Source organism: Bradyrhizobium sp. 956_D2_N1_4 (genome assembly GCF_052076025.1).
In the GTDB taxonomy this organism is placed as follows: domain Bacteria; phylum Pseudomonadota; class Alphaproteobacteria; order Rhizobiales; family Xanthobacteraceae; genus Bradyrhizobium; species Bradyrhizobium barranii.
This window is the reverse complement of the sequence record NZ_CP197237.1, coordinates 9,101,857-9,156,213: the sequence shown is the minus strand read 5'-3', so window position 1 is coordinate 9,156,213 and position 54,357 is coordinate 9,101,857. Positions and strand designations below refer to the sequence as shown.

General features: G+C 64.3%; 59 protein-coding genes (2 of these 59 cut by a window edge). 26 read left to right on the top strand and 33 right to left on the bottom strand.

Translation table 11 applies throughout. The features are described from left to right. The 3 genes in view from AB7535_RS43400 to AB7535_RS43390 are tightly spaced (at most 60 nt apart) and all read right to left on the bottom strand, a layout consistent with a single transcriptional unit that may run on beyond the window. Window positions 1-6, bottom strand: the start of a protein-coding gene (locus AB7535_RS43400; RefSeq protein WP_014491932.1) for a DUF4170 domain-containing protein. 237 nt of this gene lie to the left of the window's left edge; 6 of the gene's 243 nt are visible here — the first part of the coding sequence; its start codon is at window positions 4-6; its stop codon lies beyond the left edge, outside the window. Between the two features lie 60 nt (window positions 7-66). Beyond that, entirely contained in the window at window positions 67-885 is an 819-nt protein-coding gene (locus tag AB7535_RS43395; protein WP_085403368.1) for a 3'(2'),5'-bisphosphate nucleotidase CysQ, read from the bottom strand. Further along, window positions 872-2,275, bottom strand: coding sequence for a TldD/PmbA family protein (locus AB7535_RS43390; RefSeq protein WP_071909514.1), 1,404 nt, complete (start codon window positions 2,273-2,275; stop codon window positions 872-874). Before AB7535_RS43390 ends, AB7535_RS43395 begins: the two co-directional genes overlap by 14 nt. Window positions 2,276-2,551: 276 nt before the next feature. Between AB7535_RS43390 and AB7535_RS43385 the strand changes: the two genes are divergently transcribed. Continuing rightward, entirely contained in the window at window positions 2,552-3,070 is a 519-nt protein-coding gene (locus tag AB7535_RS43385; protein ID WP_071909513.1) for a DUF6101 family protein, read from the top strand. A gap of 113 nt (window positions 3,071-3,183) precedes the next feature. Here the strand turns inward: AB7535_RS43385 and ubiA are convergent, their stop codons facing one another. Next, window positions 3,184-4,116, bottom strand: a complete 933-nt coding sequence (gene ubiA / locus AB7535_RS43380) for a 4-hydroxybenzoate octaprenyltransferase (protein ID WP_063985616.1) — start codon at window positions 4,114-4,116, stop codon at window positions 3,184-3,186. Further along, window positions 4,113-4,772 (bottom strand): hypothetical protein, encoded by a 660-nt coding sequence (locus AB7535_RS43375; RefSeq protein WP_085403370.1) that lies wholly within the window; start codon window positions 4,770-4,772, stop codon window positions 4,113-4,115. The genes ubiA and AB7535_RS43375 overlap by 4 nt, the downstream gene beginning before the upstream one ends. A gap of 211 nt (window positions 4,773-4,983) precedes the next feature. On the opposite strand from AB7535_RS43375, the gene AB7535_RS43370 reads away from it, so the two are divergent. Continuing rightward, on the top strand, window positions 4,984-5,748 hold the full coding sequence (locus AB7535_RS43370; RefSeq protein WP_085403371.1) for a 16S rRNA (uracil(1498)-N(3))-methyltransferase: 765 nt from the start codon (window positions 4,984-4,986) through the stop codon (window positions 5,746-5,748). A gap of 51 nt (window positions 5,749-5,799) precedes the next feature. Here AB7535_RS43370 and AB7535_RS43365 read toward each other — a convergent pair whose 3' ends face one another. Both AB7535_RS43365 and AB7535_RS43360 read right to left on the bottom strand, forming a co-directional pair. After that, window positions 5,800-6,810: a helix-turn-helix domain-containing protein gene (locus AB7535_RS43365; protein WP_135214808.1), complete on the bottom strand. Its 1,011-nt coding sequence runs from the start codon at window positions 6,808-6,810 to the stop codon at window positions 5,800-5,802. 10 nt (window positions 6,811-6,820) lie between these two features. Continuing rightward, window positions 6,821-7,327, bottom strand: a complete 507-nt coding sequence (locus tag AB7535_RS43360; RefSeq protein ID WP_063985619.1) for a hypothetical protein — start codon at window positions 7,325-7,327, stop codon at window positions 6,821-6,823. A gap of 194 nt (window positions 7,328-7,521) precedes the next feature. On the opposite strand from AB7535_RS43360, the gene AB7535_RS43355 reads away from it, so the two are divergent. The 6 genes from AB7535_RS43355 (at window position 7,522) to AB7535_RS43330 (ending at window position 13,034) form a co-directional block, all read left to right on the top strand. Further along, on the top strand, window positions 7,522-7,746 hold the full coding sequence (locus AB7535_RS43355; protein WP_085403436.1) for a hypothetical protein: 225 nt from the start codon (window positions 7,522-7,524) through the stop codon (window positions 7,744-7,746). A 195-nt stretch (window positions 7,747-7,941) separates the two neighbouring features. Next, window positions 7,942-9,093 (top strand): ATP phosphoribosyltransferase regulatory subunit, encoded by a 1,152-nt coding sequence (locus AB7535_RS43350; protein WP_028157923.1) that lies wholly within the window; start codon window positions 7,942-7,944, stop codon window positions 9,091-9,093. 3 nt (window positions 9,094-9,096) lie between these two features. Then, window positions 9,097-10,074: an ATP phosphoribosyltransferase gene (hisG, locus tag AB7535_RS43345; protein WP_028153072.1), complete on the top strand. Its 978-nt coding sequence runs from the start codon at window positions 9,097-9,099 to the stop codon at window positions 10,072-10,074. A gap of 85 nt (window positions 10,075-10,159) precedes the next feature. Further along, window positions 10,160-11,206: a glycosyltransferase family 2 protein gene (locus AB7535_RS43340; RefSeq protein ID WP_063985621.1), complete on the top strand. Its 1,047-nt coding sequence runs from the start codon at window positions 10,160-10,162 to the stop codon at window positions 11,204-11,206. Beyond that, window positions 11,203-12,048, top strand: coding sequence for a ChbG/HpnK family deacetylase (locus tag AB7535_RS43335; RefSeq protein ID WP_085403374.1), 846 nt, complete (start codon window positions 11,203-11,205; stop codon window positions 12,046-12,048). Before AB7535_RS43340 ends, AB7535_RS43335 begins: the two co-directional genes overlap by 4 nt. A 125-nt stretch (window positions 12,049-12,173) precedes the next feature. Further along, window positions 12,174-13,034, top strand: coding sequence for a DUF2076 domain-containing protein (locus tag AB7535_RS43330; protein WP_085403375.1), 861 nt, complete (start codon window positions 12,174-12,176; stop codon window positions 13,032-13,034). 73 nt (window positions 13,035-13,107) lie between these two features. On the opposite strand, the gene AB7535_RS43325 is transcribed toward AB7535_RS43330, so the two are convergent. Continuing rightward, window positions 13,108-13,923 (bottom strand): L,D-transpeptidase, encoded by an 816-nt coding sequence (locus AB7535_RS43325; RefSeq protein WP_085403376.1) that lies wholly within the window; start codon window positions 13,921-13,923, stop codon window positions 13,108-13,110. A gap of 314 nt (window positions 13,924-14,237) precedes the next feature. Here AB7535_RS43325 and AB7535_RS43320 point away from each other — a divergent pair, with 314 nt between their 5' ends. Beyond that, window positions 14,238-15,017, top strand: coding sequence for a protein phosphatase CheZ (locus AB7535_RS43320; protein WP_028157918.1), 780 nt, complete (start codon window positions 14,238-14,240; stop codon window positions 15,015-15,017). 208 nt (window positions 15,018-15,225) lie between these two features. Here the strand turns inward: AB7535_RS43320 and AB7535_RS43315 are convergent, their stop codons facing one another. Further along, window positions 15,226-15,747 carry a hypothetical protein gene (locus AB7535_RS43315; RefSeq protein WP_063985626.1) on the bottom strand — a complete coding sequence of 174 codons (522 nt, stop codon included), beginning with the start codon at window positions 15,745-15,747 and terminating at the stop codon, window positions 15,226-15,228. A 329-nt stretch (window positions 15,748-16,076) separates the two neighbouring features. On the opposite strand from AB7535_RS43315, the gene AB7535_RS43310 reads away from it, so the two are divergent. The 3 genes from AB7535_RS43310 to AB7535_RS43300 all read left to right on the top strand — a co-directional run bounded on the left by AB7535_RS43310 (window position 16,077) and on the right by AB7535_RS43300 (window position 19,468). Then, window positions 16,077-16,373: a co-chaperone GroES gene (locus AB7535_RS43310; RefSeq protein WP_014491914.1), complete on the top strand. Its 297-nt coding sequence runs from the start codon at window positions 16,077-16,079 to the stop codon at window positions 16,371-16,373. 108 nt (window positions 16,374-16,481) lie between these two features. Further along, window positions 16,482-18,113: a chaperonin GroEL gene (gene groL, locus AB7535_RS43305; protein WP_071909505.1), complete on the top strand. Its 1,632-nt coding sequence runs from the start codon at window positions 16,482-16,484 to the stop codon at window positions 18,111-18,113. A 143-nt stretch (window positions 18,114-18,256) separates the two neighbouring features. After that, a complete protein-coding gene (locus AB7535_RS43300) occupies window positions 18,257-19,468 on the top strand; it encodes a hypothetical protein (RefSeq protein WP_135214806.1) in 1,212 nt (403 codons plus the stop codon). Window positions 19,469-19,603: 135 nt separating this feature from the next. Here the strand turns inward: AB7535_RS43300 and AB7535_RS43295 are convergent, their stop codons facing one another. Together AB7535_RS43295 and AB7535_RS43290 are read right to left on the bottom strand one after the other, a co-directional pair. Then, window positions 19,604-20,002 carry an META domain-containing protein gene (locus tag AB7535_RS43295; RefSeq protein WP_063985629.1) on the bottom strand — a complete coding sequence of 133 codons (399 nt, stop codon included), beginning with the start codon at window positions 20,000-20,002 and terminating at the stop codon, window positions 19,604-19,606. A 242-nt stretch (window positions 20,003-20,244) separates the two neighbouring features. Next, on the bottom strand, window positions 20,245-21,909 hold the full coding sequence (locus AB7535_RS43290) for an L-lactate permease (protein WP_135214805.1): 1,665 nt from the start codon (window positions 21,907-21,909) through the stop codon (window positions 20,245-20,247). Between the two features lie 307 nt (window positions 21,910-22,216). Between AB7535_RS43290 and AB7535_RS43285 the strand changes: the two genes are divergently transcribed. Then, the gene (locus AB7535_RS43285; RefSeq protein WP_085403379.1) at window positions 22,217-23,980 is read left to right on the top strand and encodes an ABC transporter ATP-binding protein/permease; all 1,764 of its coding nucleotides are present in this window, start codon (window positions 22,217-22,219) and stop codon (window positions 23,978-23,980) included. Window positions 23,981-24,235: 255 nt separating this feature from the next. Here the strand turns inward: AB7535_RS43285 and AB7535_RS43280 are convergent, their stop codons facing one another. The 4 genes from AB7535_RS43280 to AB7535_RS43265 all read right to left on the bottom strand — a co-directional run bounded on the left by AB7535_RS43280 (window position 24,236) and on the right by AB7535_RS43265 (window position 28,718). Next, window positions 24,236-25,267, bottom strand: a complete 1,032-nt coding sequence (locus AB7535_RS43280) for a TorF family putative porin (protein ID WP_071909500.1) — start codon at window positions 25,265-25,267, stop codon at window positions 24,236-24,238. A 450-nt stretch (window positions 25,268-25,717) separates the two neighbouring features. After that, window positions 25,718-26,092 (bottom strand): histone, encoded by a 375-nt coding sequence (locus AB7535_RS43275; protein WP_071909499.1) that lies wholly within the window; start codon window positions 26,090-26,092, stop codon window positions 25,718-25,720. A gap of 68 nt (window positions 26,093-26,160) precedes the next feature. Further along, window positions 26,161-27,483, bottom strand: a complete 1,323-nt coding sequence (gene glcF, locus AB7535_RS43270; protein WP_085403380.1) for a glycolate oxidase subunit GlcF — start codon at window positions 27,481-27,483, stop codon at window positions 26,161-26,163. Further along, window positions 27,480-28,718 (bottom strand): FAD-binding protein, encoded by a 1,239-nt coding sequence (locus AB7535_RS43265; protein ID WP_085403381.1) that lies wholly within the window; start codon window positions 28,716-28,718, stop codon window positions 27,480-27,482. The genes glcF and AB7535_RS43265 overlap by 4 nt, the downstream gene beginning before the upstream one ends. A gap of 221 nt (window positions 28,719-28,939) precedes the next feature. Between AB7535_RS43265 and AB7535_RS43260 the strand changes: the two genes are divergently transcribed. Then, window positions 28,940-29,425 (top strand): putative quinol monooxygenase, encoded by a 486-nt coding sequence (locus AB7535_RS43260; RefSeq protein WP_094184315.1) that lies wholly within the window; start codon window positions 28,940-28,942, stop codon window positions 29,423-29,425. Window positions 29,426-29,470: 45 nt separating this feature from the next. On the opposite strand, the gene AB7535_RS43255 is transcribed toward AB7535_RS43260, so the two are convergent. Together AB7535_RS43255 and AB7535_RS43250 are read right to left on the bottom strand one after the other, a co-directional pair. Then, a complete protein-coding gene (locus AB7535_RS43255; protein ID WP_085403382.1) occupies window positions 29,471-30,634 on the bottom strand; it encodes an acyltransferase family protein in 1,164 nt (387 codons plus the stop codon). A 26-nt stretch (window positions 30,635-30,660) separates the two neighbouring features. After that, window positions 30,661-32,154, bottom strand: a complete 1,494-nt coding sequence (locus AB7535_RS43250; RefSeq protein ID WP_085403383.1) for an FAD-linked oxidase C-terminal domain-containing protein — start codon at window positions 32,152-32,154, stop codon at window positions 30,661-30,663. Between the two features lie 264 nt (window positions 32,155-32,418). Here AB7535_RS43250 and cycA point away from each other — a divergent pair, with 264 nt between their 5' ends. Further along, the gene (gene cycA / locus AB7535_RS43245) at window positions 32,419-32,814 is read left to right on the top strand and encodes a cytochrome c-550 CycA (protein WP_014491900.1); all 396 of its coding nucleotides are present in this window, start codon (window positions 32,419-32,421) and stop codon (window positions 32,812-32,814) included. Window positions 32,815-32,932: 118 nt separating this feature from the next. On the opposite strand, the gene AB7535_RS43240 is transcribed toward cycA, so the two are convergent. Next, the gene (locus AB7535_RS43240; protein WP_085403384.1) at window positions 32,933-33,889 is read right to left on the bottom strand and encodes an alpha/beta fold hydrolase; all 957 of its coding nucleotides are present in this window, start codon (window positions 33,887-33,889) and stop codon (window positions 32,933-32,935) included. Window positions 33,890-34,218: 329 nt separating this feature from the next. Between AB7535_RS43240 and AB7535_RS43235 the strand changes: the two genes are divergently transcribed. Then, complete coding sequence (locus tag AB7535_RS43235; protein ID WP_063986707.1) at window positions 34,219-34,401, top strand: hypothetical protein; 183 nt, start codon at window positions 34,219-34,221, stop codon at window positions 34,399-34,401. A 7-nt stretch (window positions 34,402-34,408) separates the two neighbouring features. On the opposite strand, the gene AB7535_RS43230 is transcribed toward AB7535_RS43235, so the two are convergent. From AB7535_RS43230 to ykgO, 3 genes are all read right to left on the bottom strand, one after another. Further along, window positions 34,409-34,669, bottom strand: a complete 261-nt coding sequence (locus AB7535_RS43230; RefSeq protein WP_028147974.1) for a hypothetical protein — start codon at window positions 34,667-34,669, stop codon at window positions 34,409-34,411. Between the two features lie 124 nt (window positions 34,670-34,793). After that, window positions 34,794-35,450, bottom strand: a complete 657-nt coding sequence (locus AB7535_RS43225) for a tetratricopeptide repeat protein (RefSeq protein ID WP_094184308.1) — start codon at window positions 35,448-35,450, stop codon at window positions 34,794-34,796. Between the two features lie 106 nt (window positions 35,451-35,556). Continuing rightward, complete coding sequence (gene ykgO / locus AB7535_RS43220) at window positions 35,557-35,682, bottom strand: type B 50S ribosomal protein L36 (RefSeq protein WP_006611362.1); 126 nt, start codon at window positions 35,680-35,682, stop codon at window positions 35,557-35,559. 330 nt (window positions 35,683-36,012) lie between these two features. Here ykgO and AB7535_RS43215 point away from each other — a divergent pair, with 330 nt between their 5' ends. After that, on the top strand, window positions 36,013-36,897 hold the full coding sequence (locus tag AB7535_RS43215) for an amidohydrolase family protein (protein WP_028147972.1): 885 nt from the start codon (window positions 36,013-36,015) through the stop codon (window positions 36,895-36,897). A 98-nt stretch (window positions 36,898-36,995) separates the two neighbouring features. On the opposite strand, the gene AB7535_RS43210 is transcribed toward AB7535_RS43215, so the two are convergent. From AB7535_RS43210 to AB7535_RS43200, 3 genes are read right to left on the bottom strand one after another with little or no spacing between them, the layout of a single operon-like run. Then, window positions 36,996-37,493, bottom strand: a complete 498-nt coding sequence (locus AB7535_RS43210) for a GlcG/HbpS family heme-binding protein (protein ID WP_085403385.1) — start codon at window positions 37,491-37,493, stop codon at window positions 36,996-36,998. A gap of 38 nt (window positions 37,494-37,531) precedes the next feature. Continuing rightward, the gene (locus AB7535_RS43205; RefSeq protein ID WP_354113968.1) at window positions 37,532-38,191 is read right to left on the bottom strand and encodes a hypothetical protein; all 660 of its coding nucleotides are present in this window, start codon (window positions 38,189-38,191) and stop codon (window positions 37,532-37,534) included. 5 nt (window positions 38,192-38,196) lie between these two features. Beyond that, window positions 38,197-38,793 (bottom strand): superoxide dismutase, encoded by a 597-nt coding sequence (locus tag AB7535_RS43200; protein WP_028147969.1) that lies wholly within the window; start codon window positions 38,791-38,793, stop codon window positions 38,197-38,199. 533 nt (window positions 38,794-39,326) lie between these two features. On the opposite strand from AB7535_RS43200, the gene AB7535_RS43195 reads away from it, so the two are divergent. The 3 genes from AB7535_RS43195 (at window position 39,327) to AB7535_RS43185 (ending at window position 41,612) form a co-directional block, all read left to right on the top strand. Continuing rightward, on the top strand, window positions 39,327-40,058 hold the full coding sequence (locus AB7535_RS43195; protein ID WP_439037199.1) for a haloacid dehalogenase type II: 732 nt from the start codon (window positions 39,327-39,329) through the stop codon (window positions 40,056-40,058). A gap of 41 nt (window positions 40,059-40,099) precedes the next feature. After that, window positions 40,100-40,567: a YbaK/EbsC family protein gene (locus AB7535_RS43190; protein WP_014491890.1), complete on the top strand. Its 468-nt coding sequence runs from the start codon at window positions 40,100-40,102 to the stop codon at window positions 40,565-40,567. Window positions 40,568-40,760: 193 nt separating this feature from the next. Continuing rightward, the gene (locus AB7535_RS43185) at window positions 40,761-41,612 is read left to right on the top strand and encodes an adenylate/guanylate cyclase domain-containing protein (protein ID WP_085403388.1); all 852 of its coding nucleotides are present in this window, start codon (window positions 40,761-40,763) and stop codon (window positions 41,610-41,612) included. Between the two features lie 87 nt (window positions 41,613-41,699). On the opposite strand, the gene AB7535_RS43180 is transcribed toward AB7535_RS43185, so the two are convergent. Together AB7535_RS43180 and AB7535_RS43175 are read right to left on the bottom strand one after the other, a co-directional pair. Then, window positions 41,700-42,053: a hypothetical protein gene (locus tag AB7535_RS43180; protein WP_085403389.1), complete on the bottom strand. Its 354-nt coding sequence runs from the start codon at window positions 42,051-42,053 to the stop codon at window positions 41,700-41,702. A 95-nt stretch (window positions 42,054-42,148) separates the two neighbouring features. Continuing rightward, window positions 42,149-43,135, bottom strand: coding sequence for a tripartite tricarboxylate transporter substrate binding protein (locus tag AB7535_RS43175; protein ID WP_085403438.1), 987 nt, complete (start codon window positions 43,133-43,135; stop codon window positions 42,149-42,151). Between the two features lie 150 nt (window positions 43,136-43,285). Between AB7535_RS43175 and AB7535_RS43170 the strand changes: the two genes are divergently transcribed. Further along, window positions 43,286-43,543: a hypothetical protein gene (locus AB7535_RS43170; RefSeq protein WP_085403390.1), complete on the top strand. Its 258-nt coding sequence runs from the start codon at window positions 43,286-43,288 to the stop codon at window positions 43,541-43,543. Between the two features lie 128 nt (window positions 43,544-43,671). Here the strand turns inward: AB7535_RS43170 and AB7535_RS43165 are convergent, their stop codons facing one another. Beyond that, complete coding sequence (locus tag AB7535_RS43165; RefSeq protein WP_085403391.1) at window positions 43,672-44,193, bottom strand: REP-associated tyrosine transposase; 522 nt, start codon at window positions 44,191-44,193, stop codon at window positions 43,672-43,674. A 129-nt stretch (window positions 44,194-44,322) separates the two neighbouring features. Further along, window positions 44,323-45,261: a LysR family transcriptional regulator gene (locus tag AB7535_RS43160; RefSeq protein ID WP_085403392.1), complete on the bottom strand. Its 939-nt coding sequence runs from the start codon at window positions 45,259-45,261 to the stop codon at window positions 44,323-44,325. A gap of 118 nt (window positions 45,262-45,379) precedes the next feature. On the opposite strand from AB7535_RS43160, the gene AB7535_RS43155 reads away from it, so the two are divergent. From AB7535_RS43155 to wrbA, 3 genes are all read left to right on the top strand, one after another. After that, window positions 45,380-46,132, top strand: a complete 753-nt coding sequence (locus tag AB7535_RS43155; protein WP_028147961.1) for an SDR family NAD(P)-dependent oxidoreductase — start codon at window positions 45,380-45,382, stop codon at window positions 46,130-46,132. Between the two features lie 50 nt (window positions 46,133-46,182). Continuing rightward, a complete protein-coding gene (locus AB7535_RS43150; protein ID WP_085403393.1) occupies window positions 46,183-46,881 on the top strand; it encodes a pirin family protein in 699 nt (232 codons plus the stop codon). Between the two features lie 165 nt (window positions 46,882-47,046). Then, window positions 47,047-47,646, top strand: coding sequence for an NAD(P)H:quinone oxidoreductase (wrbA, locus tag AB7535_RS43145; protein WP_071909485.1), 600 nt, complete (start codon window positions 47,047-47,049; stop codon window positions 47,644-47,646). Window positions 47,647-47,911: 265 nt separating this feature from the next. Here wrbA and AB7535_RS43140 read toward each other — a convergent pair whose 3' ends face one another. Further along, the gene (locus AB7535_RS43140; RefSeq protein WP_085403439.1) at window positions 47,912-48,796 is read right to left on the bottom strand and encodes a protein-L-isoaspartate O-methyltransferase family protein; all 885 of its coding nucleotides are present in this window, start codon (window positions 48,794-48,796) and stop codon (window positions 47,912-47,914) included. Window positions 48,797-48,909: 113 nt separating this feature from the next. Further along, window positions 48,910-49,386 carry an Lrp/AsnC family transcriptional regulator gene (locus AB7535_RS43135; RefSeq protein WP_014491880.1) on the bottom strand — a complete coding sequence of 159 codons (477 nt, stop codon included), beginning with the start codon at window positions 49,384-49,386 and terminating at the stop codon, window positions 48,910-48,912. A gap of 122 nt (window positions 49,387-49,508) precedes the next feature. On the opposite strand from AB7535_RS43135, the gene AB7535_RS43130 reads away from it, so the two are divergent. Continuing rightward, a complete protein-coding gene (locus tag AB7535_RS43130; RefSeq protein ID WP_085403394.1) occupies window positions 49,509-50,048 on the top strand; it encodes an RBBP9/YdeN family alpha/beta hydrolase in 540 nt (179 codons plus the stop codon). Between the two features lie 21 nt (window positions 50,049-50,069). On the opposite strand, the gene AB7535_RS43125 is transcribed toward AB7535_RS43130, so the two are convergent. From AB7535_RS43125 to AB7535_RS43115, 3 genes are all read right to left on the bottom strand, one after another. Continuing rightward, on the bottom strand, window positions 50,070-51,212 hold the full coding sequence (locus tag AB7535_RS43125) for a GNAT family N-acetyltransferase (protein ID WP_085403395.1): 1,143 nt from the start codon (window positions 51,210-51,212) through the stop codon (window positions 50,070-50,072). 117 nt (window positions 51,213-51,329) lie between these two features. Beyond that, window positions 51,330-52,682: an O-antigen ligase family protein gene (locus AB7535_RS43120; RefSeq protein WP_085403396.1), complete on the bottom strand. Its 1,353-nt coding sequence runs from the start codon at window positions 52,680-52,682 to the stop codon at window positions 51,330-51,332. 39 nt (window positions 52,683-52,721) lie between these two features. Continuing rightward, on the bottom strand, window positions 52,722-53,789 hold the full coding sequence (locus tag AB7535_RS43115) for a glycosyltransferase (RefSeq protein WP_085403440.1): 1,068 nt from the start codon (window positions 53,787-53,789) through the stop codon (window positions 52,722-52,724). A gap of 248 nt (window positions 53,790-54,037) precedes the next feature. On the opposite strand from AB7535_RS43115, the gene AB7535_RS43110 reads away from it, so the two are divergent. Further along, window positions 54,038-54,357 carry the 5' end (the start) of a glycosyltransferase gene (locus AB7535_RS43110; RefSeq protein ID WP_085403441.1) on the top strand. The gene runs 667 nt beyond the window's last position, so the window shows 320 of its 987 coding nt (coding positions 1-320); its start codon is at window positions 54,038-54,040; its stop codon lies off the right edge, out of view.

Below are 54,357 nucleotides of genomic sequence, written 5' to 3'. Positions count from 1 at the left end.
TGGCATGGGTTCTGTTCCTAACGGGCTGCCCGGCAAAGCAGTGTTCGAGAAGCACGGCGGACGCACTCAGGGCAAGGGCCGATTTCGAAAATGCGCGACGATGCCCGCATGACGATCGCGACCCGCTGCCACCAGCACCCCGTGCGTGACTTCCCGGCGGTTATAGAGGATGGGATCTCCGGAGAGGTCGCTCATCCTACCATCCGCTTCCTGCACGATCAAATCGGCCGCCGCAAGGTCCCAATCATGGCTGTTGCCCCCGGCAAAAGCCGCATCCAGCACGCCATCGGCGACCCGGCACAGGCGCAGCGCGAGCGAACCGATTCGCGGATGCAGCTTGATGTCGCCGCCGGCCGTATTGAGCCGCTCGACCATCGGCTTCGGCCCGGCGACGCGGGAGAAGTCGAGCGCGGATCCGGACGCCGCCCGCACGGCTTTGCCGTTGAGCGTCGTGCCCTGCCCGCGGGCCGCGAAGAAGAACTCGTCGGTCGCGGGCGCGAACACCGCAGCCAGCACCGGCGAGGCATCCTCGACCAGCGCGACGCTGACGCACCATTCTTCATGGCCGCCGAGATAATTGCGGGTGCCGTCGATGGGATCGACCACCCAGGTCCGCCGCCGCGACAGCCGCACCTCGTCGTCGGCGCTCTCCTCGGACAGCCAGCCATAATCGGGCGTCGCCGAGCGCAGGCGCGCTTCGAGCAAATCGTTGACGGCAATGTCGGCTTCCGACACCGGCGAGGACGCGCCCTTGGTCCACTTCCTCAATTCGGTGCGGAACATCGACTGCGCGAGGCTGCCTGCCTCCCGCACCGCGTCCTGCAGCAGCGCCGCGTCGCGCGTCAGGATGGTTTCGTCCGTTGCATGCGCGTCAGCGTCCGCCAAGCGTCAAACCCTCGATGCGCACCGTCGGCGCATTGATGCCGTAGCGGAACTCGAGATTGTTCGCCGGCTGCATCGATTTGAAGATCTCGAACAGATGGCCCGCGATCGTCACCTCGCTGACGGGATAGGTCAGCTCGCCATTCTCGATCCAGAAGCCGGAGGCGCCGCGGCTGTAATCGCCGGTGACGCCGTTGACGCCGGAGCCGATCAGGTCGGTGACGTAGAAGCCCTGCTTGATGTCGGCGATCAGTTCGGCCGGCGTCGGCGTGCCCGGTTCGAGATGCAGATTGTACGGTCCCGGCGACGGCGAGGACGAGACGCCGCGATGGGCGTGGCCGGTGGTAGTGAGGCCGAGCTCGCGCGCGGTCGCGCAGTCGAGCAGCCAGGTCGTCAGCACGCCCTCGTCGATCAGCGCGATCTTCTTCACCGCGACGCCTTCGGCGTCAAACGTCTGCGAGCGCAGGCCGCGCTTGCGCAGGGGATCGTCGATGATGCGGATGTTTTTTGCGAACAGCTGCTGGCCGAGCTTGTCCTTCAGGAAGCTGGTCTTCCGTGCGATCGAGGCGCCGTTGATGGCACCGACGACGTGGCCGACCAGCGAGCCCGCAACGCGCGGATCGAACACGACCGGCACCTTGCAGGTCTCGACCTTGCGCGGATTGGAACGCGCCACGGTACGCTCGCCGGCGGAACGGCCGACGACTTCCGGCGACAGGAGATCGGCGCCGTGCGGCGCCGAGGTGAAGTCGTAGTCACGCTCCATGCCGGTGCCTTCGCCCGATATCGCGGTCGCCGAAATGCCCTGGCTGGAACGCAAATAAGAACCATGGAAGCCGGTGCTGGTGACGAGCACCATGCCGCCCATGCCGGCGGAGGCGGAGGCGCCGCCGGACTTGGTCACCCCCTTCACGGCGAGCGCGGCAGCCTCGGCTTCGAGCGCGCGGCGCTCGAGCTCGGAGGTCGCGGGCACGTCGGGATCGAGCAGATCGAGATCGGGGAAGTCGCGCGCGAGCAGCGCCGGATCGGCGAGGCCGACATATTTGTCGTCGGGCGCGACGCGCGCCATCGCCACCGCGCGCTCGGCAAGCTTGGTCACGGCATCGCCGCTGACGTCGTTGGTCGAGACCACCGCCTGGCGCTGGCCGACCAGCACGCGCAGGCCGACATCGTCACCCTCGGAGCGTTCCGATTCCTCGACGCGCCCGTCACGCACCTCGACGCCCTGCGAGACGCCGCGCACGGCGACCGCATCGGCCGCATCCGCACCGGCGCGCTTGGCCGCCTCGACTAGCCGCTGCGCGAGATCGGAGAGCGCGGTCTGATCGAACAGGTCGCGATTGGCTTTGGACGAATCCTGGGGCGAAAGCGTCGAGCTTGGTGAAGGGTTCACAAACGAAATCCTGTTGCGGCGGGAGGTTTCGGGGCGATACCGGCCCTGAACACCAGATGTGCCCAATTGGTACGGACTTCAAGCGTTTTCAGCCCGCAAAAAGCTCAGATTCGCAAGTCCGGCGCAACGTCTCGTCAATCATGCGTGCCAAGGTCTTGTCAATCATGAGCGGCGGTGACGCTGGATTAACCAGCCTTTTTAAGTGGTTTCGGAACGGCGCGCGCTAAGGTCCTCGCATCGACCGGGAACATAATCCCGGCGGGGAGAACTAAAGCCGTGAGGCGTCAAACAGCAACAAGCGGGATCGCTCCCGCCGGGTCGGGCCGCAGCTTGCGGCTCGACCCTCTTTCCCTTCCGGTCCGCTTCGATGCGCACGATCCGCGCGCCGACGGATACACCAGACAGATCGAGCTTCATCGCGAGCGTGTCGTGCTGCGCCGTGCCGTCCGCGGCATGCAGATGGCGATCAACGTCCGCGTCAGCGACTTCATCGGCGTTGCGTTGCGCGGCAATGACGAGGCGCAGACCCTCGTCCTCGTGCATCGCGATCCCTCGCTGTCCGTTCCGCTGCTGGTCAGCACCGATGGCGACGAACTCGCCGAGGCCTGGGCGATCTGGAGCGAGCTATTCGCGCTTCCGCAGCTCGACGAAGGTGCCCGCAAGCCCACGCCGCGCCGTCGCCGCGCCAACGCGATCCGCGCCCGCCGTCCGAAATTTTTGATGCGCCGGCGCACCGCCATGACGCGCGAGCTGTCGGTTCATCAGGGCGAACGCGAGATCATCGCAAGGAATTGAACGGCACGCACAGTGCCGTAGGGTGGGCAAAGCGAAAGCGTGCCCACCTTTTTTATCTCAATCCCGGGAAGATGGCGGGCACGGCGCAAGAGCGCCTTTGTCCACCCTACGGGCTACGCCGCCCGCATCACCGCGTCGACCAGCAATCCCGCAAACAGCAGGAAGCCCGCATACTTGTTCGAGAAGAACAGGCGCTTGCAGAGCAAGGGGTCGCTGATATCCAGCCGCACGATCTGCGAGGCCAGATGCACGGCGAACGCCGCAAGCCCGAGCCAGGCCGGCCAGCGCGCATCGCCTGAGGCCAGCGCGACGCCGATCAGCATCACCGCAAGCCCGTAGAACAGGATCAGCGCCTGGTGCGTGTGCGCGCCGAACAGCCGCGCGGTGGACTTGATGCCGATCAGCGCGTCGTCCTCGGCGTCCTGGTGCGCATAGATCGTGTCATAGCCGATCACCCACGAAATCGATCCCGCATAGAGCACCAGCGCGGTCAATTCGATGCGACCAAAGGTGACGGCAAATCCCATCAGCGCGCCCCAGGAGAAGGCGAGGCCGAGCACGATCTGCGGCCACCAGGTGATGCGCTTCATGAAGGGATAGATCGCGACGATCAAAAGCGAGGCAATGCCGGTTAGGACCGCGAAGCGGTTGAATTGCAGCAGCACCACGAGACCGGTCAGTGCCTGCGCGACCATGAAGGCCAGCGCCTGCTTCGTGGTCACCTGGCCCGACGGCAGCGGCCGCGAGCGGGTGCGCTCGACCTTGTCGTCGAGATCGCGGTCGGTGATGTCGTTCCAGGTGCAGCCTGCTCCGCGCATGACGAAGGCGCCGATGAAGAACAGCACGATGGTGAGCGGCAGGCCGCGGACATCATGCGCCATGCCCGCCGCGAGCGCCGCCGACCACCAGCACGGCATCAACAGGAGCCAGGAGCCGATCGGACGATCGAAGCGCGACAGGCGCAAATAAGGCCGCGCCCATTGCGGCGCGAGCGTATCGACCCAGTTGCCGGTGGAATCGGCAACGCGGGCGGATGTGTCACTCATCGGGTGAGGACGTTGCCGTTGAGCGTGTCGAAGGTGCTGCCACCCTTCTTGCCGGCATTGGCCTCAGGCGCCGAGCCAGAACCCAACACCTCGCTCAGCGACGGACCGGCCGGACCGCGCGGCTGGTTCTGCATCTGCTGCGCGACGTTGCAGACCTTCGTCGCCATGGCCTCGGTGTTCTTGTGGCCGTCCTTCATCTGCGCGCTGACCTGCGCCGGAATCCCGCACTTCGAGGCGTTGGCCTCGATGTACTTGATCATCTTGGTCTCAGCCTGGCTGAAATTGCGGATCAGCTTGCAGGCTTCTTCCGGCGCGGCGTGACGATCACTCGCGGCCTTGATCAGCTTGCCGCGCTTCTCGGCTTCCTCGCGCAGCGGCATGAAGGTTTTCATGCAGTCCTCGCCGGGACCGCCTTGCGTCGGCGGGGCGGCGCTGAAGGCACCTGCGCCACCGACGGGCGCGGCGCCGTTGACGGGAAACGATCCTTGGGGCGCTGCACCGACCGAAGCGCTCGGCGCCGAGCCGTTCACGGGCGGAAACGCGGAACTGGTTGGGGCTTGGCCAGGCAGCGGCGCAGGGAAGCCCTGCGCGTGGGCACCCGCGGCGCCCAAGGTGACCATGGCGGCAGTGATCGGAACCATCAAATGACGGATCATCAAGGCAGTCTCTCCGGCAGGAGCTTACGGGGCTTGGCGTCTTCCCAATTGAAGCGCAACCAGCGTGCTCGCGATTTTACGATTCCCGCCGGCCCTTAACAACCCGTCGAATAGGGCAAGAGCGCGGCGCGCCGACGCACCGATTCGGCAATATTTACCCCCGAAATGGCGGCTTTCGGTTAATAACGGCGGCAAATTGGACCTTTGAACGATGCCCTCCCACGATTTTCGCGCCCCCCGCCTGTTTGTCGATGTCCCCCTTGCCCAGGACGCCAGGGTTCCGCTCGACCGCGACCAGAGCAATTATCTCGGCAATGTGCTGCGGCTGGCCGCCGGGGCCGAGGTTTTGGCGTTCAATGGCCGCGACGGCGAGTGGCAGGCCGCGATCGAAGGCCGCAAGCGGCCGGACGGCCTCGTCATCCTCCAGCAGGCCCGGCCGCAGGACCGGCTCGCCGACCTCACCTACGTCTTTGCCCCGCTCAAGCATGCCCGGCTGGACTACATGGTCCAGAAGGCCGTCGAAATGGGCGCTGCCACGCTTCAGCCGGTCCTGACCCGCTTCACCCAGGCCTCGCGGGTCAACACCGAGCGGATGCGCGCCAATGTCGTCGAGGCCGCCGAGCAATGCGGCATCCTCAGCATCGCCACGGTCGCCGAGCCGGTGCCGCTGGACCGGTATCTCAGTCAGCGCCCTGCCGACCGGCTGCTCATCTTCTGCGATGAGGCGGCGGAGGTCCAAAACCCCATTCAGAGCCTGCAAGACGCGCGCGAAGCCGGACATGACCAAGGCAGAATTGGCATCGACGCGCTGATCGGCCCCGAAGGCGGCTTTGCCGAAGAAGAGCGCGCCCTGCTGCTGCGGCAGCCGAAAATCCTGCGGCTGGCGCTGGGACCCCGGATCATGCGGGCCGACACGGCCGCGGTGGCGGCGCTGGCGCTGGTGCAGGCAGTGCTGGGCGATTGGGACGGCACCTAACCAAGCGAACCTAACGTCGATTCGCGCGCGGCGGCTCTACAGGTTCGCGCTTCAGATGACCTCTCGCTTCGACCGATGCAGGGTCTCGGACGGCAGCTCTCCGAAAGCCGCCCTGTAGCTCGCTGCGAACTCGCTCAGATGCCAGAAGCCATGGCCGATTGCGCAGGCCTTCACACTGCGACGAGCCGGGCCGGTGCGCAGCTGCTTTCGTACCGACCAGAGGCGCAAGACCCGGCTGTAGCGATGAGGGCTCATGCCGCAGATGGCCTGCGTCGCACTCTGGAGGGTCCGAACGGACACGCCCACCCGCTCTGCCAGTTCGGTCGTTTTGTGCCAGATCGCGAGATCGTGGCGGATCAATCGTTCCATCTCTGCGACGATCCGCTGATAGCTGTCCGTCGTGGAGTGCATGGGCCCGCGCTTCACGTTGGACCGAATGGCAGCATCCATTGCGGCGAACAGGGATTGTTCGACCGCCGTTCGCGACGTCGGCTCGTTCAGGAAGTCTGGATCATGTGCCGCGGTTTCAAGCGTCGTGGAAATCGAGCCATGCAGGGAGGCAAGTACTTCCGATGCCGGACTCAGCAAATGATAGCCGTCATCCAGCTGAGACCAGGGCTCGCGCTCGGGCGGGCTGAAATAGGCGACAGCCCACAAACGCCCCGCCGGCTCATAGACCAGGCAATCGGATCTCCCCTTGAGAACGAGTATGGAGCTGCCAATTGATTGCCCGTTGATGCGGGTGGAGGTCACATGGTCCATCGGCACCGCCACCGCGATGGCGTGCGCCAGATCATAACCGCGGATGATCCGCGGGAAGGTCTTCACCAGAGACAGCGTCAGGACCGGCAGGCTGAGCTGGGCACGCTTGATTGCAGTCGCCCCGGCCGACAGCGGCATGCTGGATGCGCCGACATATCTCTCACTCTCTCCGAAATGATCGATGTCGTACGATCGGAGCTCGAGAGCCGCGGATGGCTTGAGACCCTGGAACGACAGCAAGCCGTCTAATGCTGTTCTTTGCGTTCCATCGCGAGCAGTATCGAGAAGGCTTTGATCCATATCCTGCCGCTTACTTCGCCTTCCTTGTCGATGCAGCGCCCTTGGGGGCACGCAGATCATCCGGCCCGTTGATGCCGGCGCGCTTGAGATCGCGAAGCAGTTTTGTGAGCAGCAGCATATTAGTCTTCTGCAGTTCGTGATTGTTTCCAAACCTGAATGCGTTCTGCTCGGTCACGATGAGCCCGGCCTTGGTTTCGGCGAGAATCTTTCGTCTCTTAAGTCCCGTCACGCGACGGCGAACCGTCTCGAGCGGCAGGCTGAGGAAGCGAGAGAGCGCCGCGCGGGACACCCCTTGCTTGATCGCATCCGGCTCGACCGCGTGAATGCTGGAGAATCTCTCGTCCAGCGACGGATCGTTCATCACATTGATGACGTTCGCGTTGAGAATCGCATGAACGATCAGTAGGTCCAGCGGATCGAATTCGTCGTAGTGCCGGAACAGCTCGCTGATCGAAAACAGCATATAGGCCAGCGTGTGCCGCGAGACCGTCCGGATAGCGTCTGATGCATTGCGCATGAATCGAAACCAACATTCACATTGTAAGCGAAGGCAGCAGCGAACGGGTCATCCGCCATACCCAATATGAGTATGCGACGACTTGCCTGTCCTCCTCAATTTCTCAATGTGACGTTGAGCTTGCGGTTGCTGCATTGAGTCGCATGCGCGGACAAAAATCAGCGACGGGCAATGAGGCTGTCGCGCAGGACGACATGGCCATGGACGACGATGTTGCATCGGACAGGCGGCGACGCGAGGAGCTCGGGCTCATCAAGGCATTTCTCGGCATAAGGGACCCGAGCAGGAGGCAGAGAATTCTCGAGCTTGCCGAGGAGCTCGCAGATCACGCCGCGTCCGAAACCGCAGGGCTTGCCTTCGCCTCGACCGATGCATCGCTTGGCGATGCGCCCAGAGATCTCCCTGGCCAGACTGAGTGAAAACCAAGCCCTTCCCGCCCTAGGTATTAAAATACCCAAAATACCTTCTGACAGATCGCTGCGTCCCGCCTCCAAAGCCGTTAAGCGATTGATCCTTTGGAGGTCGAAACCGCTTTCGCGCCATGCTAAGGCCTGCGCCAATTCGCCTCCCTTCTTTCGCCCTGCCCGGTTCCACCGGGACGATGGACCCCTGTTATGACCGCGACTGCCACCTCAAATGCTGCCGGCTCCGCCGCCTGGGCGGATACGCTGCTCTTGTCGTTCGCGCAGGCCGGCTATGTCAGGGCCGAGCCCGCGATTCTGCAACCGGCCGAGCCGTTCCTGGACCTCTCCGGCGAGGACATCCGCAAGAGCCTGTACCTGACGACGGACCTGTCCGGCGAGGAGCTTTGCCTGCGCCCGGACCTGACCATTCCCGTCGCCCGCGACTACCTCACCTCGAGCCGCGCCGGCCAGCCGGCCGGGTTCAGCTATCTCGGCCCGGTGTTCCGCTACCGCAGCGGCCAGGCCAGCGAGTTTCTTCAGGCCGGCATCGAATCGTTCGGCCGCCAGGACCGCGCTGCGGCCGATGCCGAGATGCTGGCGCTGGCGCTGGAAGCGACCGCGGCCTTCGGTGTCCGCGATGTCGAGATTCGCACCGGCGACGTGGCGCTGTTCAACGCCCTGCTCGATGCGCTCGACCTCTATCCGGTGTGGCGCCGCCGCCTGGTCAAGGATTTCAACCGCAAGATCAGCCTGGAAAAAGATCTGGAGAAGCTGGCGGCCGCGACCACCGCGACCCGCAGCGAATATGAGGGTGTGCTGGCCGCGCTCGCCGGCTCCGACCGCAAGGCTGCGCTCGCCTTCGTCACCGATCTGATGTCGATCGCCGGCACCACCAATGTCGGGGGCCGCACCACGGCCGAGATCGCCGACCGTTTCCTGGAGCAGTCGACGCTGAAGGGCGGCGCGCTGCCGCGCGAGGCGATCGCCGTGCTCAAGCGCTTCCTGTCGATCGCGGGCAATCCCGACGATGCCGTCGCCGAACTCCGCGCGCTCACCACGGACGCGAAGCTCGACCTCAGCGCTGCCGTCGACCAGTTCGAAAGCCGGGTCGGCTTCATGGCCGCGCGCGGCATCGACGTGAAGCAGACGCGCTTTTCGACCGCGTTCGGACGCGGCCTCGACTATTACACCGGCTTCGAATTCGAGCTGCATCACAGGGGCAACGGCGCCGAACCGCTGGTGGCCGGCGGCCGCTATGACGGGCTGATGACCCAGCTCGGATCGGCCGAGCCGATCCCCGCGGTCGGCTTCTCGGTCTGGGTCGACGCGCTGACCCGGATCGGCCGCAAGGTGGGAGCTTAAGTCATGAGCGCGCCATTCGTCCTGGCCGTTCCCTCCAAGGGCCGCCTGCAGGAAAACACCGAGGCGTTCTTCGCCCGCGCCGGGCTCAAGCTGTCGAAGGCCGGCGGTGCGCGCGACTATCGCGGCACGCTCGCAGGCCTCGACAATGTCGAGGTCGCCTATCTCTCGGCGAGCGAGATTGCTTCGCAACTGTCGCGCGGCTTTGCGCATCTCGGCGTCACCGGCGAAGACCTGGTGCGCGAGAACATCGCGGATGCCGACAAGCGCGTGTCCCTGATCGACGGGCTCGGCTTCGGCTATGCCGACGTCGTCGTCGCGGTGCCGCAGGCGTGGATCGACGTCCGCACCATGGCCGACCTCGACGACGTCACCACCGGCTTCCGCGAGCAGCATCACATGCGGATGCGGGTCGCGACCAAGTTCATCAACCTCACCCGCACCTTCTTCCAGAGCCACGGCATCACCGACTACCGCATCGTCGAAAGCGCGGGCGCGACCGAAGGCGCGCCCGCGGCCGGCAGCGCCGAGCTGATCGTCGACATCACCACGACCGGTGCGACGCTCGCCGCCAACGGCTTGCGGGTGCTCGACGACGGCGTGATCCTGCGCAGCCAGGCCAATCTGGTCGCCTCTAGGGATGCCGACTGGTCGCCGCAGGCGCGGGAGACCGCGCGCGTCATCCTCGATCACATCGCAGCAAGGGCGCGGGCCAACAAATACCGCGAGGTCCGCACCCGCTTCCAGCAATGCGACGCCGCCCTGCTCGGCGAAGCCCACGAGCGCTTCGGCGTCGAGGCCCCGTTCGGAGGGCCGACCTCGTCGGGCATGCTGACGCTGCACTGTCCGCCGGGTCAGCTCTATGCGCTGGCGAGCTTCCTGCGCGAGCATGGCGCCGAGACCGTCTCGGTGGTTTCGCTCGACTATGTGTTCGACCGGGAGAACCCGCTGTTCGCCAAGCTCGAGGCATTCCTGCGGCAGTGAGCCTCAGGTCCGTTCAGCGTAGCGACAGCAAACGGCAGCTACCATATGCTGTTGAGAACCATGGACGCCTCTGGAACCTTGATCAATGACGCTGGGCTCTGACGTTTCCGGCATGACGACCACCGCGGCCAGTGCCGCCGCGAAGGGGTTGTCGATTGTCGTCCCCGTCTACAACGAGGCGGCGGGCCTCGCCGCCCTGCACCAGCGCATCTGCGATCTCGCCAAGACCTTGCAGCAGCGCTATCGCTTGCGTTGCGAAGTCGTCTATGTCGACGACGGCAGCGCGGACGCGACGCTCTCGATCGCCCGGTCGCTGCCGGCCGACGCGGTCGACGTTCAGGTGGTGTCGCTGTCGCGCAATTTCGGCAAGGAAGCCGCGCTGATGGCCGGCCTCGACCATGCCCGGCTCGGCGCCGTGATGTTCATGGACGGCGACGGCCAGCATCCGCCGGCCCTGGTCGAGCAGCTGGTGCGGCACTGGATCGAGGACGGCTATGACGTCGTCTATACCGCCAAGGCGCATCGCGACAACGAGCCCTTCCTGCGCCGCGTCGCCGTGCGCGGGTTCTATTCGCTGATCAATTGGGGCGCGCGCCAAAAGATTCCTGAAGACGCCGGCGACTTCCGCCTGCTGTCGCCGCGCGCGGTCGCAGCGCTCAGGCAGCTGCCGGAGCGTAACCGCTTCTTCAAAGGCCTCGCGAGCTGGATCGGCTTCCGCCAAATCCGCGTCGATTACGAGCCCGCGCCGCGCACCCATGGTGTGACGACCTTCAGCGCCGCGCGCCTGCTCGGTCTTTCGATCGAAGGGGTGACCTCGTTCTCGGTGGCACCGCTGCGCTTCGCCAGCCTGCTCGGCGTCATCCTCGCCGGCGGCGCCTTCCTGTTCGGCCTCTCGATCCTCTGGGAAGTCTGGACCACGGGCAAGCAGGTGCCCGGCTATCCCTCGCTCGTGATCGGCCTGATGACCATCGGCGGCGTGCAGCTCATCATGATCGGCATCGTCGGCGAATATATCGGCAAGATCCTGTCCGAGCTGAAGGCGCGCCCGATCTACTTCGTCGCCGAGCACAGCGAAAAGCATTTCGAGACCGGGAAGGCCGACGACGCCTCGAAGAGGACGGCCGCCGAATGAGCGCGGCCGCGGGCCTGCGGCGGATCTGGCTCTGCGCCGACGATTACGGCATCAGCCCGGGCGTCAATCGCGCCATCCGCGACCTGATCGAACGCGGCCGTCTCAATGCCACCTCGGTGATGATGGTGGGACCGGCGATCGAGCGCGGCGAGATCGAGGCGCTCCAGACGGCGGCGAAAGCGAGCCCGCGCTGCGCGATCGGCTTGCACGTGACCTTGTCGGCGCCGTTCCGGCCGCTCACCATGCATTTCCGACCGCTGGACGGCGACATGTTCATGCCGTTCCCGAAACTGCTGCGCGCCGGCCTTGCACGCCGGCTCGACCGCGAATTCTTTCGCAATGAGGTCAGGGCGCAGCTGGCGGCGTTCGCGGAAGCGTTCGGGCGCGCGCCTGACTTCGTCGACGGCCATCAGCATGTGCAGCTCTATCCGCAGGTGCGCGACGGCTTTGTCGATGCGGTCAGCGAAGCCGCGCCGAAAGCCTGGGTCCGCCAGGGCGGGCGCGACCTGCCGCTCGTGCAGCGGCTGGCCTCACCAAAAGCCATGGTGCTCGATATCCTGAGCGCGCAATTCCGCCGCCGCGCCGCCAGCGCCGGCCTCAGCTTCAATCCCGGCTTTGCCGGCGCCTATGATTTTGCGCGCGAGGCCGATTTCGGCGCGCTGATGCGGCAGTTTCTGGAAGGCCTCCCCGATGGCGGCCTCGTGATGTGCCACCCCGGCTTCGTCGACGATGTCCTCACCGGCCTCGATCCGATGACCGACGTCCGCGAACGCGAGCATGCTTATCTTTCAGGCGATGGGTTTGCGCGCCTGCTGGCCGACAGCGGCGTCACGCTGGGGTGAAACCGGCGGAAAGCAAGCCGCTGGGCAGCTTGTCGCATACCGAAATTTAATCCGGCCGGCACTGTTGGGGCCACAATGGAACCCTACATCTGCCTCGCGCTTGGTTTGAGCGAGGGAGACTGATCATGACGCCGCAGGAACGCCAGCTCGTCGACGAGCTTTTCGACCGGCTTTCGAAACTGGAAAATGCACCGCGGGATCCCGACGCGATCGCCGCGATCTCCGACGGGCTGCGCAAGGCCCCCGGCGCGGTCTACGCACTGGTGCAGACCACGCTATTGCAGGACGAAGCGCTGAAGCGTGCTCATAACCGCATCCAGGAGCTGGAAGCGGCCCATGCGCCCGAGCAGGCGCAGTCCGGCGGCTTCCTCGATACCATGCGCGACTCGCTGTTCGGCGGAGGCCCCTCGCGCGGCTCGGTTCCGAACGTGCCGCCGCGTGACGCGCGGCCGGTCTGGAACACCGGTCAGGCGATGCCGCAGGCACAGCCCGGTTACGGCGCGCCGCCTCCTTATGGACAGGCCTACGGCCAAGGTCCAGGTCAAGCTCCGGGTCAGGGCTATGGCGCTCCGCCGATGGGCGGTGGCGGCGGCTCGTTCCTCGGCACGGCGGCGGCGGCCGCGGCCGGCGTCGTCGGCGGTTCGCTGCTGCTCTCCAGCATCCGCGGCATGATGGGCGGATCGCACCAGCAGGCCTTCGGCGACACCAACGCGCTCGGCGACCGCAGCGCTGGTGGAAGTCCCTGGGGCGGCAGCGACCAGTCCGGCGGCTCGCTCTCGCGCGATGCCGGTCTCAACGACATTGGCTCCAACCGCGACCGCGACGACGGTTCCCGCCAGGGCCTCACCGACCAGGCGTCGAACGACCGGGACAACAACAACGATCAGAACTACGACGACAACGACCACGACAACGGCAATATGGACATAGCCGACGACGACAGCGATTTCGGCGGCGGAGACGATGGCGGCAGCGACTACGCGTGAGGCTGCCCGATCAGCGCGACAAACAAAAACGGCCGCCCGGGAGGCGGCCGTTTTCATGTCGAGCGTCAGACGCTCACATCACCACGACCTTGGTGCCGACATTGACGCGGCCGTAGAGGTCGATGACGTCCTCGTTACGCATGCGGATGCAGCCTGAGGAGACGTTGGTGCCGATGGTCCAGGGCTCGTTGGAGCCGTGGATACGATAGAGCGTCGAGCCCAGATACATCGCGCGCGCGCCGAGCGGATTTTCCGGGCCGCCTTCCATGTGCCGCGGCAGGTCGGGCCGGCGCGCGATCATTTCCGCCGGCGGCGTCCAGTCCGGCCATTCGCGCTTGGCCGTGATCGACTTCACGCCGGACCAGGTGAAGCCGGGACGGCCGACGCCGATTCCGTAGCGCATCGCCCGGCCGTTGCCCTCGACCAGATAGAGGAACTTGTTCGGCGTATCGACCACGATGGTGCCGGCAGTTTCCTTGCCGCTATAGTCGACGGATTGCTTCTCGAATCTCGGATCGAACGGACGCTGGCGCGGATCGACCGCCTCCTGCTGGAGACCTGCGCCTTGCTGATATCCACCCTGCATCTGCGGCTCGCCCATCGGTGGCAGGCGGCGCTGGTCGTAATAGCCGGGCTGCTGCTGATAGACCGGCTGTTGCGGCGCGTAGGCCGGGCCGCGGCCGGGACCGTCACCGAACAGGAACTCGATGAAGCCGCCGCCCATATTCGCATTGGAGGCGACACGCACCGGCGCCGGCTGCACCTGCGGCTGGTAGAGCACCGCGGGCGGATCGTTCGGCACACTATTGTCGAAGGCGCTGGCGCTGTTCGCGCCGGCAATGAAGGTGCAAGCGCTGCCGAGCAGCGCGACAGACATTTTCTTGAACATCGACGTACTCTGTACTGTTTCGTCTAGATCCCATGCGTCGTGCAGAGCCGATGGCTGACCGGCGACCGCGACGTGGTCAATAAAGAGCAAAAGCCGTTTTGTTTGGTAAACGTATCAGCCGTTTCGATTCACCACGTCGCGAGCGAGGGTGCAATTTGGCGATCAGCGTTTATTTTCGATGAACGCCGCAGGCCCATGGTTAATCGCTTCCTTTCGCGCCGTCGCGTGCGGCCGCGCAACAGTTCCCGCTGTGAACCTCGTGTTAAATTGCTTCTGTCTACAAAGACGCGTGAGTGAGGTGGGGGGAGTTCCTGATGGCTATTCACCGCAAACGTTTTCGTGTCGAGGAGGCTATTGTCGGCGAGATGCCCAGCCCCGAAATGATTGAGGAGGCTGCGCCGATGCATAACGAGATCATGGCGGAGCTGCGTGCGATCCGCGCACAGATGGCGAAGGGCACCGTGCCCTTGTCCGGCAGCGCGGCCATGGCGGCGATCGACGCCTCCACCGCCCACGAGCTCTCTGAAGCTCGTACCATGCTCGATACCTACCGGGCGCAGATCGAGCAGTGCGAGAAGCTGAAGGTCGAGCTCGACCTCATCCACGACGCCATCGATCGCACCAAGCGCGAGATCGCGACGCTGCACGGCAAGAGCTTCGACGGCGGCGAAATGGCCAAGGTCAATGGCGAGCTCGGCGCGGTCGTCGGCGGCACCGAGCAGGCGACCCAGCAGATCCTCGAAGCCGCCGAATCGATCGACCAGGCGGCCAGCGCGATGTCCAAGGTGCAATCGGCCGATCAGCAGAAGCGGCTCGCCGACGACATCCAGGAACGCGTCATCTCGATCTTCGAAGCCTGCAACTTCCAGGACCTGACCGGCCAGCGCATCAGCAAGGTCATGACCACGATGAAGTTCATCGAGCAGCACATCAATGCGATGATGGAGATCTGGGGCGGCGTCGACGCGATCAAGGCCCATGTGCCCGCGCCGGCCGACACCCGCAGCGAGGACGAAAAGCTCCTCAACGGCCCCAAGCTCGCCGGCGACGTCGGCCACGCCTCGCAGGACGACATCGACGCGCTGTTCGACTGATCGGGCGCGGCATTACGGAAAAACAAAACGCCGGCGAGAGCCGGCGTTTTTTGTTTTTGGAGCATCCCCTCCACTGTCATCGCCCGGCTTGATGTTCAGCCCGGGACATGACCGGGCGATCCAGTATTCCAGAAACTGCGAGGCTAGAACCGAAAAGCCGCGGCGTACTGGATGCCCCGCCTTCGCGGGGCATGACGAAGTAGAGAGACTACGCCCTTGGCGCGCAGCGGACGTAGACCATGTTGCCGTAGCGGGTGGCGGCGTCCTTGTCGATGAAGCGGGTGATCAGGACGCGGCCGTCGAAGGAGACGATCTCGCGGTCCTGCTCGCCGGGGGTGGGCCCCGCCGGGCCGATGTAGTTCTTGCCGCTGGGCGAGCCCTTCAGCCGCAGCTCCTGCGGCGTCGCCTGGTCGGCGAGATGCATGATCACGCCGCCGGAGGAACCGGCGGTGATCACGTAGGGATTCTTGCACTGCGCCCGGGCCGCGGCCTCGGTGCGGGCACGGTCGGCCGGGTTCTGGAACGAGGCGAGACCCCAGCGGCCGACGATCTCGTCGGCGCGGATGCTCGCCGGCATTTCCGGGCCGGTGCCGGGCTCGGCCTCGGGCGGCGGCGAAGACGACGAGAACGACGGCAGGCTCATACCGCCGCCACAGGCGCCAAGCAGCAGCGCCAGGCAGGAGGCGGCCGCCAGATTGGCAACCGTGCGTGCGTGAGCTGACCTGATCATGACATTCCCCCGAGCAAACCGTCCCCCAAATGAGACCCCGACCGCATCCCTCCTGCAGCCAAGCGCAAAACCGCTGTCGGAGCAATGACGTCCTTTATACGCCAGCGCGACCAATATGTTTCTATAGACACGATCCTATATCCGCCTCACCAATCGCTTAACCACCCTTGCTTGACAGGATCGCGGCCAAGCCATATTTCCGGGCGCACTATTAGCACTCGGAAAGCCCGATTGCTAAGCGCGCCGTTCGATCCTCGGCAAGAGGGTGGACGGACGCCGCCCCTACCCACTTCCATTCCTTCCGAAGCGAGCCTCCAAAGGGAAACGTCATGGCTAAATCCAAATTTCGTCCGCTGCATGACCGTGTCGTGGTCAAACGTATCGACGCCGAGGAAAAGACCAAGGGCGGCATCATCATTCCGGACACCGCCAAGGAAAAGCCGTCCCAGGGCGAGGTCGTCGCCGTCGGCCCCGGCGGCCGCGACGAGGCCGGCAAGCTGATCCCGATCGACCTCAAGGTCGGCGACCGCGTGCTGTTCGGCAAGTGGTCGGGCACCGAGGTCAAGATCGACAACGAAGAGCTCCTGATCATGAAGGAGTCGGACATCATGGGCGTCATGGCCTAAAGCCGCCAGCCTGAACAGCCGCTGAATGTCATGCCCGGATCGCGCGATCCGGGCATTCGGTCATTCCGCAAGCGGCAGACACATCACGAAACACGAGGGATTGAAGAAATGGCTGCCAAAGACGTCAAGTTTTCCGGAGACGCGCGCGAACGCATGCTGCGCGGCGTCGACATTCTCGCCAACGCCGTCAAGGTGACGCTCGGTCCGAAGGGCCGCAACGTCGTCATCGAGAAGAGCTTCGGCGCACCCCGCATCACCAAGGACGGCGTCACCGTCGCCAAGGAGATCGAGCTCGAGGACAAGTTCGAGAACATGGGCGCGCAGATGCTGCGCGAAGTCGCCTCCAAAACCAACGACACCGCGGGTGACGGCACCACCACCGCGACCGTGCTGGCCCAGGCCATCGTGCGCGAAGGCGCCAAGGCTGTTGCCGCCGGCATGAACCCGATGGACCTCAAGCGCGGCATCGACACCGCGGTTACGGCTGTCATCAAGGACATCGAGAAGCGCGCCAAGCCGGTCGCCGCCTCCTCCGAGGTCGCCCAGGTCGGCACCATCTCGGCCAACGGCGATGCCGCCATCGGCAAGATGATCGCCCAGGCGATGCAGAAAGTCGGCAACGAGGGCGTCATCACCGTCGAGGAGAACAAGTCGCTCGACACCGAGGTCGACATCGTCGAGGGCATGAAGTTCGACCGCGGCTATCTGTCGCCCTACTTCGTCACCAACCCCGAGAAGATGACCGCCGAGTTCGAGGACGCCTACATCCTCCTGCACGAGAAGAAGCTGTCCGGCCTGCAGGCCATGCTGCCGGTGCTGGAAGCCGTGGTGCAGTCGGGCAAGCCGCTCGTCATCATCGCCGAGGACGTCGAGGGCGAGGCGCTGGCCACCCTGGTCGTCAACCGCCTCCGTGGCGGCCTCAAGGTCGCCGCCGTCAAGGCGCCGGGCTTCGGCGACCGCCGCAAGGCCATGCTCGAGGACCTCGCGATCCTCACCGGCGGCCAGCTCATCTCCGAGGACCTCGGCATGAAGCTCGAGAACGTCACGGTGAAGATGCTCGGTCGTGCCGGCAAGGTCGTGATCGACAAGGAGAACACCACGATCGTCAAGGGCGCCGGCAAGAAGCCGGAGATCGAGGCCCGCGTCGGCCAGATCAAGGCCCAGATCGAGGAGACCACCTCGGACTACGACCGTGAGAAGCTCCAGGAGCGTCTCGCCAAGCTCGCCGGCGGCGTCGCGGTGATCCGCGTCGGCGGCGCGACCGAGATCGAGGTCAAGGAGAAGAAGGACCGCGTCGAGGACGCGCTCAACGCCACCCGCGCCGCGGTGCAGGAAGGCATCGTCCCCGGCGGCGGCGTCGCGCTGCTGCGGGCCAAGAAGGCGGTGGGCCGTCTCACCAACGCCAATGCCGACGTCCAGGCCGGCATCAACATCGTGCTGAAGGCGCTGGAAGCCCCGATCCGCCAGATCTCCGAGAACGCGGGCGTGGAAGGCTCGATCGTGGTCGGCAAGATCCTGGAGAACAAGTCCGAGACCTTCGGCTTCGACGCCCAGAACGAGGACTATGTCGACATGGTCGAGAAGGGCATCATCGATCCCGCCAAGGTGGTCCGCACCGCGCTGCAGGACGCCTCGTCCGTGGCCGGCCTGCTGGTGACCACCGAGGCCATGGTCGCCGAAACGCCGAAGAAGGAAGCTCCGCCCGCCATGCCGGGCGGCGGCGGCATGGGCGGCTTCTAAGCCTCCGTTCCGTTACAATGTTGCGAAGGCCGCCTCCGGGCGGCCTTCTTTTTTGCCGACCCTGCCCCTTCTGCTTTCCAATTCAACCGGCGGCCAAAACCCACTACGGTGGCGCGCCGATTCGATTGCGCGAGGATTCATCGATGCGTGCGCTTCTGGTTTGTTCGACAGCCCTTTTGGCGGCCCTGCTTGCCGTCTCGCCCGATGTCGCATCGGCCCAGATGAAGCTGTCGCCGAAGGCCACGGCGCCGGGCGGGACGGAGACCCGCTATTTCACCTCGATTGACGGCCTGATGGACGGCAATGCCGACGTGATCCTGAAGGAGACGCGGCAGGGCAAGACGGTGACGGCGGCCGTGCTCGACGTCTGCTATCCCGTCGCAAAGAATTCCGACCGCAAGGACCGCTTCGTCGTCAATCTCCAGGTCGCGGGCCAGAACCTGACGGGCACGACCCAGAGCCTCGGCGAGAAGGCGCCCGTCACCGTCAAGCTGCTGCGCAAACAGTCCGGCGACACGTTCGAGTTCCGCGGCCAGATCGCGATCGGCCAGGCCGTGACCGAGGTCACCTCGCCCGACAATTCCGATCTCAGCGAGAAGGAATTTCAGGACAACCAGACCTCCGACGACGGCATCACGCCGCAGCCGAAGGATTTCACCGACGTCTCTCCGGAAGCGATCGCGGTCAAGGTCAAGCTGGATGCGGCGACCGAGTTCCTGAAGAGCCTGAAGGGCCAGGACGTCGAGGTGACGCTGGCGAGCCTGACCGTCGGCTGCGACGCGCTGCGTGCCGGCGAGCAGACCATCAACATGTCGGTCGATCCGGAACGCGCCGGCGCGCTGCTGGCGAAGTTCAAGGCGATGCCCGGCGTCACCGCGGCGGGCTGGACCGCGGGCATGACCGAGATGGACCGCACCATCCGCTTTCCCGCGGCCGACTGGCGCGACGGCGACAAGATCAGCCGGGACAAGCTCGCCTCAGCCGTCGCCGGCGTGATGAGCCGGACGCTTGCGGCAAAGCAGGTCTCGCACAGCTTCAACCCGGCCACCGGCAAGCTCAAGCTCGTCTTCAAGCGGCCGAACCAGGATTTTCCGGCACTCGAGCTCACCGACACGATCGAGGTTGCAGGCCTCATCTCGCCCGACAAGCCCGGCACGACCGACAAACTGATGCTTTGGATCGGCAGCCCCTCGACCACGACCGCCGATGAGAGCAGCGGCGCCAAGCTCAATCTCTCGGACGACGCTTCGGCCGACGAGGAAGGCGATCAGCCCGACGACAACGGCTCGATCGAAGCGCTCGCGAAAGAGCTGAAAGGCCAGCGCTGGGACGCCGACAAGTCGGTGTGGAAGTAGGCGTAGACACCCACTCTCGCCGTCATCGCCCGGCTTGACCGGGCGATCCAGTACTCCGAGACAGTTGTGGTTGAATCGAGAGGCCGCGGCGTACTGGGTGCCCCGGTCAAGCCGGGGCACGACAGCGATCGCGCCTCAATTCCCCGTCGTGCGAAAGCGCAGCGGCTTGGGACCGATCAGTGTCAGTACGTCGCCCTGACGCTTCCAGGTCTCGACGCTGCTGAGCGACGCGACGAGTTCGTCGTCGGCCTGCGCCCTGGCCGGCGGACAGGAACGGTCCTGGATCTGGCCGGGGACGAAGATCACCGTGTTGCCGGCGACCGAGAACTGGCCCTTGCCACCCTTGCACCAGAGCTCCAGCACGACTTCGCCATTGTCGCCGATCTCGATGTTCGGAATCCGCTTCGAGCCCGGCTGCGGCAGGGCCTCCAGCGTCATCTCGGTACCGAACGGAAAACCGTCCTCGGCACGCGCGAGCGTGGACATCGCGAGCATTGCAACCGCCAAACACGCCATCTGCTTGAGCGAAACCATGAGACCTCTCGACCGACCTGATTTGCGGCACGTTCTATAAGACGGCGGCGCTGTTGAGAAGGTTCGCGGAGGCTAAAGCGCGATGAGATTGGGACGAATCGTCATCGCGCTTCAGGTTGTTGTTTGAGCGTGATCTTTTCGGAAAACCGCTTCGCACTTTTCCGGATCATGCTTTAGATGCAAAAATCCCCGCAAGGCAGCGAAGCCCTGCGGGGATTTGCGTTGAAGCGAGGCGTGACCTGCTACTTCAGCACCATCGCCGTGAACGGCCAGACATAGGCCTGCAACGTCACGAACAGGCCGACCAGGGAGGCCAGCACGATCGAGTGCCAGAACACGAAGCGCAGGATCGTGCCCTCATGGCCGTACCAGTTGGTGGCAGTGGAGGCGACGACGATCGATTGCGCGTCGATCATCTTGCCCATCACGCCGCCGGACGAGTTCGCCGCAGCCATCAGGATCGGCGACAGGCCGAGCTGCTCGGACGTAATCTTCTGCAGATTGCCGAACAGCACGTTGGAAGCGGTGTCCGATCCCGTCAGCGCCACGCCCAACCAGCCGAGCAGCGTGCCGAAGAAGGGATAGAGCACGCCGGTTGCGGCAAAGGCGAGGCCGAGCGTTGCGTCGACGCCGGAGAGCCGCGTGAGCGTACCGATCGCGAGCATCGCCGAGATCGTGATCAGCGAGATCGCGCAGAGCCGGATGGTGCGGCCGTATTGGATCAGCAGCCTGCCGGGACCGACACCCATCAGGAAGCCGGAGATGATCGCGGCAATCAGCATGCCCGTGCCGGTGAAGGACAGGTAGGTGAAGCCGAACACCGCGCTCTCTTTGGTCGGCCCTGGCGCGACCGGCGGCATCTTGTTGATCATCTGATGCAGCTCGGGAACGGGATAGTTCCAGGTGAAGATCGAGTTCGCCCAGGTCTTGAAGCCGCCATTGCCCCAGACCAGCATCACGATGCAGACGATGATCCACGGCAGCAGCGCGCTGAACAGCTCGCTCTGCGTCAGCGGCGTCTTGTCGAGCGGCTTGGCCGCAGCCATGGTGGAGGCCGATTCATCGTTCCCGCGCAGCGCCGGCGACAACCAGAGCTGCCTGGGTTGCCACACCTTCAGGAACAGGATCAGCGCGCCCATCGAGATCAGCGACGCCCCGATGTCGACGATCCAGGGATTGATGAAGTTCGAGATCACGAATTGCGGGACCGCGAACGACACGCCGGTGACGAGGATCGCCGGCCAGACGTCCTTCATGCCCTTCCAACCCGCAAACGCCCACACCACCCAGAACGGCACGATCAGAGAGAAGATCGGCAACTGCCGTCCGACCATCGCGCCGAGGATGTAGGGATCAAGCCCGGTGACCGAGGCAAGACCCTGGATCGGCGTGCCCAGCGCGCCAAAAGCGACCGGCGCGGTATTGGCGATCAGCGACAGGCCGGAGGCCGCGAGCGGCGAGAAGCCGAGCCCGATCAGCACGGCGCCCGTGATGGCGACCGGCGTGCCGAAGCCCGAGGCTCCCTCGAAGAACGCGCCGAAGGAGAACGCGATCAGCAGCAATTGCAGCCGCCGGTCCTCGGTGACGCCGCCGACCGCGCGCTTGAGCAGCTCGAAGCGCCCGGTGGTGACCGTCACCTGGTAGAGGAAGATGACGTTGAGAACGATCCAGCCGATCGGGAAGAAGCCGGTCACGATGCCGAGGATCGAGGCGCGGATCGACATGTTCGCCGGCATGGTGAACACGAAGATCGTGATCAGGTTGGCCACGATCACGGCGATGATTGCAGCAATATGGGCCTGGACGCGACCGCTCGCGATCAGGATCAGCAGCGTGACGACGGGTATTGCCGCCGCGATCGTCGACAGCACCGGGCTGTGCAGCGGGTCATAGACTTGATTCCACATGGTCTTCCTCCCCCACGCCTGTTGCGGCAGGCGGCCCGCGTGGACAGCCGAACCTGCTTGACGCTGGAAGCGATAACCCCCGAGCTGGACGCGAATTCCTCGCGAGTGCGGCGGTTCCCGTCCGCTCACAAGCCCGCGAAGTCCCGGAGGCCCCCACCCCGCGCCGTTGTACCCATGCTAGGGTTGCAAGCTGCGACAAGCCAACGCAAATTGATGAACTTGCGACTTTAGTCTAAGCGCTTTCTGCCGTTGCCACAGCCATTTGGCCTATGGCCGTTGTGCACATCCCCTCAGGAGACAGAGCTCTGTGAAGAACATCAGCGCCACGCTCGCGATCGTCTGGCGAATCGCCGTCCCCTATTTCCGCTCGGAGGACAAGTGGGCAGGCTGCGGCCTGCTCGCCGCCGTGATCGCAATCGAGCTGGCGCTGGTCGCGATCGACGTGCTGGTGAACCAGTGGCAGAACCGGTTCTACAGCGCGCTCCAGAACAGCGACTGGGACGCCTTCGTCACGCAGATCTGGATCTTCATCGGCCTCGCCTTCACCGCGATCGCGCTGGCGGTCTACAAGCTGTACCTGAACCAGTGGCTCCAGATCCGCTGGCGGCAGTGGCTCACCCAACACTATCTCCGCGAATGGCTCGACGGCTCCACGCATTACCGCATGCAGCTCAAGGGCGATGCGGCCGACAACCCTGACCAGCGCATCACCGACGACGTCAAGAACTTCGTCGAGCAGACCCTGACGATCGGACTGGGCCTGCTCTCGGCGATCGTGACGCTGTTCTCCTTCGTGATCATCCTCTGGGGCCTGTCCAACGCCGCGCCGCTGCACCTGTTCGGCACCGATCTCATGATCCCCGGCTATTTGTGCTGGGGCGCGTTGATCTACGCGATCTTCGGCACCGCGCTGACGCACTGGATCGGAGCGCCGCTGGTCAATCTCAATTTCGAGCAACAGCGCTATGAGGCCGACTTTCGCTTCAACCTCGTCCGCGTCCGCGAGAATTCCGAGCAGATCGCGCTGCTCAAGGGCGAGGGCGCCGAACGCGGCGGTCTCTTCCGTCGCTTCGGCTTCGTGATCGGCAACTGGTACGCCATCATGAGCCGGACCAAGCGCCTCACCGCGTTCACGGCGAGCTATCAGCAGGCTGCCGTGATCTTTCCCTACGTGCTGGTGGCGCCAGCCTTCTTCGCCAAGAAGATCCAGCTCGGCGACATGATGCAGACGGCATCGGCCTTCTCGAGCGTCCAGGGTGCGCTGTCGTTCTTCGTGGTGGCCTACCGGGCGCTGGCGGAATGGCGCGCGATCGTCGCCCGTCTCGACGGCTTCGAGATGTCGGTGGCCTCGGCCGCACACCCGCCGACGCATGAGCCGACCATCGGCCTTGCACCATCCGGCAGCACGACGGCGATCGCGCTCAAGCAGCTGCTCGTGAAGCTACCGAACGGTGCGCCTCTGGTCGCAGCCGATGCCTTCACGATCCAACCGGCGGAGCGGGTCTTGGTGACCGGGCCGTCGGGCTCCGGCAAGTCGACGCTTTTCCGGGCCATCGCCGGCGTCTGGCCGTTCGGCACCGGCACCATCGCCATACCCGGGAAATCGAAGCTGATGATGCTACCGCAGCGCCCCTACTTCCCGATCGGCCCGCTAGGCGACGCGGTCATCTACCCGGCAGAACATGGCGCCGTCGCACCGGAGAAAATCCGGGACGCACTCATTGCGGTCGGCATGCCGAAGCTGGCCGAGCGACTCGACGAGGACGGTCATTGGAACAGGACGCTCTCGCTCGGCGAGCAGCAGCGCCTGGGGCTCGCGCGCGCCCTCCTGCACGTGCCGGATTATCTGTTCCTCGACGAGGCCACGGCGTCGCTGGACGAACCATCGGAAGCCCGGCTGTACCGGCTGCTGGCGGAGAAGCTGCCGCAGGCCACCATCGTCTCGATCGGCCACCGCTCGACGCTCGACGCCTTCCACACCCGCAAGGTGGCGTTGGTGAAGGACGGCGAGATCCACGTTCTCGGCAAGGACGGCGAGCCGGCCCAGGCGGAGCCGACCGCGGCGAGCTGAGGTGACACAACCAAGCCTGAGGCTAGCCTCGGTAGGACCTTCGTTGCAGCCACCCTTCGAGACGCCGCCTCCGGCGGGCTCTTCAGGATGAGGTCTGTAATCGCGGCAAGATCCTCGACCCTCATGGCGAGGAGCGCCGCCTGGCGGCGCGTGTCGAACCATGCAGGCCGAGCGCTCTCACAGACGAGCCCAAGCCCAAAGCAAAAGGGCGGCAGATTGCTCTGCCGCCCTCGTTAGGTCGTCTCGGGAAGAAACTTACTTCAGGTTGGTCATCGCCGTCAGGTCGACCGAGAGCTTGGCGACGCCGGCCGCGCTGCACCAGTTGGAGCCGAACGCCGTGGCCGCGTTCGCGCCGCCATTGATCGGCGTCACGAAACCGGGGCTGGAGTTGGTGGCCGAGAAGTCGCTGGTGAAGGCGTTGCAGTTACCCTTCGAGAGGTCGGTGTCGTAGTAGCGCAGATCGAGCGTGAACACCTTGTAGGTGAAGCCGACGCCGACGTTCCAGGTGTTGTAGCTCGGCTCCTTGATGCCGTTGGAGTACAGCGGGTCGCCGGCAATGCCGTAGAAGATGTCGGAGGTGCCGAGCCACTGACGGCCGAATTCACCCGACACATACATGCCGACGCCGCTGGCACCGAACGTGGTGCTCGGCGCGGTCCACTTGGCGGTGATCGAGGCGTAGTTACCCCAGGCGCCGAGGTTCAGGAAGTTCGGCGAATAGTACTCGTTGAAGCCAACGACCCACTGGTCGTTGATGTTGAGATTCAGCTTGGCATAGACTTCGTAGAAGCTTGCGTCCTTCTTGGCGAAGTTGCCGTTGATCGGAAGGCCGATCGCGCCCTGCGAATTGTCGAGGCCGGTGCCGCAATTGCCCTGGGCGAGGGTGCCCTGCGAACCGAAGCAGCTTCCGCCCGGATAGAGGTAGCCCCAGATACCGAAGTCGAAGGCGAACATGCCGAAGGTCGGGCGGATACCGCCGTAGATGTCGACTTCAGCCGCGGCGCGGTTCGGGAACGAGATGCTCTCCGCGGACGCACCGACGTAGAGCTGGAGGTCCTTGTTGACGTTGTAGCGCGGCTCGAAATAGGCGGCGACCGACGGGTTGTGGTTCGACTGAGTAACGCCGCGGAAGATGTAATCGCTCATGATGCCGGCGCCGAAGGCGACATCCCAGGGGTCAAAGGCGGGCGGCGGCGGGGCCTTCAGAGCCTTGACCGGCATGTCTGCCGCGAAAGCCGAACCCGTCACCATTGCCAGCGCCGTTGCCAACAAAGCCACTTTTTTCATTTCGATCCCCATCACCAGTTCTACCCAGTCGGTTTCCCGGAAGCCCCCCGGGCGTACGACGTGTCTGCAAAATTTCGTTACCGCGACAATCTGGATGGGAGGATGCGAACCGTGAAGCAAAAATCACGAGCATCTGCCGACTTTTTAGGCGTTCTGACGATTCTACAGAAGGTTGTCCGCCTGTGTTGCTTCTCGATCACATTATTTTCATTCCAAAGTGCACAGAGCCGCCCGGATTAATACGGGAGCCGCCGGTGCAGTGGTGCCTGTGCCACGAATCGGACTGACGCGAGAAACGACAACCGGGCGGCGACCATTGTGCCGATGCAAAAAGGCCGCAGCATCACCGCCGCGGCCTTCCTGTTGTCGGTCGTTGTCGTCGGGATGGACCCAGCCTTGGCCCTCACCTTGGACCTGACTTGGACCCTAACCGTGGGAGCCCCTCGGGGCCTAACCCTGCCCTTCGGCCGGCGTCGGCTCCGCAGAAGACGAAGGCATCGCCCAGCTTGTCTCGGCGGCGGGCTCCGGAGCCGGAGCCGCCACCGGCGCTGAGGGCTTCGGCGCAGGAGCTGCCTTCGCCTTCTTCGGCGCCGCTTTCTTTGCGGCCTTCTTCGGTGCAGCCGGCTTGGCAGCCTTCTTGGCCGACTTCTTCGCAGCCTTCTTGGCGGCCTTCTTCGGGGCGGCCTTCCTGGCAGATTTCTTCGCAGACTTCTTGGCAGACTTTTTCGCGGACTTCTTGGCTGCCCTCTTCGCGGTCTTCTTCGCCGCTACAGCCTTCTTGGCCTTTTTGGCCTTCTTGCTTTTTTTCTTCTTCGCTTTCGCCATCGTGGTCCTCCTGTTGCCGCCGAACAATGGTCGATCGGGCGTCTTCAGCCGTCACCTCCGGACGAAGGCTAGCTCGAGGCATTCAATGCCGGCCGCGACCCGCCCGTAGCCCAATCGAGAAGCTCAATCGTGTGTACGACCGGAACTGACGTGCCACTGGCAATCTGCACCATGCAGCCGATATTGCCCGCGGCAATCATGTCCGGCTTGACGCTTGCGATGTTGGCGACCTTGCGGTCGCGCAACCGGCCCGCAAGCTCGGGCTGGAGAATGTTGTAGGTCCCCGCCGAGCCGCAACACAAATGGCTCTCCGGCACATCTTTCACCACGAATCCATTCTTGGAAAGCAATTCTTTCGGAAGGCCCGTGATTTTCTGCCCGTGCTGCAACGAACACGCGGAGTGATAGGCGACGACGATATTGTCCTGTCGCGTAGTGGTCGCGAGCTCGAGGCCGGCAACGAATTCGGTGATGTCCTTGGCGAGCGTGGACACCTGCGCTGCATCGGCGGCAAACGCCGTGTCCTCGCGCAGGAGATAGCCGTAGTCCTTGATCACCGTGCCGCAGCCGGAGGCCGTCACCAGGATGGCGTCGAGCCCCTCGCCGGCCGCTTCCTTTCGCCACGCCGCGACGTTGGCGCGGGCCCGCGCCAACGCATCCTGGTCGTTGCCCAGATGGTGGGTCAGCGCGCCGCAGCACTGCTCGTCCCGGACCAGGACAACCTCGATGCCGTGGCGGGTGAGGAGGCTGATGGCGGCCTGGTTGATGCGCGGCGCCAGCACCTGCTGGGCACAGCCTTGCAGCAGCGCGACCCGGCCGCGCTTCTTGCCGAGTGCCGCGAATACGCTGCCGGGGAGCGGGCCGGGCGACGGCAGACGGTTCGGCGCCAGCGCCAGCATCGCCTTGAGGCGCTGGATCAGGCCGGGCGTCGCCGACGGCCGCGGCGTCGGCAGGAATACGGCAAGCGGACGGGCGAGGCGCGCCAGCCACATGCTGGTGCGGAAGAGCTGCGGATTCGGCAGGACAAAGGCCAGCACCTGGCGCAACAGCCGCTCGGTCAGCGGCCGCTGATAGCGCTGCTCGATCCTGACCCGGGCCTGGTCGACGAGGTGCATGTAGTTCACCCCCGAGGGGCAGGTCGTCATGCAGGACAGACACGACAGGCAGCGGTCGACATGCTTGACCACCTCGGCCGTCGGGGTCTGGTCCTTCTCCAGCATCTCCTTGATCAGGTAGATGCGGCCGCGCGGGCTATCGAGCTCGTCGCCGAGCAGCACATAGGTCGGACAGGTTGCAGTGCAGAAGCCGCAATGGACGCAGGCGCGCAGGATCTTGTCGGCTTCCGCGATGTCGGGGTCGGCGAGCTGCGCCAGTGAGAATTCGGTCTTCATGCCGCAGCGCCCCGCGTCAGCCGCCCCCGGTTGAGAATGGTTTTCGGATCGAAACTGGCGCGGACCCGATCGCTCAGCGCGGCAATGCCGGGCGCCTGCGGATGGAATACGTCGACACCGCGCCTGACGTCCTCGGCCGCCCGGATCAGCGTGGCGTGCCCGCCCACAGCATCCGCACGCTGGCGCACGGCCGGGGCATGCGCGTCAGCCTTCGGCGGCAGCGCGGCCCAGATCAGGCCGCCGCCCCAATCGTAGATGATGTCGCCGCCGGTCTCGCGCGCCAGCTGGGTCCCGAGCACCGCGCCGGAAGCCGGCGGACAAACGATCCGCCACACCGGCCAGGCCCCAACTGCACCGCCGGCCGCGAACGGCAGGACGTCGCGGATCGTGGCCCACAATGCGGCGGAGGCCACATCCTCGACCAGCGTCGCGGTTCCGAACGGCGCCAGCAATTCGCGCAGCGAGCCGGCGCGGTGCGCGGCGGACGCCGTGATGCCCTCGAGCCGCAGCACGGTTAGCGCTTCGCCCTGGCTGGCGATGTCGCCCAGCCCGTCGGTCTTCGCCCGGAAGGCCGATTTCGGCAGATGCGCGGCGGCGGAGACGTCGAAGGGCGAGCCGAGCGCCGCGGTCATCGCCTTGTTGGCGACGGCATCGTCGAGCCCGCGCAGCAGCAGCGTCCGCTCCGCTTCGGGCTTCGGCATCACCTTGAGCGTCACCTCGGTCATTACCGACAGCGTGCCCCAGGACCCCGCCAGCAGCTTGCAGAGGTCGTAGCCGGTGACGTTCTTCACCACCTTGCCGCCGGTCTTGAAGCTGTCGCCGAAACCGGAGACGGCGTGCGCCCCGAGCAGGTGATCGCGCGCCCCGCCCGCCTTGATCCGCCGCGGACCGGCGAGACCGGCCGCGATCATGCCGCCGATGGTACCCAACGCGGGCGTGCCGAGCAGCGGCGCGGTGTTCATCGGCTCGAAGGCGAATTGCTGGTTCTTGGCGTCGATCAGCGACAGCACGTCGGCCAGCGGGGCGCCGGCCTGGAGCGTGACGATCAGCTCGTTGGGTTCGTAGGAGGTGACGGCATTCAGCGCGGAGAGGTCGAGCACGGCGTTGGTCGCCATTGTGTGGCCAATGCTGCGCTTGCTGCCATGACCGATGATCTCGAGCGGCTGCTCGTTGGCAATCGCCGCGCGCACCACCTCTTCGACGTCTTTGGCGTCTCTGACCCTGAGCGTATCCACGGGAAAAGGCGGTAGCGAAATTCGCCGCCAAAATCAAATGCGGCGTGACGCCGGCGATCAGCGCCGGTGCAGTCGGGGATCCGGCACGGGCGACCACGACGCTTCGATCATGATCGAAGCGTTCACGACATCGACACTTCGACCAGCGGCGAACCAAAGCCGGCAGGCCCTCGCTACAAGCTTGCGCCGATCGCGATCGAGGCCAACCGATGGAGACAAGCATGCGATCGACACATCAGCGGCTGGTGCCGCGCGTCCACGAAGCGTTCAGCCGCAGGTCGGTGATCCGGGCCTTCGGAGCCGTCCTGGCGATCTATCTCTCGCCATGGGCGGCGGCGTCATCTCAAGCCCAGCAGCAAGGAGCAAGGACCATGAACCACTATGCCACGCAGAAATCCCTCAGCGACGCCGTCGACGGCGGCGGCCTGCTCGTCGTCGCGCAATGGGAGGCCAAGCCCGGCGAGGCCGACAAGGTCGCCGCGATCCTCGACCGCTTCCTGCCGGAGGCGCAGCGCGAGGAGGGCGTCAAGCTGTTCCTGATCTCGCGCGCCAGGGACAATCCGGCCCAGTTCCTGTTCTACGAGCTGTTCCGCGACGAGGCCGCGTTCAAAGCGCACCAGGAGAGCGCGCATTTCAAGACCTGCATCGCCGGCGAAGCCCTGCCGCTGCTGGCGAAGCGCGAACGGGCTCAATACGCACTCATGTAAACACCAGCTCGTATGCCGCGGTTCGATCTGGACCGCGGCATACGACTATATGATCGCGCGCAGCGGCGATCTGCGCAGGATCAGTGCCGAGACGGCCAAGCTGCCGATCGCGGCCAACATGGTCAGCAGGAGCGCCTTCGTGAGTGCGAAGAGCGGCAGTGCGTGCAGAAGCAGGGCAAAGCCGACCAGGATCGGCGGATGGATCAGGTAGACGCCGAAGGCGTTGTCCGAGAGCCATTTGGCGACCGGCCCTTGCGCGTCGAAATAGCGGCGGTAGACGGCCAGCATCAAGAGACCCATGCCGACGCAGACCAGCGCCTCCCACAGGCACTTCCCGGCACTGACGACGTTGAAGCCGCCTGCATAGAGCGCGGTGTCCCCCTGCAGGCCTCCCCCGAACAGCACGAGCGCTGCAAACAGCGGCACAGAGAGCGACAGCGCGAGCAGTCCCCAGCGGATACAGGAGCGCTCGGCAAGCCCAACCATCCAATTGCTGCGATAGCCGACGGCGCCGGCTGCGAACATGAGAGCGTATTGCGGGAGATCGCCGGGGTGAACGTTGAGCACGGAGGTATCGGCGTGGATGGCGATGCGAACGGCGAAGGTGAACGCCGCCATGGCCGCAACGAACAGAACAATCCCCGTGCCGCACAGCGCAACCTCGGGCTCCCGCCATCCGGTCTGGCGGATCAGGCCATAGAGGAGCGAGACCAGCAGCAGCACCGCGCAAAACCACATCGGTCCCGTCTCGGAAAGCCATTCGCCGTCCATCAGATGGGTCAGCCATTGATGGCCGAAACCGCCCTTGCCCCAAGTCCATGACAGAAAATACTGCGTCAGCGGGCCGATCACCAACATGTAGAGCAAAGTCGGCAAGCCGAGCCTGATCAGCCGATCACGCGCAAATTTCGAAAGTCCTTTCCGATCGAAGGCGCCGACGGCGAAATAGCCGGCGATGAAGAACAGCGCGGCCATGAAGAAGGCCTGGAGGAAGCTCTGATAGATGCCGAAGAAGAGGGCCGTGCCGAAGCCGGTCTCCCGCCGGTCGACATAGTACCAATTGCCGAACGGACTGTAGGTGTCGGCTGCGTGCATGCTCAGCACGAGAATGATCATCGACCAGCGGATGTTGTCGATGAACAGCAGGCGCGACTTCGCCAGCGGCCTGCCCGGCGCTTCTTTCGTCACACTGATCCGAACGTCCGCCATGTCGCCGCCATGCCGGGTATCGACCGTCAGAACCGCGGAATGTCCGGAAACGCCACCTTCCCGGCGTGCACATGCATGCGGCCGAGCTCGGCGCAGCGATGCAGGGTCGGAAACACCTTTCCGGGATTGAGCAGGCCCTGCGCGTCAAAAGCGCATTTCAGGCGCTGCTGCTGGTTGAGGTCGATCTCGGTGAACATCTCCGGCATCAGGTCGCGCTTCTCGATGCCGACGCCGTGCTCGCCGGTGAGCACGCCGCCGAACTCGACGCAGGCGCGCAGGATGTCGGCGCCGAAGGCCTCGGCGCGCTCGATCTCGCCGGGCTTGTTGGCATCGTAGAGGATCAGCGGATGCAGATTGCCGTCGCCGGCGTGGAACACATTGGCGCAGCCGAGCTGGTACTTTTCCGACAGTTCGCGGATGCGGGCGAGCGCCTTCGGCAGCGCGCCGCGCGGGATCGTGCCGTCCATGCAGAGATAATCGGGCGAGATGCGGCCAACGGCCGGAAACGCCGCTTTGCGGCCGGCCCAGAACAAATTGCGCTCGGCCTCGGAGGTCGAGATCTGGCAGGTGGTCGAGCCGCAAGCATTCGCAATGGTCTCGACGCGCGTGATCAGCTCGTCGACCTCGATCTTGGGACCGTCGAGCTCGATGATGAGCAGCGCTTCGACGTCGAGCGGATAGCCGGCATGAACGAAGGCCTCGGCGGCGTGGATCGCCGGCTTGTCCATCATCTCCATGCCGCCGGGAATGATGCCGGCGCCGATGATGCGCGCCACGCATTCGCCGGCCGCCTCAACCTGCGCGAAGCCGACCATCAGCGCCCGTGCCGTCTCCGGCTTTTGCAGGATGCGCACCGTGATCTCGGTGATGACCCCGAGCAGACCTTCCGAGCCGGTGATGACGCCCATCAGGTCGTAGCCGGTGTTCTCCGCCGACTTGCCGCCGATGCGCAGGATCTCGCCGCTCATCAGGACAATCTCGCAACCGAGCACGTTGTTGGTGGTCATGCCGTATTTCAGGCAGTGCACGCCGCCGGAATTCTCCGCGACATTGCCGCCGATCGAGCAGGCGATCTGCGAGGACGGATCGGGGGCGTAGTAGAAGCCGGCATGCGCGACCGCCTGGCTGATGGCGAGATTGGTGACGCCGGGCTCGGTGACGACGACGCGGTTGTCGAAATCGATCTCGCGGATCCGCTTGAACTTGCCGAGCCCGAGCAGCACGCCATCTTCCAGCGGCAGCGCGCCCCCGGACAGCGAAGTGCCGGAGCCGCGCGGAACCACCTTGATCCCCTGCCCGGCACAATATTTCAGGACGAGCGAGACCTGCTCGGTGGTGTCGGGCAGCACCACGACCATCGGCGGCTGCCGATAGGCCGTCAGCCCGTCGGATTCGTAGGCCCGCATCTCGGAGGCGCTGTCGATCACGCCCTCGCCGGGCACGATTGCGCGCAATGCAGCCACGATCTCAGCGCGGCGCGCCAGCACGGCCTGGTCGCTCGCGGGCATCATGATGGCCATAACATATCCTTCCGACTCGTAGCCCACGATCAAATTATCGCGGCAAATCAACCACGTCCGCGCCTGTTTGGGTAGGCCATCCGAAAGTCGGAGCGGCCATCTTCGGCGAGTTCGCTCTGGGACAAGTAGGGCAGCATGAAACCTGTCATGGTTTCGCGGCTTGTCCAAGCCGGGCGGGCCTGCCAAAACCGGCGGGTCCGTCGTTTGCCGACCAGGCAAGACCGACCAGCCTAGACCCACCAGGGAAGAGACGAAGAGCACCCGATGACAAAACTGACTTTTGGCGCACTGATGATCCTCACCGTGACTGCCACCGCACCCGCCGCGATGGCGCAGGATGTTGCGGCCGGCAAATCGTCGTTCAACAAATGCCTGGCCTGCCACGCCATCGGCGAAGGCGCCAAGAACAAGGTCGGCCCCGAGCTCAACGGCCTCAACGGCCGCAAGTCAGGCACCGCACCGGACTACAATTATTCGGATGCGAACAAGAATTCCGGCATCACCTGGGATGAAGCCACGTTCAAGGAATACATCAAGGACCCCAAGGCCAAGATCCCCGGCACCAAGATGGCGTTCGCGGGCATCAAGAACGAGAACGAGATCAACAATCTCTGGGCCTTCGTCGCGCAGTTCGACAAGGACGGGAAAATCAAGCAGTAAGCGCGTGAACGGCGGCCGCCCGAGCTTCGGTTCTGATTGAGTCAGAACCGAAGCTCGGGCTTCTTGTTTCGACGCGTTTTCTTCACGCGAACCGGTATCCACTTCGCTCGAAAACGCCTTAATCGGCGGCCGCCTGCGCAGGGACGATTTTCCCGATCATCGTCTCGATTTCCGTCTTCACCAGATCCGGCACAGCGTTCTGCACCATGTGGCCGAGATCGGGCAGCACGATCAGCTTTGCACCCGGCACCATCGCGGCGAAGGGACGCGCGTGGATGGCGGTCTTCACCGTCTTGTCGGGCTCGCCGGCGATGATCGTGACCGGCGCCTTGATCTCGCCATAACGCGCAGCCTGCGCCGTCACCGCTTCCTTCAGCGTCACCAAATCATAGGCATTGGCGATGAACTCGCGCGGGCGCAGCAGCAGCGGCGTCGCGGAGTCCTGCACGAAACCATCCGGCATGGTCTGCGGCAGGAAGACGCTGCGCGCGCCGGCCTCGGCAACGAAATACCCCATCGGCAGCGTGATGGTATAGGCGAGCAGCCGGCCGATCACCGGCGTTGCGATGATCTCGTTGTAGCGGCCGACGCCGCCGCGCCAGGGATGGGTCACCGGCGCCAGCATGACGAGACCGGCGACGCGGCCGGGATGATCGAGCGCGATCCGCGCGCCGAGCGCACCGCTCCAGGAATGCACGACGAAGACCGCGCGATCGATCCCGAGCTTACGAAGCGCCTCGTCAATCATCCGGGCCTGGATCTCTGGCGTCGAATCCTGCCGCCGCATCCGCGTGCTCCAGCCGTGACCGGGACGGTCGATCAGGATGACGCGATGGTCTTTGGCAAGGAGGTCGCCGAGCGGACGCCGCATCGCTTCGAGATTGGAGCTCGCGCCGTGCAGCATCACGATCGGCATGCCTGAACCGCGCGGACCGATATCGACGACGTGAAGCACAGCGCCGTCGACCTCGACCATCCGGCCCTGGGGCGGAAAGGCGCGTTGCACGGCGAGGACGCCGGCCTGCGTGGCCAGCGCCAGCAGAACCAGCGCGGTCACGACTGACATCACAATCATGGGGAGAATCCGGGCGATCCAGGGCACCTGGCAGTTACGAGACTAGCGGGCGGCAGTTTCGCGCCGTGAGATCCCGCGCTCCACTTGAAATGCCGGGGCTGTGGATATGTGCATAATTCCAGCAGGAAAAAACGCAATAAAATCAATGGAATTCCTCGCAGCGCGCAAGCCTCGGGCCAGCTTCATGCAGTCGTCATCGCGGCTTCCATATAATCGCCACGGTCGGTTCCGCCATCTAGGCGCGGGTGGGCGCCGATCCTCCTCGCAAACTCCAAGGGGATGCGGGAAAGGCCGGCAGGATTTGTCCTGATTTGAACCGGAGAATGTCGATGAGCTTCAGATCCAAAGACACTGCGATCGACGAGATCGTGGCGAGCTGCAACGGTGACCTGCGCGGTGCAGTGCGGGCACTGCTTCTGATCAACGAGCATCTCGAGACGGAGCTTGCAAAGGCTTACGCCGCGGCCGCCGATCACGGCCTTGTCGAGCGCGCCGGTAGCGTCCTGCACTAAGTGCAGGCTAGTTCGTTCCGTCCTCGTCCTTTTCCTCGTCGGGTGTGACCGCAGGGCAGGCGCGGATCGTCGAACGGGCAAGCTTGGCATCGGCCCTGGATTTGTAGGGACCGTCGCCGAACCAGATGTCGCCGATGATCACGGGATTGCTGGTTACGATGTTGCATTTGCCGGTGGCGCGATTGCCGACCACCCAGAACAAGCCGTCGGCGAGGCTCACCGAGCCCGACGCGAGCAGCAATACACCTGCAAAGATCAAACGCTTCATGGCCGTGCTCCTGCCATGCAGGTAGGCCTGCGCGCGCTTCAACAATACCCCTGAGAACGCCGCACGTGTGATCGTGGTTAATCCGCGCACGCTGCAATCACTCGGGAAATGATCAACTTGTCCGCTAGATGTCGCGGCCTTCGACCTTCTCGGTCAGCGCCTTGACCTGCTCGGGGATCTTCTCGAGGTGCGGATTGACGGCCAGCGCCTTGCGGTAGGCCTCGAGCGCACGTTTCTCGTCACCGACCTCCTGCATGATCATGCCGAGGCCTGCGAGTGCGCCGAAATGGCGAGGCTCCCGGATCAACACCTCGCGGATGTCGGCAAGCGAGCGGCCGTAGTCATTCTGCATGTAGTAGAGCGTGGCGCGCCGGTTCCAGGCCTCGATGTAGTCGGGCCTGAGCTTGATGACCGAATCCAGCAGCTTGATCGCGATGTCGATCTTCTGCGCGTCGACCGCGGTCTTGGCCCGCGCCATCAACAGCGATGCGGTGTCGCTCGGGGTCTGGATCCAGATCGCCCAGATCCGCGCCTCGACATGCTTGGCGCTGGCCTCGTCGGGCGCGGCCTTGAGCGCGCCGAACAGGAAATCGAGATTCTTGCTGCGGTCGACCTTGGGCAGCTTGGCCGGCGCCTCCGGCAGCTTCTTCTGTTCCTTGCCGGGAGGGGCAGGCAGCTCTTTCTGCGCCAGGGCTGGCGTAAGGCCAGTGGCGCCCAGCACAAGGGCCAGACACAGGGTGCGTGCGAAAGGGAAGCTCACTGCCAGGAATCTCACTGCCATGCGCAAAGTCTAAACGCGCAAAGCCGCCCTTGCAAAGCAAAGGCGGCGTCAAACTCGTGTGAGCCGTGGTCTTGCGGGGCGCGCGGAGGCGACCGCGAGGGCAATATCAGCCCTGGCGAGCCTTGAAGCGGCGCTGCACCTTGTTGATCACATAGACTCGGCCCTTGCGGCGGACCAGGCGGTTGGCGCGATGGCGACCGCGCAGCGATTTCAGCGAGTTACGGACCTTCATGGCAGAATCCTGAACGTTCGAAAGGCCGTGTTCGGCACTACCGTTTCGGCACGCGCGAATGTGGCAAAATGAGATCTTTCCCGCTGGCGGACCGACCGCCCGGGACGGGGCGGTTCTTAAGGCATGGGAGGACCGGATGTCAATGTTAACTGCCCGGTTCCGGGCCAGCAAATTCTGGAAAACAACCCCATGCAAAGTAGAAAGCAAAGTAGAAACGGCCGGATCGGCCCGATCTACGCATTTGTCGACTTGGGGCTTCGCTTCGACGACGTGCCTTGCCAAATTCGTTATATCATATAATCAATTCGTCAACCCGTCGGGAGGAAACCAATGCCGAAGCTGAAGCTGCCCAACATCGACGATGTCGTCGCCATCGACATCCACACCCACGCCGAGGAGCCCTGCGGCACCCATCCCGACGACGGCTATGACGATTTCCAGGCGCAGATGGCGGACTACTTCAAGTCGCCGCACAAGCATCCGCCGACCGTGCCGGAGACCGCGGCCTACTACCGCTCCAAGAACATCGCCGCGGTGATCTTTCCGGTCGATGCCGAGCGCGAGACCGGCTTCCGCCGCTACAAAAATGAGGAGATGCTGGAGATCGCCTCCGACCATCTCGACGTCCTCATTCCCTTCGTCTCGATCGACCCGCACAAGGGCAAGCTCGGTGTGCGCGAGGCGCGCAAGCTGATCGAGGAATACGGCGTGCGCGGCTTCAAATTCCATCCGACCATGCAGGGCTTCTACGCCAACGACCGCATGGCCTATCCGCTCTACGAAGAGATCAACAATGGCGGCGCGATCGCGCTATTCCACACCGGCCAGACCGGCGTCGGCTCGGGCATGCCCGGCGGGATGGGCATGCGGCTGAAATATTCGAACCCGATGTACATGGACGACGTCGCGGCAGATTTCCCCGACCTCAAGATCATCCTCGCCCATCCCTCCTTCCCCTGGCAGGAGGAAGCGCTGTCGGTCGCGACCCACAAGCCGAACGTCTACATCGACCTCTCGGGCTGGTCGCCAAAGTATTTCCCGCCGATCCTGGTGCGCTACATCAACTCGATCCTTCAGGACAAGATGCTGTTCGGCTCGGACTGGCCGGTGATCACGCCGGACCGCTGGCTGTCGGACTTCGCCAAGATCGAGATCCGCGACGAGATCCGGCCGAAGGTACTGAAGGCCAACGCGCGCAGGCTGCTGGGGATCTAGCCGCGTACTCATCGCCACGGCGCATTGAGGGCTTCGACCGGTTGCCGAAGCCCTCACGCTCAGGCGCTCAAGGCCTCGCTGAGGCGGGCAAGGCGGCCCTAAAACTCCAGCTTGTCGCGTATAGCGTCGATTCCGGCCCTGGCGCAGGCTTCGTCAGCATCACCGCCGGGCGCCCCAGACACACCGACGGCTCCGACCAGTGAACCGCCCGCTTCGACAATCAATCCGCCACCTATAATGACCGTGCCGGGGAGATTGCGGATACCGGCCTGCAGCATGCCAGGTTGGCTGACGGCATTCAGTTCGGTGGTGCTGGTACGGAATGTTGCTGCGGTCCACGCCTTGCCCGAGGCCGTTGAAACGGTGTGAGCACCTGCGAACCTGTCACGAAGGATCACCTGTGTCCCCCCGAAGCGATCGACGACCGCGACGGCGACCTGGTACCCGCGTGATCGGCAATCACCAAGCGATGCCCGGGCCAGATCAAGCGCCAGCTCGGGACTCAGGGATTTGTAGGTCGCGAGCGGCTCCTGCGCCATTGCCGGGTGCGCGAGCATCAACAGGACGGTGGCCGCAAGCAGGGTTCGAGCGAGCATGGTTTCTCCGACGTGAGAGGGTCGACGCCGATGTTAACCTAGTTCAGCGCACCGTATGTCAGGTCGTCGAATACGGTGACACTGTCGGCCTTGGTCCACAAGCCGATCATGCCGGCGTCCCTGATCGATTCGTCCTCGACCTCGAACATCGGCTTGCCGTCATACGTCACCTTGAATAGCTTTCCCGCGAATTCGCAACGTAGGGAATGCCATTGACCTGACGGCACCGATACCTTGACGCCATAGCCGCCTTTCCGGCCGACAATATCGAGCGCGCTGCGAACACCCTTGATCGTCTTGTAGAGCACAACATTGTCTTCAAGCGCGTTGGCCCGCACGACATAGTAATTGTCGGCATCCTTTGCGCGCCAGACAATACCGGCCGCACGATCCTCGGAGCCTGCGATCGCCTTGAACTTGACCTCGACGAACCCGTCCAGGATGCTGGTGCCGCTCCTGAGCGCCACTGGAAACGTCGCCTGACCGGATTGTTTCAGGACGTTCGGCTTGCTTGGCGCCGTCGACTCCACCTCGACCGTCCATTTGGGCTGGCCACGACCCGTCATCGTCAGCGTCCAGCCTTCGGGCGCTGCGCCGGTTGCTGCGTTGTCAAAATTTACAGTTTCTGCCATCGCGTTTCCTTCAACCAACAATAGGAACAACGCCGCCCCTAAGAGCGCTACGCTCGTTTTTTGCACGACGTCTAAGCTTCCCGCCTGTATTGATCGTACAGTGTTGCAGCGTTGTCCCATTTGATCGCTTCCATGTAGATGTCGACATACTTCGCGGCCGCCGCGCCATAATCCATGTGATAAGCGTGCTCATACATGTCGAGCACCAGTACTGGGCGTCCGCCGGCCAGCGTCGTCGTGTGGTCGGCGGCCCACTGATTGACCAGCCGCTTGTCGCGCGGCGAGTAAGAAAGAATCACCCAGCCGGAGCCGCCGCCTTCGGCCTTGCCCATGGCGGAGAACTCCGCGCGCCACCGCTCCATGCTGCCGAAATCGCGCGCGATCGCGTCGGCAAGTGGTGTGCTCGGCTTGCCGGCACCGCCGAGCCCGTCGAAATAGATTTCGTGGAGGATCATCGAGTTTGACGCGACGAGTTCCTCGCGCTTCAGGCCGTTGATGACGAAGTTCGGAGCTTTCGCGAAGTCGAGCTCGGCGAGTTGCGTTCCGATCGCGTTGAGTCGCTTTACGGCACCGACATAGTTGTTCTCGTAGTGGCTGACGAGCACCTTCTCCGAGATGCCGGCAATGGATTTCGGATCGAACGGCATCGGCTTGGGCTGGTATGTCATTGGCCTGGCTCCTGTTGGCTGATTGGCTTGCGCAAGGGCTTGCGTCCCCGCGAGTATTGCGGTCGATGCCGCGGCGGCCCCCACGCACCTGATGAAGTCTCGGCGGTCGGTATTCGTCGTCATGGAGCCCTCCACGTCATCGTCGTCCCCGACTTGCCCCGTGTGCTCGCTAGCTCTTGGTGCTCGCCGTCTTGTCGAGTGCGCAAATAGACCGCGCGGTCCTTGTCGATACGGACATCGACGAGGGTCGGCGCGCTGGCGGCACCAATTGACGGGACAATTTCTCTGATGAGATCGAGATGAAAGAAGACATGCGGCGTCCTTGGTGACCAGGACGCGATACTTGGGCATGTCGCCTCGCGGGGAGATCGCAAATCCCCGTACCCTGAATTAAACGCCTGCCGGCGGCAGTGTCAATCTGCTGCGCGAGGTCGACGGGGTGACGATTGTTTGAAGAAGGTTCCGACCTTGTCGAGTACCGGGCCGTTTCGGTATTGTCCGTGCGCCACCGCAAAGTCCCAAAGGAGCGAGCCATGAGCATCAAGGCCGTCGTCTTCGACGCTTACGGAACGCTCTACGACATCCAGTCCGTCGCAGAGATCACCGAGGATGCTTTTCCGGGCTATGGCGAGATCATCACGCAGGTCTGGCGGATCAAGCAGCTCGAATACACCTGGTTGCGCTCGCTGATGCGGCGCTACCAGGATTTTGCCGCCGTCACGCGCGACTCGCTCGCCTATACGCTGCGCCTGCTCGGCCTCGCCTATGAAGGCGAAGCGTTCGAGCGGGTGATCGAGAAATATCTGGATCTCGATCTCTATCCGGATGCAGCCGCCGCGCTTGCGGCGCTGAAGCCGCGAAAACTCGCCATCCTCTCGAATGGCAGTCCGGACATGCTGAATGCGCTCGTGCGCAATTCCGGGCTCGACCGTCTGCTCGATGCCACCATCAGCGTGGATGCGAAGAAGGTCTTCAAGCCGTCTCCAGAGGCCTACACGCTGATCGGCGAGGTGTTCGGCACCAGGCCGGATGAGGTTCTGTTCGTCTCGTCCAATCCCTGGGATATCGCGGGCGCGAAGTCGTTCGGACTGAACGTCGCCTGGATCGAACGTGTGACGCCCGAGGCGATGGCGCTGGCTTGCGTCGAGAACGAACTCGTGGCACCGCTGACGATGTATAAGGCGATCCGGACCCAGATGGACGAGCTAGGGTTCGCGCCGGATCATCGTGTCCGCGCGCTCTCGGAACTGCCAACGGTCGCCTAAGCATCGCCGCCCGCCCATGAGTCTGGAATGAGCTGTTTGGAATGAGCCTTCAATCCGTTCGCGCCTTCTTCGCCGAGAAAGCCCCCGACATCTCCGTCATCGAATCCCCGATCAGCTCGGCCACGGTGCCGCTGGCCGCCGAAGCCTATGGCGTCGAGCCCGGCCGGATCGCCAAGACCCTGTCGTTGCGCATCGGCGAGCGTGTGATCCTGATCGTTGCCGCCGGCACCTCGCGCATGGACAACAAGAAGGTCAAGGCTGCGTTCGGCGGCAAGCCGAAGATGCTGGGGCTGGAGGAGGTTGCCGAGATCACCGGCCACGAGGTCGGCGGCGTCTGCCCGTTCGGACTGAAGTCACCGCTGCCGATTTATTGCGATGTGTCGCTGAAGGCGTTCGACGTGGTGGTGCCGGCCGCAGGCTCGACCCACAGCGCCGTGCGCATCACGCCCGAGCGGATGGCGGAGCTCACCGCGGCCGAATGGGTCGACGTCTGCGAGCACAGGCCTTAAGGCGGCTCCGGCCTGTCCTCGTGAACCACGGCGCGGAGGGCGACCTCACGCCAGGTCGGTTTTGGCACCTGGCTGGCTGCATTCGTTGCACGAGTATGACGGTTTCGGGACTGGACGACCGGTCGTTGAGCCGCGATGGGGCCAGATGCGATGCCTGATGCAATTGCCGGTCAGGGAGGCTACCATATGGACCATGACCGACGACAAGGTGAAACGACGATTGACCACCGTCCTGTGCGCTGACGTGCAGGGCTATTCTCGCCTCATGGAGGCAGACGAGACCGGAACGTTGGAGACGCTGCGCCGCTACCGCACTGCCTTTGCGGGACTGGTGGAGCGTCATGACGGCCGGATCGTGAATACCTGGGGCGATGCTGTGATCGCCGAGTTCGCCAGCGTCGTCGAGGCCGTGCAATGTGCGGTCGAAATTCAGCAGGAAATTTCCAACCAGGATTCGGACCCACCTCACGCGAACCCGATGCGGTTTCGCATCGGCATTAACCTCGGCGATGTGATGGTGGACGGGTCCGACATCTATGGCGACGGAGTCAATATCGCGTCGCGGCTGCAAGAGCTCGCCGAACCCGGCGGCGTTGTGATCTCAAGCTCCGTCTACGATCAGGTGCACAACAAATTGTCCGTTGGCTTCGACTGTCTCGGCCAGCGACCAATGAAGAACGTTGCTCCCATGACCAGCTATCGCGTGGCCATGAGCGGCCAAAGCGCTGGGCGACGGAGCTTCCCGGTTGACGAAAGCCTCCCTCCCCAGGGGCGGGCTGTTGCAGATTCGGAAACTGGCGCGCGATGGATTGACAGCAGGCACGAGCCATCCACCTGGATGGGCTTCGTCTCGGATTGGCTGGCGAAGCTGCCCCGCCCGGTTGCAGTGGCCCTCACGGTTTCGGGCTTTCTGATTCTGATCAACGTTTTCACCGGCATGCACAAGATCTGGTTCCATTGGCCGGTCGCAGCATTGCTCTTCGGTGCCCTCTTGCGGACAGCACTCCGGCAGCGACCCGAGCCGAACAGCAAGCGGGATCGCTAAACGAGTCGGGAGTGAGGCGGTCGCTTCAGGTCATGACTTGAGCATGACCTTTTCGGAAAATCGCATCACACTTTTCCGGATCATGCTCTAGTCGTTGTCATCATCATAGGGACGTGGTGGCGCGGCGACAGGCGGCGGCGCATTGTTGTAGCGCGGCGGCGGCACAGCCCGGCCGCGCGGGACCGGCTGCTGCGGCTGGGCCTGGTTGTTCGACTGGAACACCGCCCGGCATGCGCTCGAAAGCTGCGGCGTGTTCTGCTGCAGGCAGGTCACAATGCGGTTCGTGTCCGGAATCTGGTCGCTGCACAGGCGCCAGACATCCGGCGTGCACGCCATCTGCTGTTCCATTGTGCCGCGATAGTCCTGGGCTGATGCCGCGCCCTGCGCGACGATGCCGCTGACTGCAAGCGCCAGACCCATCGCAATTCGCTCTGTTCGCATGTCCCGATCCTTCTCGCTTTCCTTGATTTGTCTTCAATCAATGAGACGCGGTCAGGTTCTGAACCAACAAAAAAATGTGAAAATGCGGCGGGAACCTATTCCACCTTGCCGATCTTCTTCACCGCCGCGATCAGCCGCGCGCTGTCCGTCGCCACGAATTGCGAGAATGCCGGCGCGTCCTGATAGGCGGCCAGACTGCCCGAGGCCTCGAAGCTCCTGAGCACATCCGGACTCGTCATCACCTTCGCCATCGCTTCGCGCAGGCGGCTCGCGACCGGCGCAGGAAGAGCGCTCTGTGCAAAGAGCCCGGCCCAGATGTACATCTCGACGTCCTTGTAGCCGAGCTCCTGAAAGGTCGGAACGTCGGGGAAGCTCGCGATGCGCTGTGCGCCGCAATTGCCGAGCACGCGCAGCTTGCCGTCGTCGACCTGCGGCTTCAGGGTGCCGGGCGCGGCTGCTATCGCCTGCACGGTGCCGCTGAGCAGCGCGGTCAGCGCCGGGCCCGCGCCGCGGAACGGAACATGCAGCAACTTGATCTCGGCGCTGCTCGCGAACATCTCCATCGCGACATGCAGCGTCCCGTAAGGACCGGACGAGCCGTAAGTGATTTGGCCCGGCCGCTTCTTCGCATCCTCGACAAAATCCTGCGCCGTCTTCCACGGCGCCGAGGCCGGCACCGCGAGCAGCGTGGGATCGGCGAGGACGCGCGCGATCGGCATGAACTGCGAGACTTCGTACGCAACGGGTCGGTCGAACAGGCGATCGGCCTCGGGGAGCACCGCGAGCGAGGACAGCGTCATCAGCAGCGTGTAGCCGTCGGGCTCCGCGCGCGCCGCCGCAGCATTGCCGACCGATCCGCCGCCGCCACCGGCGCGGTTGTCGACAATGACGGGCTTGCCGAGGACCCGCTCCAGCGCCATCGCGACCGGACGCGCGGCAAGATCGGCCTGACCGCCCGCCGGAAACGGCACGATCATGGTGATGTTGCGCACCGGATAGGCTTGCGCGAAGGCCTTGTCAGGTAAAGCAGCCCGCAACAACGGCAATGCCGCAGCCGCGCGCAAGAGATCGCGTCGATCCATCATAGTCCCCTCGCCCCCGATTTTCTTTGTTTCGCTGGCAGCCTAACCGGCCGAGCGGCAAGAACAAGGCGTTTACGAAGTATTGACCATGTTCGGCCCGGCCCGGAACGCTTCCCTGAACCCGCTGTTGCCCTCTTGAGGGAGTGGGTGATGCGGAATCTTGCGACCATCGACGTCGCCCTGGACGAGATGCTGGTGAATCTCGCAGCGATCGTCTTGCGGCTTTCAAAGCCCGAATTGACGCGAACGCCGGAAGCGCGGCGCGCGCTGGCGCAATCGGTCCATCAATACGCCGCCTGCGCGGCACGCTCGAACGACCCACGTGTGCACGAATTGAAGACGCAGCTGGAAGGGACGCTGAAGCCAGCCTTGCGCATTGTCGCAATCGACGGCGTGAAGGTGTCGTGATCGGAAGTCGTAATCTGAAATGGTGGGCACGCTTCGCTTTGCCCACCCTACGATAGTTGTGCGGAGGATCGACGAGCGAGATCTCGTAGGGTGGGCAAAGGCGCGCTCTTCGCGCGCCGTGCCCACCATCATTCTCCGAACTGCCCCGCGATATCCCGCATATCCCCTCCCCAATCCACGGGGAGAGTGCCTTGGTCGACGTAGCGATGGAAGCTGCTGAGCGACCAATCGCGCACACGCGTGACGAGGCCATGCTTCACTGGATTGAAGTGGATGTAATCGACGTGGCGCTCCAAGTCCGCGTCGTCTCGAATCGCATGCTCCCAGTAGCGGCGCTGCCAAATTCCCTTCTCGCGCTTGAGTGACTTGCTTGCCGAGCGCTCCTGCGCTTCCAATCCTCGCGAGAAACCGCCCTTGATCAAATTCCAACGCGACGAAAAGTCGGAATCATTCTCCGGGAGCGACCAAATGGCATGGAGATGGTCGGGCAGGATACAGATCGCGACGGTCTCGAACGGTCGGCGCTGCTGAACGGTTTGGTAAATTCGTCTTAGGCGATCAACATGATCCGCGAGCAGAGTGCTTGAACGATCGGCGAGCACGACCGTAAAGAAGAATGTGCTGCCTTGTGTGCGCCGATATCGAGACATCTGCGATCCCATCAGGCAAAGGCGTGGGCACGCTTCGCTTTGCCCACCCTACGATAGCCGTTTGCAGGATAGACTAGCGAGATCACGTAGGGTGGGCAAAGGCGCAACGCGCCGTGCCCACCAAGGGATCTACCCCGCTTTGTTGACACCCTTCTTCGGCCGCCGCTTGCACGTGCCTGGCAGCTTCGCCGCGAGAAAATCGCCGAGCGCCTCGACGCGTGCGGGGCGCGGGCCGCCGGGTGGCGTCACCAGATGCACGGCGCCTTCGGCCTGCTTCCAGTCTTTCAGGATCACCTCAACCTCGCCGGACGAAATCGCCTCGCCGACGATGAACTCGGGCAGCTCGGCGATGCCGAGACCGGCGATCAGCGCCGGCATCACGGCTTCACCGTTGTTGACGCGAAGCTGTCCGCCCGGACGGACGCTCGCCTGCTCGCCTGCCGAATTGGTGTAGTTCCAGACATTGGGCGTCGAGAGATAGGCGTAGCTGAAGCATTTGTGTTCGGCGAGATGCATCGGATGCGTGGGCCGTCCATGGCGCTTCAGATAGGACGGCGCGGCCACCGTGAAGCGCGGCATGGTGAAAAGCCGCCGCGCGATCAGCGAGGAGTCCGGCAGCCGCGCGATCCGCACCGCCATGTCAAAACCCTCGCCGATCAGATCGATGGTCGCATCGCTCAGATGCAGATCGACCGAGACCTCCGGATAGGTTTCGAAGAACTCCGGCAGCAGCGGCGCCACCGCCTTGATCCCGAACGTCATGGGCACGGCGAGCCGGACCAGGCCGCGCGGCGCCACCGATTGCGCCAGCGCCTCGTTCTCGGCCGCCTCGCCGTCGACGAGCAGACGCGTGGCGCGTTCGGCGAGCTTGTGCCCGGCATCGGTCAGCGCCAGCCGCCGCGAGGTGCGGTTGAACAGCCGGGCACCGAGCCGTTCCTCCAGTCGCGTGACCGCCTTGGACACCGTTGCCTTGGACATCGCGAGCTCGCTCGCGGCCCCTGCAAACGACCGTAATTCCACGACTTTTGCGAAAATCGCGAGCGCCTCGAAATCGGGAAGTTTTGCCATGTGCGCCGGTCCAATTGGGGTATTCTGGGAAACAATGCGTTTCAACAGTTTCTATTTCTATACCACAGGCGGAGGCTTATCCAAGGGGCATCAGACATTCAGGAAATGGAGAAATCCAATGACCAAGAAGCTCTCAGGCAAGGTTGCCCTCGTCACCGGCGGCTCGCGCGGCATCGGCGCGGCCTCGGCCCGCGCTCTCGCCGATGAAGGTGCGGATGTCGCCATCAGCTATGTCGCCTCGCCCGAAAAGGCCGAGGCGGTCGTTACCGAGCTCAAGGCCCGCGGCGTCAAGGCCCGCGCTTTCAAGGCCGATCAGGCCTCGGCCAAGGACGTGACGCAGCTCGTCAATGACGTCGCCAGGGAATTCGGCCATCTCGACATCCTCGTCAACAATGCCGGCGTTGCCGCCGGCGGCGCGATCGACGATGCGAAGGCTGACACGGCCGCGCTTGAACGGCAGGATTCCATCAACGTACACGGCGTGATCGCGGCGATCCGCGCTGCTTCGCAATTGATGGGCGAAGGCGGCCGCATCGTCACCGTCGGCTCCATGCTCGCCGACCGCGCCTCGTTCCCGGGGCTTGCCGACTACGTCGCCACCAAGGCGGCCGTCGTCGGCTACACCAAGGGCGCGGCACGCGACCTCGGCCCGCGCGGCATCACCGTCAACGTGGTGCAGCCCGGCTCGATCGACACCGACATGAACCCGAAGGACGGCGGCGAGTTCGCCGAGACGCAGCGCAAGCAGCACGCGCTGCAGCGCTTCGGCCGCCCCGAGGAAGTCGCCGCCGGCGTCGTGTTCCTCGCAAGCCCGGAAGCCTCCTTCGTCACCGGCACGGTGCTCAACGTCGACGGCGGGTTCGGCGCCTGATCAAGGCGGCAGCCGTTCAACCCAAAGGATCACACAAAGGAATTACGCAGATGATCGAACTCAGACCTTTCGCAAAGCTCGGCGGCGCCGATCACGGCTGGCTCAAGGCCAAGCACCATTTCTCCTTCGCCAGCCACTACGATCCGAACAACATGGGCCACGGCGCCTTGCGGGTGTGGAACGACGACGAGATCGCGCCGAACACCGGCTTTCCCGCCCATCCTCACGCCAACATGGAAATCATCACCTATGTGCGCGAGGGCGCGATCACCCATCAGGACAGCCTCGGCAACGAGGGCCGCACCGAAGCGGGCGACGTGCAGGTGATGAGCGCCGGCAGCGGTGTTCGCCACTCCGAATACAATCTCGAGCCGACCAAGACCCGGATCTTCCAGATCTGGATCGAACCGACCGCGCGTGGCGGCCAGCCGACCTGGGGCTCGAAGCCGTTTCCGAAGGCGGACCGCACCGGCAAGCTCGTCACCATCGCCAGCGGGATCGAAGGTGACACCGATGCGCTGCCGATCCGCGCCGATGCACGGGTGCTCGCCACCACGCTGAAGGCCGGCGAGAGCGCGGAGTATGAGCCCGAGAGGTCGCGGCATCTCTATCTCGTGCCGGCGGCAGGCGCGGTCGAAATCAACGGCGTGCGCGTCAACGCCCGCGACGGCGCCGCGATCCGCGACGAGGACAAGCTGAAGATCACGGCGCTCGAAGACTCCGAGCTCGTGCTCGTCGACGCGGCTTAACAACGCGCTTCGTCATGGCCGGGCTTGTCCCGGCCATCCACGCCCCACCATGGGCGCACAAGAACGTGGATGCCCGGGACATCTAGCGCGAAGACGCGCTTCGCGCTTCTGCCCGGGCATGACGTCCCCCACAAACAGTCAACATCGATCCCAACGGAGACCACCATGACCAAAGTTCTCGTCCTCTATTATTCCGCCTATGGCCACATCGAAGCGATGGCCAACGCTGTTGCCGAAGGCGCGCGCGAGGCCGGCGCCACCGTCGACATCAAGCGCGTGCCCGAGCTGGTGCCGGCCGAAGTCGCCAAGGCGTCCTATTACAAGGTCGATCAGGCAGCACCCGTCGCCAAGATTGAGGACCTCGTCAATTACGACGCAATCATCGTCGGCACCGGCACCCGCTTCGGCCGCATGGCCTCGCAGATGGCGAACTTTTTGGACCAGGCCGGCGGGCTCTGGGCCAAGGGCGCGCTGCACGGCAAGGTCGGCGGCGCCTTCACCGCGAGCGCGACCCAGCATGGCGGCCAGGAGACGACGCTGTTCTCGATCATCACCAATTTGCTGCATTTCGGCATGGTCGTGGTCGGTCTGAACTACGGCTTCGCCGGCCAGATGAAGCTCGACGAGGTCACCGGTGGCGCCCCCTACGGCGCCACCACGATCACCGGCGGCGACGGCAGCCGCCAGCCCAGCGCCAACGAGCTCGCCGGCGCGCGCTATCAGGGCCGCCAGATCGCGGAGACCGCCAGGAAACTTCACGGCTGAGCCTCGCAGTTAGGCTTGGCGAACGACCGCATGGCTGATGCGACGGGGGCGGCGTTCTCATTCGGGAATGCCGCCCCATCTACGTGGTCGGGATATTTGACCAAAAGCGATACGAATGGCTTTCGAACTCTTGTTGATCGCGCAGATGATCCGCAGGCCTGCGCAAGCATTGGCGCGGCGCTGGTATTGCCGCAGCCTGTTCCGCGCCTCGCGCGGCCGGCTGCATTGCGCCGGGTGCGCGAAATCGTAAGGCGCGAGCGATCAGTCACGCCTGCGTGAGGTCGGCGTGCGGCTTGATTGAATTCGTCTGGACGGGTGCCGCAGCCGTCGAAAGCCACCAGCCCTCACCGGCAAACCAGCACATCTCGTCCGGAGCGCCCTCTCTGCGCAGCGACTGCACGCTCTCCCATCCTTTGGCGAACGCCTCGGCCAATCGCCGGCCGGCATCTGCGTCCTGCAGTCCCGCGCAGCCGATGAACTGGGCTCGACTCAGGAATTTCGCCGGCCAGACCGCGCCCTCGTCCGGGCGCGTGATCATCAACATGCCACCGAGCATGCCCTCCGGCGCCAACGGAAACACCAGCCGGCCGCCGGGCCGCAGCGCATCGAGCCATTCCGTGGCCGGCTGCGCCGCGCCCGCACAGACGTAGATCACATCCGCTCCCGGTAAATCGGACGCGATGCCCGAGCGATCTTCCAGCTCGACATGCGGGATGTGCTTCAGATTTTCGCGCGCGAGTGCCGCCAGGCGTTCGTCGATCTCATAGGCATGGACACGGCCCGAAGGTCCCGTGAGCTCGGCCAGAATGGCCGTGTAGTAGCCGCTGCCGGCACCGATCTGGATCACCGTCTCGCCTTCCCGCACGCCGCAGCCGCTGAGCCAATAGGCGTGCGCGCCCGGCATCCCGATATTGAGGCCGCGCGCCGGATCCAGCGCCAGAAGCGTGTTTTGATAGAGGAAGGCGGGGTCATCGTCGGGCGTCACGACATAGGGATGACCACCGACGGAGATCGACCACGGTCCGGGCCCAACGAAGGGTTCGCGCCTGACCGTGCGAAAGGCCTGTTCGATACGGGGATCCGTCGTCTTGGCTGCGGCGCAGATCAACTGCGCATAGAATGCGCGATATTTTGCCGAACGATCTTCCATGTCGCCTCCGGAAAGCGGAGGCGACGATAGCACAAAGCGCGCGATCATCGAAGCTCGGCGCAATCGAAGGCTTTGTGACAGCCCGGTGACATGTCGATCGCGCGGGCCACGCCTCAACCGCGTTCGGTCTTCTTCCTGATGAGGTCTTTACCGATCGGTCGCGCCGGCTCGCTCCGCAGCACGAGCGAGGTCGTCACAGCGCCGAAGCCGGCGATACGATCCACGATCGTCTCCAGATCTTCCGGCGCCGGAACCAGCACCTTGAGCACGAAGCAATCATCGCCGGTCACGCGATGGACTTCGACGATGTGCGGAATCTCGCTGAACCGTTTGAGGCAGGTCTTGATGTGCTCATGCGAGGTGCGCAGGCGGACCAGCGCCATCAGGCCGAGCCCTAGCGCGCGCGGATTGATGCGGGCGCCGTAGCCTTCGATAATCCCGGCTTCCTCGAGCCGCTTCACGCGCTCGGAGATGGCCGGCTGAGACAGCCCGACGGAACGGCCGAGCTCGGACAGCGGCACGCGCGCATTGGCCTGCAATGCCTCCAGGATCTTCAGATCCTTGGTGTCAATGCTTCCGAAGCGATCCAAGACAATTCTCCATTCCACCTTGAGATCATCGGCAGATGATCTCCTTCGCCGATGACTTGCCATGTGACGCAGCACCAAGACCGGCCACACTGCACGTGCATCTCAGATATCACGGGACGATCATGCACGACATCATCACCTTGCCCGGCCTCGGCGGCTCCGCAGAGACTCATTGGCAGACACTCCGGGAGCGCAACGATACACGTTTCACGCGGTTTCAGCCGGCGAGCTGGGACCGGCCGGAGCTCGCCGATTGGGAGCAATCCCTGGAACAGGTGGTCGGGCGCTGCGCGAAGCCGCCGGTGCTGGTCGCACACAGCCTCGCTTGCCTGCTGGTGGCGCACTGGGCCACGCGCTTCCCATCCACGATCGCGGGTGCTTTTCTGGTCGCGGTGCCCGATCCCGATGGCGCCAATTTTCCCGCGGAGGCGGCTGCGTTCAAGCCGGTACCGGACCGTACGCTGCGCTTCCCCTCGCTCATCATCGCCAGCACCGACGATCCCTTTGGCAGGCTCGATAAGACGCAGCAGCGGGCGCGTGCCTGGAAGTCCGGTCTGATCGTGCTGGGCGCCCTTGGCCACATCAATGCGTCGAGCGGGCTCGGCGACTGGCCGCAGGGTCGCGCGCTGCTGGACGCCTTCAGTGCCGGCCTTTCGAGATGACGCGGGTGCGGGCGGCCTCCGTCACCGCATCTTGCGTATCGCCCGGCTGGCGAAGGCGGCGAGCCTGGGATAGCGACGCAGGTTCTGCGCGGTATGGTCGCGCCATGCATAGGGAGCGCCGCGCCAGGACAGTGCGATGCTGACATCGGTCAATGCGACCTTCGCGGCGCCGAAGCGGCGCTTGTAGTCCTGGTTGCCGATGCTGAGATCGAAACGGCGCACGCCCTCTGCATGCAGCGCCGCCATGGTCCGTTCGGTGACGAGCAGCCCCGGCGAGCAGTTCGACCATGAATCGCCGGCGTGGCTGATGCGCAGGAGGAAATAGCTCGCACCAGACCTGACGCCGAACGTGGTGGCGACGACGGCCTCGTCGCAGACCAGCGCCGAGATGACGGCATAGCCCTCCGCGATACCCTGACGGGCGACCTCGCGATAGAATCGGGCATGAGCGTCGTCGTTGAGGACGAAGCGCGAGCCGAGCTTTCGCATGCGGGCCTGCTGCTGGACATCCATCACGTCCAGCAGCTCGCGCGCACGCGCGACATCCGCCGCGATCTCGAGCCGCGCGCCGGCATGACGGCTGAAGACCCGCCAGCAGCGCGGCATCTGCATGCGCTTGATCGAGGCCCGGTAGGCCTCATAGTCGTCGCCCGTCAGCACGAGATTGCCGTTGAGCGAGCAGGATCCGATCCGTCCGAGCGACACCAGTGGGTTCGGCTTGCCACCGACATGGGCCGGCATCTTCTTCAGCCGCAGCAGATCGAAGCGGTCGGGCAAGGCGCGCACCGCGTCGATCAGCGCCTTGCCGATCGCATCCGTCGCCGCAGCGTCCAACGCGGCATCGAGCGCCAGGATCGGCGCGTTGTTGTCGGAGACGCCGAGATCGGCGAATTCGACGATGCGGATGCCGCGCCTGATGTGGCTGATCATCGGCACCACCGCGATGTCCTTGCCGGTCGCGGCATCGGAGATCAATGCGATCAGCGGTGCAAAGTCGTGAAACGCCTCGTACCATGCGCCGAGCCAGTAACCGTGCTGGAATGCGGTGCGCTGCCCCGCGCTCAGGCGCGATGCGGCCTGCCGCCAGTCACGCACGAAATCGACAGCGATTCCCGACGTGCTGGACGCAAGACCATCTGATTGCTCGACGCTGAGAAACGTCATCCGCGGGACATGCGATTACTGAATGTTTCCAGATAGATTATGTTTGTCGCAGACCACAAGTGACGTAACGGCTTATCGTTAAGCCAACATCACTATCGCTTCGGCTGCGACAAGCTGTCAGCGCTCCGGTTCCGTCTGTTCAACGCATTGGAACCTGGCGAGGAAATGCAGGCCAGCCACTGCAAGCGCGAACATGAACCAGATCGGATTCTGCCGTTCGAGCAGGAAGGTCTCGGTGGCGCCGTAATACAGGCCAAACAGCCATACGGTGAGGAACAATTTTGCCAGCGCGCGACTATGGTTGTGAGCCTGGGCCGACTGGAAATTGCCGAGCGGTGCGAGCACGAAGACGAGAATCACCAGCAACAGCCCCGGCAAGCCGATGGTGACCGCGAGGTCGAGATAGCTGTTGTGGCTGTGCGCGGCGGACGTCGCCCATTCGGACCCCTGGGCAGTCTGCCGCGCGGTCACGTCGTCCCAGAACGCCGCATAGCCGTGACCGATGATCGGCTTCTCGGCGACGGCCGCGAGCGCGAATTCCCAGATCGCGGAACGGCCGGTGAAGGTGGGATCGAGCGGAAGCAGCCGCGTCAGCGCCCCGAGTGCCGGGCTCAAGACGCTGCCGACCGTCAGCAGGTTCATCACGATCAGCGGCACGAAGCAGATGAGCCGCTTCAGCCACAGGCCTGGCGTGACATAGACCAGCGAGGCGAGCGCGTAGATCGCAAGGCACAGCACCGTCGATGTCTTGCCGCCGGTGAAGATCAGGAAGATGCCGGCAAGCGCGGCGATCGCGGGCCCCATCACGAACGAGCCGACGCCGCAGAGATAAATACCGACATAGACCAGGATGGTCATCACCGGCGAAGCGATGTTCTTGTGGCCGAAGCTGCCGCGCCAGTCGCCGGCAAGCTGCGGCTCGGTGAGATCGAGCGCGGTGTGCATCGAATATTGCGGCGCGAGGAAGACGCCGAGATAGCACAGCACCAGCAGCACGAGCGCGGCGCCGCCTAGGCACAGGTTGAAAGTCCGCTGTGTCGGCGGCAGCAATGGCAACAGCATGGCGAGCGACGTCACGCTGACCGCCAGCACGAAGCGCTGGATCGAAACGCCGCGACTCTCGGAGAAGACGATGTTGATCAACAGCCAGCCGACCAGGCAAAGATGCAGTGGCGTCACCAGGCTCTTCAGCGCAGGCGCATCGGTGCCGGCGACGAACAGCATCGCGACCGCAGCCAGCAGACCCCAGGAGATATAGGTGAGCGCCATGCGCCCGCCGACGACCGTGGTCACATCCTCGTTGCGAAGGTCAGGAAACGGATCGAGCGTGATCAGCACCAGCAGCAGCGCCGCAACCGCGACGAGACAGCGCGCCGCCTGCGCGGCATTCAGCCCCGCGAGCCCATCGTGCAGGACGTGGCCCAGCGTTCGGGTCTCCACGTCGGTCATGTCAGCGACGCTGCGATCCATGGCTCGAGGCAAATGGTGAAGCCGGGGAAACTCGAAGTGTTAGCCCGTCCCTGTTAAGCATCCGTCAACCAGCACGCCCGAGGCCCGCGACGCCGTCTGCGGCCCCACGATGCTGCGCGCGATCTCGTAATATTGCAGCGCCCGCTGCTCCAGCGTGAGATTGTCGAGCACGAAGCCGCGCGGATCGAACGCATCAGCGGTGCACCCGGCCCAGAAACAATCCCAGCCCGCCTCGAACCCCGCGATGTCGATGAACTTGGCGCCGCAGCGGTCATCCCAATACGGCACCGACGACACCGGCGCGAACTGGACGCGGTGCGGATAATAATCCGGGTCGCGCCACGGGCCGCCGGGGTCCCAGGCGAACACCGGCACGCCGCAGGACAGAGCCTGCTGATAGGCGATGCCCTGGCTCTCGTTCTGGCACAGGAAGATCATCGCGCGCGAGCGCGCCAGCGCGGCCTGATAGTCTTCTTCCTTGTAGCTGCCGTAGCGCAATTCCGTGAACGAGCGGCCCTCCTTGAGGAGGCGGGCGCGGACGGGCTCGATCAGCTCCGGCGCGTAGCGCTCGCGGTCCCAATGGACCTTGTCGTAGATCAGGACGTCGACGGTCTTTTGCGACGGCGCCGATGGCGCCCAGAGATCCGTGTCGATGCCGATCGGCCAGGCCTCCGTGTCGGGCCAGTACGGCCGGTACATGTCGACGTACCAAGGGCCGGGCACCACGACCTTCTTCACCGGCAGCCGCTTGAACAGATCAGGATCGTCCAGCGGATGATTGTGGGCGGCAACGCCGAGCAGGATCGGATTCTTCCACGCGAACTTGTCGAGCAGGAAGGTGCGGCCGATGATGCAGGCGAGTTCGTCGGGATGCTGCGCGATGTAACCGTAATCGTTGACGCGGTAGCGGATACCGAGCCGGTCGAGCCCTGCGCAGAGATTGAGGAACACGCGAAGCTGCCCGCTCATGCGCGGCTCACCGAGCAGCATCCGGCGCGCCATGCGCCGCAGATGCCGGTCGCCGGGAAACCAGCGATCGTCCTTGTCCTCGTAGAAGAGGTTGAGGACGATGGCATCGGGGTCGTGTTCGAACGTCTTTGCGGGCACTAGATCCATCCGCGGCAAACAGGTCGGCATTCTCGCATGGGACCGGCTGTCGCACTCTTCCAAATTTGCGACAGGCTTAATGCCCGCGGCTTAACGCTAATCTACGAAACCAGAAACACGCAGGCCTTCGCGACAACGATTTGGCCGTAATGCGAGTATCATTCGCGGCGGGCCAATGTTGCGATTGATCGCAATGCCAGTCGGCAGATGCGCCCTGGTTAACAGACCCCTAAAGGCGAGCCGTGGCTCTGATCACCGCCGAAGATGTTCTCGATTTACCGGCTACCTCGCGCGTCGTTCCGGCGCCGCGTCTCCCGCTGCCGGCCGGCTCAACCACATCGGTGTCCGTCGTCATTCCCGCCAAGAACGTTGCGGCCTATATCGGCGAAACCCTCACCAGCGCGCTGGCGCAAGGCGAGATCACCGAAGTGATCGTCGTCGACGACGGCTCGAGCGACACCACCACGGCCATCGTCCGCGCCATTCGTGACCCGCGGCTGCGCCTGATGACCAACGAATCCGCCGGCGTATCCGCCGCGCGCAATCTCGGCGCACGATATGCGAGCGG

Excerpts from the sequence above, each read along its gene's own strand:
- AB7535_RS43180 (WP_085403389.1), bottom strand. The coding sequence starts at position 42,053 with ATGCGAACAGAGCGAATTGCGATGGGTCTGGCGCTTGCAGTCAGCGGC.
- AB7535_RS43315 (WP_063985626.1), bottom strand. The coding sequence starts at position 15,747 with ATGATCAGGTCAGCTCACGCACGCACGGTTGCCAATCTGGCGGCCGCC.
- groL (WP_071909505.1), top strand. The coding sequence starts at position 16,482 with ATGGCTGCCAAAGACGTCAAGTTTTCCGGAGACGCGCGCGAACGCATG.
- AB7535_RS43150 (WP_085403393.1), top strand. The coding sequence starts at position 46,183 with ATGATCGAACTCAGACCTTTCGCAAAGCTCGGCGGCGCCGATCACGGC.
- AB7535_RS43350 (WP_028157923.1), top strand. The coding sequence starts at position 7,942 with ATGACCGCGACTGCCACCTCAAATGCTGCCGGCTCCGCCGCCTGGGCG.
- AB7535_RS43330 (WP_085403375.1), top strand. The coding sequence starts at position 12,174 with ATGACGCCGCAGGAACGCCAGCTCGTCGACGAGCTTTTCGACCGGCTT.
- glcF (WP_085403380.1), bottom strand. The coding sequence starts at position 27,483 with ATGAAGACCGAATTCTCACTGGCGCAGCTCGCCGACCCCGACATCGCG.
- AB7535_RS43250 (WP_085403383.1), bottom strand. The coding sequence starts at position 32,154 with ATGGCCATCATGATGCCCGCGAGCGACCAGGCCGTGCTGGCGCGCCGC.
- AB7535_RS43140 (WP_085403439.1), bottom strand. The coding sequence starts at position 48,796 with ATGGAAGATCGTTCGGCAAAATATCGCGCATTCTATGCGCAGTTGATC.
- AB7535_RS43125 (WP_085403395.1), bottom strand. The coding sequence starts at position 51,212 with ATGACGTTTCTCAGCGTCGAGCAATCAGATGGTCTTGCGTCCAGCACG.
- AB7535_RS43225 (WP_094184308.1), bottom strand. The coding sequence starts at position 35,450 with ATGGCAGTGAGATTCCTGGCAGTGAGCTTCCCTTTCGCACGCACCCTG.
- AB7535_RS43290 (WP_135214805.1), bottom strand. The coding sequence starts at position 21,909 with ATGTGGAATCAAGTCTATGACCCGCTGCACAGCCCGGTGCTGTCGACG.
- cycA (WP_014491900.1), top strand. The coding sequence starts at position 32,419 with ATGACAAAACTGACTTTTGGCGCACTGATGATCCTCACCGTGACTGCC.
- AB7535_RS43215 (WP_028147972.1), top strand. The coding sequence starts at position 36,013 with ATGCCGAAGCTGAAGCTGCCCAACATCGACGATGTCGTCGCCATCGAC.
- AB7535_RS43360 (WP_063985619.1), bottom strand. The coding sequence starts at position 7,327 with ATGCGCAATGCATCAGACGCTATCCGGACGGTCTCGCGGCACACGCTG.
- AB7535_RS43325 (WP_085403376.1), bottom strand. The coding sequence starts at position 13,923 with ATGTTCAAGAAAATGTCTGTCGCGCTGCTCGGCAGCGCTTGCACCTTC.
- AB7535_RS43365 (WP_135214808.1), bottom strand. The coding sequence starts at position 6,810 with ATGGATCAAAGCCTTCTCGATACTGCTCGCGATGGAACGCAAAGAACA.
- AB7535_RS43275 (WP_071909499.1), bottom strand. The coding sequence starts at position 26,092 with ATGGCGAAAGCGAAGAAGAAAAAAAGCAAGAAGGCCAAAAAGGCCAAG.
- AB7535_RS43300 (WP_135214806.1), top strand. The coding sequence starts at position 18,257 with ATGCGTGCGCTTCTGGTTTGTTCGACAGCCCTTTTGGCGGCCCTGCTT.
- wrbA (WP_071909485.1), top strand. The coding sequence starts at position 47,047 with ATGACCAAAGTTCTCGTCCTCTATTATTCCGCCTATGGCCACATCGAA.
- AB7535_RS43165 (WP_085403391.1), bottom strand. The coding sequence starts at position 44,193 with ATGTCTCGATATCGGCGCACACAAGGCAGCACATTCTTCTTTACGGTC.
- AB7535_RS43155 (WP_028147961.1), top strand. The coding sequence starts at position 45,380 with ATGACCAAGAAGCTCTCAGGCAAGGTTGCCCTCGTCACCGGCGGCTCG.
- ykgO (WP_006611362.1), bottom strand. The coding sequence starts at position 35,682 with ATGAAGGTCCGTAACTCGCTGAAATCGCTGCGCGGTCGCCATCGCGCC.
- AB7535_RS43210 (WP_085403385.1), bottom strand. The coding sequence starts at position 37,493 with ATGCTCGCTCGAACCCTGCTTGCGGCCACCGTCCTGTTGATGCTCGCG.
- AB7535_RS43260 (WP_094184315.1), top strand. The coding sequence starts at position 28,940 with ATGCGATCGACACATCAGCGGCTGGTGCCGCGCGTCCACGAAGCGTTC.
- AB7535_RS43335 (WP_085403374.1), top strand. The coding sequence starts at position 11,203 with ATGAGCGCGGCCGCGGGCCTGCGGCGGATCTGGCTCTGCGCCGACGAT.
- AB7535_RS43255 (WP_085403382.1), bottom strand. The coding sequence starts at position 30,634 with ATGGCGGACGTTCGGATCAGTGTGACGAAAGAAGCGCCGGGCAGGCCG.
- AB7535_RS43160 (WP_085403392.1), bottom strand. The coding sequence starts at position 45,261 with ATGGCAAAACTTCCCGATTTCGAGGCGCTCGCGATTTTCGCAAAAGTC.
- AB7535_RS43230 (WP_028147974.1), bottom strand. The coding sequence starts at position 34,669 with ATGAAGCGTTTGATCTTTGCAGGTGTATTGCTGCTCGCGTCGGGCTCG.
- AB7535_RS43320 (WP_028157918.1), top strand. The coding sequence starts at position 14,238 with ATGGCTATTCACCGCAAACGTTTTCGTGTCGAGGAGGCTATTGTCGGC.
- AB7535_RS43185 (WP_085403388.1), top strand. The coding sequence starts at position 40,761 with ATGACCGACGACAAGGTGAAACGACGATTGACCACCGTCCTGTGCGCT.
- AB7535_RS43130 (WP_085403394.1), top strand. The coding sequence starts at position 49,509 with ATGCACGACATCATCACCTTGCCCGGCCTCGGCGGCTCCGCAGAGACT.
- AB7535_RS43200 (WP_028147969.1), bottom strand. The coding sequence starts at position 38,793 with ATGACATACCAGCCCAAGCCGATGCCGTTCGATCCGAAATCCATTGCC.
- AB7535_RS43235 (WP_063986707.1), top strand. The coding sequence starts at position 34,219 with ATGAGCTTCAGATCCAAAGACACTGCGATCGACGAGATCGTGGCGAGC.
- AB7535_RS43340 (WP_063985621.1), top strand. The coding sequence starts at position 10,160 with ATGACGCTGGGCTCTGACGTTTCCGGCATGACGACCACCGCGGCCAGT.
- AB7535_RS43310 (WP_014491914.1), top strand. The coding sequence starts at position 16,077 with ATGGCTAAATCCAAATTTCGTCCGCTGCATGACCGTGTCGTGGTCAAA.
- AB7535_RS43120 (WP_085403396.1), bottom strand. The coding sequence starts at position 52,682 with ATGGATCGCAGCGTCGCTGACATGACCGACGTGGAGACCCGAACGCTG.
- AB7535_RS43355 (WP_085403436.1), top strand. The coding sequence starts at position 7,522 with ATGGCCATGGACGACGATGTTGCATCGGACAGGCGGCGACGCGAGGAG.
- AB7535_RS43280 (WP_071909500.1), bottom strand. The coding sequence starts at position 25,267 with ATGAAAAAAGTGGCTTTGTTGGCAACGGCGCTGGCAATGGTGACGGGT.
- AB7535_RS43295 (WP_063985629.1), bottom strand. The coding sequence starts at position 20,002 with ATGGTTTCGCTCAAGCAGATGGCGTGTTTGGCGGTTGCAATGCTCGCG.
- ubiA (WP_063985616.1), bottom strand. The coding sequence starts at position 4,116 with ATGAGTGACACATCCGCCCGCGTTGCCGATTCCACCGGCAACTGGGTC.
- AB7535_RS43375 (WP_085403370.1), bottom strand. The coding sequence starts at position 4,772 with ATGATCCGTCATTTGATGGTTCCGATCACTGCCGCCATGGTCACCTTG.
- AB7535_RS43195 (WP_439037199.1), top strand. The coding sequence starts at position 39,327 with ATGAGCATCAAGGCCGTCGTCTTCGACGCTTACGGAACGCTCTACGAC.
- hisG (WP_028153072.1), top strand. The coding sequence starts at position 9,097 with ATGAGCGCGCCATTCGTCCTGGCCGTTCCCTCCAAGGGCCGCCTGCAG.
- AB7535_RS43170 (WP_085403390.1), top strand. The coding sequence starts at position 43,286 with ATGCGGAATCTTGCGACCATCGACGTCGCCCTGGACGAGATGCTGGTG.
- AB7535_RS43190 (WP_014491890.1), top strand. The coding sequence starts at position 40,100 with ATGAGCCTTCAATCCGTTCGCGCCTTCTTCGCCGAGAAAGCCCCCGAC.
- AB7535_RS43240 (WP_085403384.1), bottom strand. The coding sequence starts at position 33,889 with ATGATTGTGATGTCAGTCGTGACCGCGCTGGTTCTGCTGGCGCTGGCC.
- AB7535_RS43175 (WP_085403438.1), bottom strand. The coding sequence starts at position 43,135 with ATGGATCGACGCGATCTCTTGCGCGCGGCTGCGGCATTGCCGTTGTTG.
- AB7535_RS43370 (WP_085403371.1), top strand. The coding sequence starts at position 4,984 with ATGCCCTCCCACGATTTTCGCGCCCCCCGCCTGTTTGTCGATGTCCCC.